Here is a 54711-nt window from a genome sequence, read left to right as displayed (position 1 = left end):
CTCCTTTTTCTCCACGACGTTCGGCTCGCTTCGGGTGCTACCCCTTCAACGCCGCGTGCTCCGCCTTGATGGCGCTCACCCGCTCGGGGTCGAGGATGAGGTCGATGGCGCTGGCGGCCATGATCTTGGCGGCCGTCACGAGGGCGTCCCAAGCCATGTCCGTGTTGCACGCCTCCGCGAACGCGACCGTGTGGGGCACGGAGCCCTTCGTGTCGAGCGGGAGGTTGAACGTGACGTGCGGGATGTACTGGCTCACGTTGCCGCTGTCGGCGGAGGCGAACGTCTGCGGGTCGCCGTCCGGCCGCTCGAGGCCGACCAGGCCGAGGTTGCCGATGACGACCTCGCGCAGGCCGGGGACGACGAGGCGCTCGGCATAGACCGGGTCCTCGGCGATCTCCAGCTTGGCGCCCGTCATGAGCGCCGCGCCGCGCGCGCAGTCGTGCACGCGTTCGCGCACGCGCTCGATGTTCTTGTACGACGCGGCGCGCGTCATCATCCTCACGACCGCCTTGTCCGGCACGCTGTTCGCCGCCACGCCGCCGTCCTCGATGATGCCGTGGATGCGCACGTCCGACGTGACGTGCTGCCTGAGCGCGTTCACGCCCGCGAACGTCAGCATGGCGGCGTCGGCGGCGTTGATGCCCTGGTGCGGGTTGGCGCCGGAGTGCGCGGACTTGCCGGTGAACGTGTAGGTCATGCCGCTCGCGGCGATGTTCGGGCTGCCCACCCTCACGTCGCTGCTGCCGTGCCACATGATCGAGACGTCGGCGACGTCGAACACGCCGGCGTCGATCATGTAGATCTTGCCGCCGCCGCCCTCCTCGAACGGGCAGCCCATCACGTAGACGTTGCCGGGGACGTCGCCGAGGGCGCGCCGGACGGCGATGCCCGCGGTAGCCGCGATGGTGCCGATGAGGTTGTGGCTGCAGCCGTGGCCCAGCCCCGGCAGGGCGTCGTACTCGGCGAGGAGCGCGACCCCGACCCCGCCGCCCATGTGGCCCGGGATGCTCGCCCTGAACGAGCAGTCGACGTCGGAGACCTCGCCCAGCTCGGCGACCGCCTTCTCGACGAACATGCCGTGCTTCTCCAGGTAGTCCGTGAGCAGGTCGGCGGAGCGCTGCGTGCGCCAACCCACCTCCGGGTGGGCGTGGAGGTCCTTCGCGATCGCGACGGCCTCACCTCTCAGGGCGTCGACCTCGGCGAATGCGCGGCTCTTGAGCTCGCTGGCGTTGGGCTTGGTCATCTAGGTCGCCTCCTTCGGTGCGATGTTGACGGCTTGGGTGGACGAACCGGCCTTGCGGTGGCGCTCGGCCCGCTGCAGGACGCTCCGTAGGCTGAACGTGCTGAGGAGGAGCAGGCCGCCGATGACGTAGAAGGCGCTCTTGGTGCCGGAGACGTCGGCGAGGCCGCCGGCGAGCAGGGGCGCGCCCGCGCTCGACACCTGGTTGACGGTGGCCCTCAGGCCTACGGCGTAACCCCGCTCGTCGTCGGAGGTCGCCTCCGCGAGCAGCACGAGGCCGAGCGACTGGTGGAGCCCGGCGCCGACGCCGTGGGCGAACGCGAGCGCCATCAGGAGCCAGACGAGCGACGTCAGCGGCATGACGGTGAGGCCGACGACGGCGATCAGCGCCGCGACGACCATGGTCACCACGAGCCCGGTGCGCCTGAGGAGGATGTTGGTGAACGGGCGGATGGCCGCCTGGCCGAGCGAGCCGGCGGCGAGGATCAGGCCGATGGCGCTCGCGCTCATCGCCCCCTCCTCGAGGAAGATCGGCAGGAAGTTGCCGCGCATGCTGATGGTGAAGAGGCAGATGAACGAGAAGAGGAAGGCGGCCTGGATGGCGGGGCGGCGGAGCAGGACGAGCGCCTGCCCGCGTGCGCGCGGGCGAGGCTTGGTCGGTGCTCCGGCCGGGTGGTTGCCCAGCTGCCAGGCGACCACGAGCATGAGCAGGGCGCCGGCCGCGTAGGCGCCGAAGGCCGCGGTGTAGCCGCTGACGTCCAGGAGGTAGCCGCCGACGAGCGGGCCGACCGTCATGCCGACGGCCGTGATCGTCGCGAACACGCCCACGACCCAGTCCCTGTCGGGCACGCGCGTCGCGTAGGTCTGGGCGCAGATCCACGTCGCCATGTAGAGGCTGCCGTTCACGACCTGCGCGAGGAACAGCAGCGGGACGTTGTCTGCGATGAGGTAGAGGGGCGTCGTGAGGATGGTGCCGACGCTCACCCAGATGAGGCTGCGCGTGAGGCCGAAGCGCGCGGTCCACTCCCCGAGCTGGGCCGCGAAGAGGGCCGGAACGATGAACCGGGCGGCGAGCAGGAGGCCGATGAGGCCGACGGAGATGCCCAGGTCGCCTGCGTAGCGCGGCAGCACGGGCAGCAGGACGCTCTGTTGGTAGAAGCTGCCGAAGGCGAGGAGGTAGATGAGGATCTGGACGCGCCACGGCGTCCGCAGCGTGGTCATGGGAGCGGGGTTCCTTGTGCGGGGGCGACGGCCTCGGGCAGTGGCGGGAGGTCGTGAGGGCGCGTGCGTAGCGGGTGGGGGACGGGCGAGCGCCGGTCGGCGAGGTAGGCAGTCGCCGCCGTCATCCGGGCGTCGCCGCCCCTTTGAGGCGGGGGTCCATGGCGTCGCGCAGGCCGTCGCCCAACAGGTTGAGCCCCAGGACGGTGACGCTGATGGCCAGGCCACCGAGCGTGGCGATCCACGGGGCGTTGGTCAGGTAAGGCCTGCCGGTGGCCACGATGTTGCCCCACGTGGCCGCGCTTGGATCGCCGAAGCCGAGGAAGCTCAGCGCCGCCTCGATGGTGATGGCCGCCGCCACCCTGACGGTGGCGAGGACGATGAGCGGGGCGAGGACGTTGCCGAGGATGTGCTTGAAGAGGATGCGGCCGTGCCCGGCGCCGAGGCCGCTGACGGCCTCCACGTACTCGAGCCGTTTCACCGAGAGCACGGAGGCCCTGACGACGCGCGCGTACTGCGGCACCGAGGCGACGGCGACGGCGAGCATGATGTTCCACAGGCTCTGCCCGAAGAGGCTGAGCACCACGAGCGCCAGCAGGAGGAGCGGGAACGAGAGGACGATGTCCATGACTCGCATGATCAGGGAGTCGACGGCCTCGCCCAGGTACCCGGACAGGAGCCCGAAGAGCGTGCCGACGACCGTGGCTATGGCCACGGAGACGAAGCCGACCATGAGCGAAGGGCGCGCGCCCCACACGACGCGGCTGACGATGTCGCGGCCGAGCTCGTCGGTGCCGAACCAGTGCTCGGCGCTCGGCGGCTTCATGCGCGCCCGCAGGTTGATGGCCTCGGGGTCGAACGGCGCGATGAAGGGCGCGAAGACCGCCACCAGGACGATGAGCGAGACCACGACGGCGCCGACGACCGCCGCGCGGTTGCCCTTGAACGCCTTGAGGAGGCTACGCTTGCGCGCCATTCAGGAGTACCTGATCCGCGGGTCGAGGAGGCCGTAACTGACGTCTACGAGCAGGTTGATCATGACCACCAGGAGCGCGAAGAACGCGACGGTGCCCTGGATCTGCGGGTAGTCGCGCGCCACCATGGCGTCGACCATCACCCGGCCGATGCCTGGGCGGACGAAGAGCGACTCGATGATCACCGTGCCGCCGATCAGGCGGCCGAGGTTGAGCCCGACGATCGTGACGACGGGGATGAGCGAGTTGCGCAGGGCGTGGCGCAGGACGACGACGATGGGCGTCAGGCCCTTCGCGCGCGCCGTGCGCACGTAGTCCTGGCTCAGGGTCTCGAGCATGGCGGAGCGCGTCATGCGCATGATCACGCCGCCCTCGGCCGCGCCCAGCGCTATGGCCGGCAGCGTGAGGTAGTAGAGCGTGCCCGCCAGGCCCTCCGTCACGCCGGCGCCGGTGATGGGGAACCAGCCGAGCTGGACGGAGAAGACGATGATGAGCAGCATGCCGAACCAGAAGTTCGGCATGCTGATACCCAGGAGGGCGGCGGTCGTCACGCCGTAGTCGAGCGCGCTGTTGCGCCGCGCCGACGCGATCACCCCGGCCGGGATCCCGACTATGAGCGCCACGAAGAGGGCGGCCAGGCCGAGCGAGACGGTGTACGGGAGCGCGTCCGAGATGCGCTGGGCAACGGACTGGCGCGTCTGGTAGGAGCGGCCGAAGTCGAGGCGCAGCGCCTTGCCCATGAACGTGAGGTACTGCTCGCCCAAGGGCTTGTCGAGCCCGAGCGATTGGCGCATGTTCGCGAGGTTCGCCGGCGTGGCGTACTCGCCGAGGATGGCCTGGGCGGGGTCGCCAGGGACCAGCCTGACGAACAGGAACACGACCGTCAGCACGCCCAGCAGCGTGGGCACCGCGGACACCAGACGCCTGGCGACGAAGCTCCACCACACCTTCCGCTTACCTCAGTGCTGCTCGACGGACACCGGGAAGAGCCAGGCGTCGTACTGCTGCCGACCGTCCCAGCCCTTCACGTAGTTCCAGTACGGGTGGGCGTGCTTCGGCCAGTAGAGCGGGAGGTACGGCAGGTCGCTCATGACCTGGCGCTGGATCTGCGCGTAGATCTCGGCGCGCTTGGCGGGGTCGCTCTCTACGCGGCCGGCGTCGATCAGGTCGTCGACCTGGTCGTAGAACGTGGCGTTGAGCCCCGGCGGGAAGGCGCTGCTGTGGAAGAAGCTGCTGTACCAGACGTCGGGGTCGGCCCGAGTGGCCAGGGAGACGATGAGGGGCGCCTCGCCGGAGCCGAGCGTCGCCACCCAGGTGCCGGAGTCGACGACCCGCGCCTCCGCGTCGACGCCGATGTCCTTCCACATGGCGCGGATGGCGCCGAGAAGCTCGTTGGACAGGGTGTTCAGCCAGTACAGGGTGGTCTTGAAGCCGTTGGGGTAGCCGGCCTCCGCGAGGAGCTCCTTGGCCTTCTCGGGGTCGTACGGATAGCGCGGCACATCGGTGGTGTGACCGAGGTACGCGGGCGCCAGGTCGGAGTAGGCGGGCGTGGCCAGGCCGCCCCAGATGACTTCCGCGATCAGGTCGCGGTCGAGGGCGTAGTAGAGCGCCTGCCGCACGCGCACGTCGTCGAAGGGCGTCATACGGGTGTTGATGTCGATGCCGTGCGACGAGGACGTCGTGACCTCGCCCGTCGAGATGTTGGCGTTCGCGGCGAGCGTCTTGTAGATCTCAGGGTTCGTGAGGTTCATGGCGATGTCGACCTCGCCGCGCTGCAGCGCCAGCATGCGGACGCTCTCGTCGGCGATCACCACGAAGGTGGCGGTGTCGATCGCCGGCTTGCCAAGGTAGAAGTCCGGGTTGGCCTTCAATACGATCTGGACGCCCGGGGTCCATTCGACGAACTCGTAGGCGCCGGTACCGACGGGGTTGCGGCCGTAGTCCTCTCCCCCGTCCGCGACGGCCTTGGCGTTGGTGATCAGGCCTTGGCGGAACGCCGACACGGAGTGGAGGAACGCAGCGTTCGGGGCCTTGAGGGTGAACACGACCGTGACGTCGTCGGGGGCAACGATGCTGTCGATGTTCTTGAGCTCGCCCTGCCACCTGGAGCCCGTGGCCGGGTCCATGACCCGCTCGAACGACGTGACGACGTCCTGGGCAACGAACTTGCCGTAGCCCTTCTGCCATACGACGTCGTCGCGGAGGTGGAACGTGTAGGTGAGGCCATCCTCGGAGATGTCCCAGCTCGTGGCGAGGTCGGGCACGAGGTCGATGGTGCCCGGCTGGTAGCGCACGAGGCCGCTGTAGATGTTGCTCGCTACCGAGAAGCTGTTGACGTACGACATGTACGCCGGGTCGAGCGTGTCGCCTTCGCCCGGCAGGGCGATGCGGATGGAGTCCTGCGCCTGCGCCAGGCTCCCCGCCGCGAGCAGCGAGACGAGGACGGCGAGGGCGAAGCGGCGGAATGCGCCGAGCGAGCGGTTGTTCACGACCCACCTCCATGGGTAGAGCGACGAGTAGCGACCAGGAGTTACGGCTGAAGCGTCCCGCGTCGATCGCCGACGCGGCTCTTACGGACTCCCTCCATCCACGACCACGTGTGCCGGTCAGTGTGAATGGTGGAGATGCTAGCAGCGGCCAACCGTCATTGTCAATTAGTGAAGTGATAGTTTCACATTCCGCAATCCTTACGATTCCGCTTCGACGCCGGGGCCCGAGCGGTCGTCCGCACGCGGCTCGTGACCGACGCAACGAGCCCCGCGTCGCGCACGTACGGTTGACCTTGCGGCGCCCACGCGGGAGCACCTATATTGGCAGGACCTACGAACCCGATGCCTCCACGCGCGCCGCGTCAGCGCGCCTGGAGCGGCGAGAGGGCGGCCTTGCCTTGACGGAAACTACGCAGAGCGAAAACGGCAGCCAGTACCAACTACAGACGTTGATGCGCGGCGCCGCGGTCCTCGACCTACTGGCCGACAACGACCACCTGACCCTCAAGCAGGTGGCCACGAGCCTGGAGCTAGACACTACGACCGCCTACCGCCTCCTGAAGACGTGGGCGAGCGCGGGCTACCTGGACTACGACTCGACCACGAAGCGCTACCACGCCGGCGTCGGCCTCCTGCGCCTCGCGAGCAAGTCCCACACGAGCTCCGGCCTCCCCGACGTCGAGGCACGGCTCAGGACCATCAACCGCAAGGTCGAACAGACGACGAGCTTCAGCGTGCTGGCCGGGCGCTTCGTCCTCTACGTGGCGCGCGTGGTCGCCAACCGCGCGCTCATGTACCAGGTCGAGATCGGCAAGACCCTGCCGGCGTACGCCACGTCCTCCGGCCACGTCCTCCTGGCGCACGTGCCCCACGACAAGCTCCTCGAGCTCTTCCCCGACGAGGAGCTCATGGGCTTCACGGACCAGACCGTCCGCAGCCGCACCGAGCTGCTGGCCTCGCTCGCCGCCGTCCGCGAGCAGGGCTACGCGGTCAACCGCGGCCAACTGGGCGCCAGCGTGGCCGCCGTGGCAGTGCCGGCCAGGGACGCCGCCGGCGAGGTCGTCGGGGCGTTCTCCATCGCCGGGCCCGGGCAGCATTTCACCAGCGACGACATCTACCGGCGGTACCTGCCGGCGTTGCTGGAGGCGGCTCGGGAGGCGGTGAAGGTGGTGAGGTAGGGGCTACCCGCCGTCCAGCCGCTACCCCACCGTCAGCCCCTATGCACCAACATACGCAACGCAGCGCAGCCCCGGCTGGCCAGACCGCGATCGAGCGCACCCCGAACGGGTCTTAACGATCATAGGGCACGGTTGATCATTACCGTAAGCCTCTGATTTCAACTCTCAAACCCCTGCAGAAGAAGGACTCGTCATGTTCTCCCGGGTCTGGCAAGGCGCGGCTACGGCGTTTCTATTCTCGGCCCCTTCGAAAAGGGGGGCTGGAACAACCGGTCGCCCATCTCCTGGTCGCCGATCTCCCTGTTTCAATCCTCAGCCTCTCCGAAGGGGGGGCTACAACGCCCGACATCAAGTACCCGGAAGCCGCCACCGGGCTTGTTTCAATCCTCAAACCTTCCGAATAGGGGCTGCAACACCATCGATATCGTGGAGGTCCTGGCCGGGGAGACGTTTCAATCCTCAGCCCCTCCGAAGGGGGGCTGCAACACGACATGAGAGGCTAGTATCACGGCAACCAAAGGTTTCAATCCTCAGCCCCTCCGAAGAGGGGCTGCAACAACGAGCGCATCTTCATGCGCGAGGCGCGCCTCGTGTTTCAATCCTCAGCCCCTCCGAAGAGGGGCTGCAACGCTGAGGAGGGGCAGGAGGCGGCTGCCCTCCTTGCCGTTTCAATCCTCAGCCCCTCCGAAGAGGGGCTGCAACGGCCGAGGCCGATCACGCCGGCCCCGAGGATCCCCAGGTTTCAATCCTCAGCCCCTCCGAAGAGGGGCTGCAACTCGCTGACGCCATCACGCTCGCGCCGAGCCACGGGTTTCAATCCTCAGCCCCTCCGAAGAGGGGCTGCAACACGTACGCCATCGGTCGCGCCCCAGACAGGGTGTTCGAGTTTCAATCCTCAGCCCCTCCGAAGAGGGGCTGCAACCCTCAAGGCCGCGCACGAGCAACTGACGCGCAGCGCGTTTCAATCCTCAGCCCCTCCGAAGAGGGGCTGCAACGCGTTAGGACGCTCTCGGCGGCGGCGAGCCACGCGAGGTTTCAATCCTCAGCCCCTCCGAAGAGGGGCTGCAACGCGCTCTCCCATCCACGTGCCGAGGAGCATGCCGACGTTTCAATCCTCAGCCCCTCCGAAGAGGGGCTGCAACTCGATGATGTCGTCGTGCGCGTCACCAAGGCCCGTGTTTCAATCCTCAGCCCCTCCGAAGAGGGGCTGCAACTCGGGATTCCGTCAGCGGCTTCAAGCGAGCAGGTGGTTTCAATCCTCAGCCCCTCCGAAGAGGGGCTGCAACGTCTTGCCGAATCGTCGGCCGCACACGACCGTGTTGTTTCAATCCTCAGCCCCTCCGAAGAGGGGCTGCAACGCTCCTTACCGCTGCCGCCCTGCGCGGCGTCGATGTTTCAATCCTCAGCCCCTCCGAAGAGGGGCTGCAACCCGCCAGCACCCAGCAGTCGCTCTTGATTGACCAGTTTCAATCCTCAGCCCCTCCGAAGAGGGGCTGCAACCGGGCGCCTCGAAGTTGCTGTCCTTGGCCGTCTCGTTTCAATCCTCAGCCCCTCCGAAGAGGGGCTGCAACACCTTGGTTCTTGAGGAGCTTCGTGAACTGGTCGATGTTTCAATCCTCAGCCCCTCCGAAGAGGGGCTGCAACGGTGCCGCCGGCCATGGAACGCCGCCGCGTACTCCACGTTTCAATCCTCAGCCCCTCCGAAGAGGGGCTGCAACCCTCGGCAGCCCGCAGAACCCCTGAGAGAGGAGGTGTTTCAATCCTCAGCCCCTCCGAAGAGGGGCTGCAACCAGCGGTGCGCGCCTCGTCGGTGGCGGCCTGCTCGTTTCAATCCTCAGCCCCTCCGAAGAGGGGCTGCAACAGACGCGCGCCGAACTCGACATCGCACTCCGTGCCGTTTCAATCCTCAGCCCCTCCGAAGAGGGGCTGCAACGTGGATGAGAGGCTACTATCGGCCTGACTTATAGGTTTCAATCCTCAGCCCCTCCGAAGAGGGGCTGCAACCCTCAGCACCTCACGCGCACGTCCAGGCCAGTCGTTTCAATCCTCAGCCCCTCCGAAGAGGGGCTGCAACTCACTGCGCAGGAATCGCCTGACGCGTGAGTTCGAGTTTCAATCCTCAGCCCCTCCGAAGAGGGGCTGCAACTGTACGCCGTTGGCCGGCGGGTAGCTGAGGCGTTGTGTTTCAATCCTCAGCCCCTCCGAAGAGGGGCTGCAACTACTCCGCGGCGTGCCCCTATCCTGACCTGGCCGTGTTTCAATCCTCAGCCCCTCCGAAGAGGGGCTGCAACGGTGCGGTCACCCAGGATGTTCGCGCGGTAACCGTTGTTTCAATCCTCAGCCCCTCCGAAGAGGGGCTGCAACGCGCCGCACGCCGAGTTGTCGTGGGCGGGTGCCTGGTCGTTTCAATCCTCAGCCCCTCCGAAGAGGGGCTGCAACGTCCTCGTACGCGGTCACGGCCCTAGCCGCCTGGTCGTTTCAATCCTCAGCCCCTCCGAAGAGGGGCTGCAACAGTCGTCAGGCATCAGGTCGCCCTCCACTCCGCGATGTTTCAATCCTCAGCCCCTCCGAAGAGGGGCTGCAACGTGCCGACAGACCCAACCCAAGCACCACGCCGCCGACGTTTCAATCCTCAGCCCCTCCGAAGAGGGGCTGCAACTCCCCCTGTCGCCCTTGAGTGGCTGCAACAGTCGCGGTTTCAATCCTCAGCCCCTCCGAAGAGGGGCTGCAACGACCTGGCCGTGTAGGCAGAAGGCAGGTAAGTGGTGTTTCAATCCTCAGCCCCTCCGAAGAGGGGCTGCAACCAGGGTAGCCGGGAAAGGGTAGCCCGGCAAGTGATGTTTCAATCCTCAGCCCCTCCGAAGAGGGGCTGCAACAAGGACAAGCAGCTCCGCGTCGAGCTGCAGAGAGAGGTTTCAATCCTCAGCCCCTCCGAAGAGGGGCTGCAACGCCTGGTTGCCGGCTGCGCCGTCGATCGGGGCCGGCGTTTCAATCCTCAGCCCCTCCGAAGAGGGGCTGCAACGATCGAGGTCGAGGTCGTCAAGCTCGCTATGGACCATGTTTCAATCCTCAGCCCCTCCGAAGAGGGGCTGCAACGCTGCCGCGCTCCAGCTCGACGATGCGGCCGGTGTTTCAATCCTCAGCCCCTCCGAAGAGGGGCTGCAACAGGAAGATCACGCCCCACACGGGCAGCAACAGTAAGTTTCAATCCTCAGCCCCTCCGAAGAGGGGCTGCAACGCCCTTTCAGCCTCGGTGCCCTTTCAGCCTCGCTGGGTTTCAATCCTCAGCCCCTCCGAAGAGGGGCTGCAACGCGACCGCGCAGTATGCGCGCATCGAGGGCAAGATCGTTTCAATCCTCAGCCCCTCCGAAGAGGGGCTGCAACTCATCGGCCACCCGCGCTTCAGGCGCATGCCGCAGTTTCAATCCTCAGCCCCTCCGAAGAGGGGCTGCAACCTGTTCTGCCAACTCCGGGTGTCCCACACTCTCCAAGTTTCAATCCTCAGCCCCTCCGAAGAGGGGCTGCAACGAAGTCTAGGTGTCCCATCGACAGGTAGCGTAGGTGTTTCAATCCTCAGCCCCTCCGAAGAGGGGCTGCAACGCGCGTCGCGCGGGTCTAGGGCGGTGACCTCCAGGTTTCAATCCTCAGCCCCTCCGAAGAGGGGCTGCAACGCAAGCGCCACACTAGTGCACCAAGTCACAAACCCGTTTCAATCCTCAGCCCCTCCGAAGAGGGGCTGCAACCGGCGTGAACGTGCCGCGGGCCGTCGTCGGGAAGGTTTCAATCCTCAGCCCCTCCGAAGAGGGGCTGCAACCCGCCTGAACCTCGACAAGTTGGCCGCCGCGTGCCTGTTTCAATCCTCAGCCCCTCCGAAGAGGGGCTGCAACTGCCGTCGTCCTTGCGACGCACCTTGTTGTGCTCGTGTTTCAATCCTCAGCCCCTCCGAAGAGGGGCTGCAACTCAAGGTCCGTGAACGCCGACGGAGGACTGAGGGTGTTTCAATCCTCAGCCCCTCCGAAGAGGGGCTGCAACCAGTCGCCGCGGAAGATGGCCTTGATGAACTCGATGTTTCAATCCTCAGCCCCTCCGAAGAGGGGCTGCAACGACCGATGAGGGCCGCAGGTTCGCAAGTCTGCCGCCGTTTCAATCCTCAGCCCCTCCGAAGAGGGGCTGCAACTGCGATGAACCGGGGGCCCGCGCTGCTTGTATCTGTTTCAATCCTCAGCCCCTCCGAAGAGGGGCTGCAACACCTGGGGAACCCCGGCCACGGTCAGGCCTTCTTCTGTTTCAATCCTCAGCCCCTCCGAAGAGGGGCTGCAACAGCCCGCGTCCTCGCCCGGCACTAGCACCTCGCTGTTTCAATCCTCAGCCCCTCCGAAGAGGGGCTGCAACTGGAGGCACCTTTACGGCGGCCACTGGGCCCCTCAGTTTCAATCCTCAGCCCCTCCGAAGAGGGGCTGCAACCCCAGGCGGCCCTAGCAGCGGCCTCTGCGGCCCAGTTTCAATCCTCAGCCCCTCCGAAGAGGGGCTGCAACGTGGTTACGTGCCGAAGGGGCTCGAGGAGCAGACCGTTTCAATCCTCAGCCCCTCCGAAGAGGGGCTGCAACGCCTTGGCGAGCGTGTAGGACCGCACGTCGTTGCCGTTTCAATCCTCAGCCGCTCGAGAAATAATGCGGTTTTGGGCTTTGCAGCCGATAAGTCCTTGATGTTTTTCAATCCTCAGCCCCTCCGAAGAGGGGCTGCAACGCCCGTGCTGGTCGGTGCCGCGCATTGCGAGCGTGTTTCAATCCTCAGCCCCTCCGAAGAGGGGCTGCAACGTGCAAGCACCCGACGTGCCCGGGCTCGTTACGGTGTTTCAATCCTCAGCCCCTCCGAAGAGGGGCTGCAACAGCCCCATTAGAACACGCCGTTCAGAACGCTACATCCCAGACCCTTTTCGCGAAGCCCTATCATGGAGCCCCAAAAACCCGACCAAGAGTAATCTAGATTTTCAAGGTTCCCGCCACACTGGCCACATATGGCAAGCGCGAACCCACCGCCGTTTGACTAGCACTATGGGTTCGCGCAGGACACCGATACCGTCCCCTAAACTACCAACGGGTCGTCGAAGTCGACGTAACGATCCAACCCGAAATGCTCGAGGTAGTCTTCGCGATCGCCTCGAAGCTTGTAAACACGCAGGCTATCGCTGGCTGGATTGATGATCTTCGACAACTTCGCTATGAGGTCCTCGTAGAGCGATTCGTCGACTCGACACTCAAACACTGAGAACTGAACCCGCTGACCGAAGGCTTTGCAAGTCTGAGCCACCTTAGCGAGCCGTCGCCGTCCCGCCTTCGATTCAGTATTGACGTCGTAAGCAACAAGAACGTTCATTGGGAACACTACCTGAATAGGTAGGGAGGATACTCCGGGATGTCACCACGCAAATGCCGTGCCAGCAGACGTGCCTGAATATGCGGAACTAGTCCCATTGGAATCGCCTTCTTCAGGACTGGATGACTCACTTCCACCCGTTTGCGCTCCTGGTAGGCAACGATCACCTTCTTTCGCGTGGCCTCGTCAAGCTCCACTGCACCACCTGGACGTTGTTTGAAGCCTCCTGGGCCGACCTGTCTCAGGTTTATAAGCGTGAGGACCAGCCGGTCTACGAGTGGTGCTCGTAGCTCCTCCATCAGGTCCAGCGCGAGCGCCGGCCGCCCGGGCCGCAAAGCGTGTAGGAAGCCGATCTGCGGGTCTAACCCCACGCTTTCAAGCGCGGAGACGCAGTCGTTACGGAGCACGCCGTACAGGAACGAGAGAAGAGCATTGGTCGCATCGAGAGGCGGGCGCCGGCTCCTTCCCCGGAACTCGAAAGTCTCATCTGAATTCCTGATCATCGAGTGGAACACCGCGAAGTATGCTCGAGCAGCGTCGCCCTCGAGCCCAAGAAGTTCATCGGTGTATCTAGCGCCCGACAAGCGTCGAATTGCGTCCGCATGGACCTCAGCGGCACCACGCAAGCCCCCCTCCTCTGCAGTACCCTTCAGGTCCCTCGCGCTTCGAAGTAGCGTCGTGCGCGCGTTCTGGATCTTGCCTGCCACGGTGTTCCTGGCGATCGAAAGTGATGTCTGCACGTCGTCAAGGGCAGCATGCTGGGCCCTACGGAGCAGGACATTACCCGTGGTCGGTGGCGTGAGGCGCCCCTTGAACCGACCACTCTCCGTGAGCCAAACGATCGATCGACCGTCTGCAGCGAACCTATGAATCAAGAACGGGCTCAGTAACACGTTGCCAAACACAACTAACCCGCTCAAATGATGCAATGGCACCTGAAGCCGATGCTCACCACCCACCTCGATCTTGACCGTGTCGTGATCGAGTCGAAGGTAGCTGCCCTGGGTCTGCACGAACATGGTGTTCAGCAATTGCGTCATGACGGATCGACTACCTTGAAGGGATCCGTGAACCGATTCCTCCAATCGACGATCTCGGTTGGCATGCAGGTCTCGGAGAGCGAGCACGACTCACACCGCTCGTCGGCCAGAGGTGGCGGCACCGCGTCTGAGTCGAGTAGCTTCCTGACTTCCTGGCTCGTGGAAACGACTCTAGTGCGGAGTTCATCGGTGAACGCGACGATGCGCCGCCGGCGCGAGCGATCGTAGTAGATGCTGCCTTCAGGCACAGGGATCCTTAGCATCTCTTCAAGACACATGGCCTGAGCACAGAGCTGAACCTCGTCAGCGACCCGTGCCTTGCGCGCCCCGGCCTTGTACTCAACTGGATACGGCGTGCCATCCTCTAGGAACTCGACAACGTCTGCTACCCCAGTCAAACCGAGCGCGTCAGAGTAGAGCGGCAAAGCGCGCTCTACTCTGACGCCAGCAAGGGCTTCGGAACCCGACTCGTGAACCTTCTCGTGCACCCGGTTGCCACGCAGCGTGTAGATGTTCTCCGAGTACGACTGCTCGAGGTGAATGAGAGCGCACTGACGAGGACAGTAAAGGAAGTGCTGCAGTGCAGAGATCGGGATCGGGTCATCCATCGATTACCCCTCCGTTATCACATGGAGTTCCACACCAGTTGGGAGTCCGTCCCTCTCGACCGAGACCTCATAATCAGCAAAGCTCCTCGCCACTTGAACGTCGGGTCGCCTGCTAGGCTTGATGCGCTCCAAGAGCTTGTGGGCAGGCGCCTCGCCGAGTTTCGACGAATGTGTGAACACGTAGAGCCCCCTGCAGGACGTAAGGCCTCTTGAAGCCGAGCGATCCAGGTCCCACATGCTCACGAGAGCCTGCCAGAGGAGTGCCAGGTCCTCATCGCTGAAACCCGTATCCTCTGCGAACGCAGGGATTATGAAGCCGTTGGCAACATATAGGCCGTACGGGATGAAGGCCTTGCGACCCATCGTTCCGTGAGTCGCTTGATCCTCACCAGTATCGCTTTTCGTCGACTTATCGCTAGCCTTGGTCAAGGCAACCCGCGTTATGGAGATGTCCAGGCCCAAGATGCTGTCGACAGATCGTCCCATGGTGAGCTGGACGGGGCCACGGACCTGACCCGCATTGACATCCGTGCTCATGACGGCACCGAAGGTCCGAACGTCGAAGAAGTTTTCGCACATCCACTTACGAACGCCGGGCGACTCGATCTTGGATTGAGGCTTGATGTTCAGATCGGTATAAGCACGCTTGTTCTGATCGTTGAGGATTGCTCCTTGCTGAACGTAGATTTTGTAGCGTCCTTCGTTGCCGCGCAAAGCGTCAACGTAGTTCCGCACTTTCCGCTTGAGCGCCACGTCCGTCACGAGGCCTCGACCCGTCTCGGGATCTATGCGCGGTAAGTTGCCGGCGTCCGGATCCCCGTTCGGGTTACCGTTCTCAACATCGAACAACAGGACAAAATCGTGCCGCACCGAAACGTCATCGACTCTAGCCATCATCTTCCTCCTCAAGTGCGTTCTCGGTTCCCTCGCCGAGCTTCGCGAGCTTGTGCGCCGCAATGTTGCGTCCGACCTCTGCCCTCTGGTGGTAATAGCCGAGCGCGAAAAGCGCTTGCTGTTCTAGCGTCAGCACTCGCGGCACGGAGCCTGCGTCGATACGACCCATAACTTCCTCGAGGGTAGCGGTCACTCGATTGTAGGCCCCCGGACGCTCCTTCCTTAGCCGAGCAAGATGCGGCTGAGCGCCCTGCATGATTCGTCCAAAGACGCTTAATGGCGCCGTACTCATGGAGCCATAGAAACGATCTGACAGAGTAGCGTTGACGCCTTTGCCCAAGGCAGACCGCTGAATCCCATCCAGCACGGCAAGAAGCCGACCGAGTTGGTAACCTACGTCCGGGTTCGATGCGTCAACCTGTTCTAGTTCTCCCATGGGAATCACTCCAAGACTTGTGAGCGTCATCTTCGTAAGGACGGCACGCGGGTACGTCACACGCCGCTCTGCACGGTTACGGCCCGCCAAACGTGCTAGGAAGTCATAGGGTAGCCTTGCTCCCGATAGGGCGAAAGCGACCAGGCTCTCGATCCCTTGGGGGGAGGCCTCCTTCTTGAAGTTCCGCACTAGGCTCGCGGCCAGCGAGTAGATGCCTTGCGGCTTGGGCGCCGAACCGTCCCACTGCACCAGCATCTGAGCAGCGAAGAAGTATGCCAGCCGGCCCATCAGTTCTTGAACCGTCGACTGCACGAAGCTTCGGATGACGACTCGTGAGCCGCTAGCCGAGAGGGCGACGGCGAAGAACTCTGAGTCCAGGACCAGCGAGTGGCCTTCCCCAGTCCAGATGCTCTTCAGCCTTGTGCGAATCTGTTCCGGTCGGCCGGAACGTGGAGAGGTGTCGTCGTCCAGCCCGAAGAGATCGACCGCAGGACCGCCGGCAAGGGCATCTGCCACGGGCGGCACATCCCCATGCCCCGTCCAGAACACATATACGACTGGACCGATAGAGTAGCGCGTGGAGTCGTCGCTCAGAAGGCGGTTCAGGCCGTTGGCGTACGTCTCGGCCTCGACGGCCAAGATCGGTGCTTGCGCCGAAGAGCCTAGGCCGTATGACAAGAACGCCGGCGCGTTCGCCGACACGAGGTTCATACCCGACACTTGACCACCCGGGATACCCTTGATCTTGACCGGCTCCGCAGACATCAGCTGCCCGACGTCGCCGGAGATCATCGACTCGGCCATGTCACCGTCGTCGGTGACCTCCCCTGAGCCGATGGTCTTGGACGCCCAGTAAGCCTGGACGTCTTCGTCCTCGAACGGCCTTCGCTCGCCGACCATGAAGCTGTAGTTCAAGGTCGGATCGAACGAATCCCCGAACGCCGGCGCGGATCGTGCATCCTTGAGGTACCGCAACACCGCGCCCACACTCGCGTTGCCTGTGGCCTCGAAACACTCTTGCACTGCTTCGATGAAAGCAGCATGGCGCTGCGCCACTTTCGGATCGTGCTCGTCAGTCTTCCTTCCGATGCCGAACACGTACTCCGCGTTGTCGGCAAGGAGCTTAGGCCTTATCGCCGACGACCGCATGATGTGAGGAACTATGTAGACACGCCCTCGGTCCTTCTTCGGGTCGCTGCCCGCAGTGGGCCGAAAACGGACGAACTCACCCTGCGCATCCAGCTCGACGAACCCTTTAACAGGTTGGCGCTGGTACCCTGAGGGAACAACGCCCAGTTGCACCTCAAAACTCTCGTCCTCGCGAACCTTTCTCTGCTCATACGCGATCAAGGCGGGCAGTAGCATCAGCTGCTCCCTGCGTAAAGTTCAGGTGGAACCGTCAGCACGCCGCCCCGAAGCGCTCCGTGAAAGTACCGAGGTACGGCGGTGCCGCTCACAACCCGACCAACCCCGTTCTCGTCGTGTGAAACGTACTTGAGGCGACCCTTCTTCGCAGGCCGAATCTCCAGATCGAACAGCATCCGGCCCAAGTCGAGGTTAAGTTCGATCGGCGCCTCCGTCCCGTGAGGGGGCTCGAAGAAAGCACTGCATTCTCGGGTGCCCAGGTACGGCTGGTTATGGCACTGCCCCTTCCGGACACGCCTATTGAACATCTCGACGTACTTGGCTACGGGGTCGGCGGCATGAGGCTTGAGGACGACATCCGCTTTGATGATGTAGGAGACATCCTTCAGGAACAGGGAGTGCCGCTGGGCCCGGTCCCCCTCGGCGTAAAACCCGCCGCCCGCAGCCTGCCACGCTCGCGCGCTTCTCACAGATGCCACCGAATTGACCTCGTTACGGAGCATGGAGAGCCGCTTGATGGGCCGGAGGACGGCTATCTCTCTAACCTGCCAAGAGAAGGCCGGCCGCCACAAGATGCCTTCCAACACGCCGCGAGCCGCACTAGGCGTCATGACGTCGTATGTCACACGCTCCACTTTGGATTCTGGCCGCGTGAACAGTGCGTAGGGACCCCAGACCTTGACCTCGACCAACTCTTTCTCCTTCATATCCCAGGCTCCTCTAACCGGAACTGAATTGAGGGCCAGCCAGATCAAGCCCGGCCCTCTTCTGCGCTCCCTTTCCGCGCGGTTCTTCGAACCTCCCTTCTGAGCCGGAGCTGGGCGCTCGACTCAAAGCGTGCCCGGCTTCACCGTAGCACAAATGAGTCGTTCGGTTGCTCTGTAGGACGCGACTTCGCGCCTCGATAGTGCTACGATTCACGTCCGGTGCCCTGGCGCCGTGGATTGAAACGGTTGACATGTCGGACATGCGCATCGGGCCACCCGGGGAAGCCTGGGTGGCCCAACATTCCCTACGCCACATACCTAGCGGCATCCTCCTCCTCTATTAGGCCTACACGGTCATCGTAAACGCCGGTCCATTCATAGAGTTCCAGCTCTACGTTGCCGGCTACAACGACTTGGCGCATCAGGCCGGCCAGCCTTGGCAAGCTACTTCTGTAGACACCCACCGAGTAGGCCTGCAACCGGCGCCAGACTTCGAGTTCCGGTTTGGTGTCGGCGGACGTGAGGATCTCCAGCAAGCGCTGAGGTTCACTCAGAGCCACGCGCTCGCCATTCACGAAGCGACAGGTGATCACGACCGGCACCGTGTCGGCATCGATGAACTTGAAGTCCCGAGCCACCGAAGCGAACTGTTGCTCCTCTCTAGCTCTTTGAAGGTCGAGGTTCGGCGTGTCTATGTCGTTGAAGACGCGCCTGAAGTACTGTTCGAACACGCTCGGATCGCTGAGATCGCAATCGACATCGAGCAACTCCTCTGCAGCAGCGACCTTCACCATGTAGTCGCCCTCTGGGGCGTACCGACCCTCTGGTTTGAACACCCAGACTCGGCCACGTACCGGACTACCATCGGCGTCCTTAAGGTTGCCCTCCCGGTTGCATCTCCCGGCCGCCTGCACCATCGAATCGAGCGGGCCTACCGCCCGGAAGACCGCAGGGAAGTCCACGTCGACGCCACATTCGATCAACTGAGTGGAAACGACACGGCACGGCCGGCGCCCCTGCAGCCGGTCCGCGATGAGGTCCAGCACTTCCTTCCTGTGTTCCGGGTACATGTAGGTCGAGAGGTGCAAGGCCTCGCTGTCGTCGGTCCGAAGCGACTCGTAGAGCTCGCGCGCATGCCGACGCAGGTTCACGATCGTGAGAACGCTGGACGTAGCTAGCATCTTCCGAGCTACTACCGACCATGGCGTGGGCTCGGCGACGGCGATCTCGTAATCGACTCGCTGTAGCGCCTCGAAGTAGCCCTTGACGTCAGGGATGAGGTCGCGCGCTTGAGCGATGCCTGAAGCGGAGAAGCCGTCGATGGCCTGGAACGTCGGTTGCGTAGCGGTGCAAAACACTACTGACACCCGGTATCTCGCCACCAACTCACTGAGCATGTCTAGGATCGGTCCCAAGAGCGTCGCCGGCAGCGTCTGGACCTCGTCCAAGACAATGACGGAGCCCGTGATGTTGTGGAGCTTGCGAAGCCGACCGGTCTTGTTGGCGAACAGACTCTCGAAGAGCTGGACCGTGGTGGTGACAACCAGCGGCGCATCCCAGGTCTCGGACAGCAGAGAAGTCCACGCCTGGGGTTCGGCGGTGTCGTCGGTCTTCGATTCGAGCGCCGAGTGATGTTCGAGGACGTTCTCCTCACCAGGCGCGTTCAAGCTGCCTCGAAAGACCTTCGCCGTCTGGTCGATGATGCTCGTGTACGGGATACCGTAGATGATTCGACGAAGCCCATGCTGCATAGCGTGTTTGAGCGCGAAGCTCAGCGACGCGAATGTCTTTCCACCCCCAGTCGGCATCGTCAGCCGGAAGAACCCTGGCTCCAAAGGAGCGGCAGCGACGACCCGTTCATACATCTCCCGCCTCAGACGCTTCACCAGGGTCTCATCGCTCATAAGCGACGCGATCTTGGCATCTAGGCGCTCGTCGAGGACGGCCAACGACTGGACCTGACGAGTCCGAACGGAGCGCGTCGCTGGATCAGCATGAGCCTCGGTATCGGTGCGGTCAGCGTCGACCAGACAGCTGAGCAGCATGCGTGTGAGTACGTCGAAGCTCTTTCCGGACAGATCGATGGCGACCTCGTCTAGCGGTTGAACAAGCTGCTGCAAGTCTGGGAAGTCCTCACGAGCGTGCTTCAGAGCCGCCTGTCGACTCTTCGCCGCACTGGCGATCTCCATGCGACCATGGAAGTCGGCCACATCCACCAGACCAGCATGGTGGCCCGCGATGACCCTAGCCAACGCGTACCTCAAACTTCCTTCGCGAGCAGGCGGGATCTTCGGATACACTGCCACGGCCCCCAAGCTCGAGTGATCCACACCCGACCGGCGTGGAAGGCCTTCCTCCCCCGTATGTGGATCGCGCCCAAGACGATCCCGCTGGAACTCGTCCTGGTACTTGCCTAGGTCGTGGAGGATCCCTTCCACGAAGAGCACGATGGCTATGCCTTGGACTTGAATGTACCTCCCGAAGTGCTTCGCCAGCTTTGCCACGGCCAGGAGGTGGTCCCTGAGAAGATGCGGGGGGATGCCCTTATCAGGATCCGGCGAATGGGCCCAGAACTGCGGCTTGCCTTCCCTCATCGGATTACTCCTCTCTTGCTGTTAGCGTCCTACGGATTCCCGCCTGCGGCGCAGACCCAACAGAACGATTCAAGCTACCTGCCAGCCGCGACAGGTAATGACGCGGAGTCGGCGAACAAACCCCACGCCGGCTCGCTTCATCGTGACGAAACTAGAAACGATTCTATGCGCAACCTCAGGAGATGGAAGAACCTAGCTCGGCACGCGAGCGAGGAAACACTTCATACCCTTACCAACGCCCCTCGGCACTCACATCATGCGCCCCGCCCCACAAAACGACACGGAAACGTTCATCCGCTACCCCACCGTTAGACCTGTATGCGCGAACGTAGGCAACGCGGCGTAGTACGTGGTAGCGATGCCGTAATACCCGCTCACCCTCCGGGACGGGTTGATCCTCCTCGCCTTCCTGAGCGTCTCCGTCCTACCACAACGCGGCTCTTGACCCACAAGTCAAGCAGCGCCGCGATCCACCCTCCCCCGCACCCCAACCAACCGCGGATACATATCCACGAGCCGCTGATATGTCTCCCGATAAAGCGCGTAATACTCGTCATAAGCAGCCCGCGCCGCACGCCGAGGCTCGAACGGTTCGGACAGACTGACGAACCTCCCGACCTCGGACCAGTCGTCGAAGAGGCCGACGGCCTTGCCGGCCACGAAGGCAGCTCCCAGGCTGGATCCTGGGTGGCCTATCACCCGCTGAACGGGCCTGCCGATGACATCGGCCGTGATCTGCAACCAGAGGTCGCTCGCGGCACCGCCATCGGACGCGAGGATCCTCGCCGGCGTCAGGGAGAGCTCCTGCAGCACGTCGACATGGTGCCGGAAGCCGTAAGCCACGCCTTCGAGCACGGCCCGGAACAGATGGTGCCGGCCGTGATTGAGCCCCAGTCCGACTATGGTGCCCCGCGCGAACGTGTCGTGCAGCGGCGTCTTCTCTCCCAGGAAGTACGGCAGCAGTACGAGCCCATCGCTACCAGGCGGGAGCGCGGCGGCCTGCTCGTCCAGGTACGCGTACAGCGAGAGTTCGGCTTGCCGGGCAGCCGCCTCGTCGGCGGAGCAGAAGTTGGCGGCGAACCATTTCACGAGGCTGCCGCTCGTCGCCATGCAGCCGTTCAGGTAGTAGAGACCTGGGACCACGTGGTGGTCGATGAAGAGCCGCGGATCGGTCTTGAGGCTCGCCAGGCTGTAGAGAACGTCGCCGGCGCCACCGTACTTCAGGAGGAGGTCCCCGGCGCCGGATGCGCCCGCCGCGAACGCCGAGGCGACGTGATCGGCTACGCCGGCTATCACGGGCGTGCCGACCGGCAGCCCCGTCTCGGCCGCCGCCGCTAGGCTGACCTCTCCGACGATCTCGTGTGAGGCCCGCACTCCTGGCAGGCGGGCCGCGTCGATGCCCCCGAGGGCAAGGAGTTCATCCGACCACGCGCCCGTCGTGATGTCGAGCAGCCCGGATTCCAGCGCCCAGTTGTGTTCCGCGAAGAGCTCGCCCGTGAGGCGGTAGGCGATGTAGTCGTACGAGCCGCAGAAGACCTCGGCGCGCTCGAAGACGTCGGGTTCGCGCTCGGCGAGCCACATGAGCTTCGGCGCCAAGACCTGTTGGTTGATGGATCCGCCCGTGCGCTCGAAGAACCGGTCCTGCCCGTACCGGCGTTCCAGTTCGGCGATCTGCACGGACGCACGCGCGTCGTTCTGCTGGATGCTCCTCCTAAGGGGCGTTCCGGACGCGCTCAATGGGATGAGCGTCGGAACCATGCCGCTGACGCCCAGGGCTCTCACGCGGTGATCGGCGCCCGCGCCGGCCATCAGCTCGGCGAGGATGGACTTCGTGTTAGCCCACCACTGCAGCGCGTCGCCTTCCGCCCACGTCGGCTCCGGAGAATAGAGCGTAGCCTCCCGGCTGGCTACCGCTATGAGCTCGCCGGTCGTAGAAGCCAGCACGCCCTTCGTGTTGGTGGTTCCGATGTCGATGCCGATGATCGCGTCTTTCATCGAGCTCCGTTCTTGAAAGACCTTGCGCCGCTCAGCGCCTGCTGAGGTAGGCAGCCACGACCACCAGTAGGATCGCCACCACGCGCAGGGGGGTCACGGGGACGGCCGCGTCGCGGAGTATGCCGAAGTGATCCAGGACGAGCCCCATGGTCAGCTGACCAAGGATGGTCAGTACCAGAGTAGCCGTCACTCCCAGCAGGGGCGTTATCCACGTGATGGTGAACACGAACGCGAGGCCGGCGAGGCCCCCGGTGAAGAGCACGGCCGGGATGGTGGCGAGGCGCGGCAACGCGCCCCAGGTGCGCGTCAATGTGGTGATGAGCAGGATGGCCCCGAAGCTCGTGACTATGGATATGAGTACAGCCTGCACAGTGCCCGTGAGGTGGCCGAGTCGCCCGTTGAGAGCAGCCTGAAGCCCGGAGAACGATCCACCGATGACGGCAAGGATGGCTACTAGCATGAGAGCTCCGTTCGCTTGGCGGTCATTCCCGCACCGCCCCCATCGTGAGACCGCTCACGTAGTAACGCTGGAGGGCGAAGCCCAACAGGATGACCGGCACGACGGCGAAGAGGCTCACGGCTGCCATCAGGTTCCAGCTCACCTCGTAAGCCCGGTACGACTCCAAGATGCCGAGCGGCAAGGTGCGGGTGTTGCGTCCGGTCAGGAGCATGGCGAAAAGGAAGTCGTTCCAGGAAGCGATGAAAGAGAAGAGGGCGATCGTGACGACCCCGGGTAGGGCCAGCGGCAGCGAGACCCTGGCGAAGGCGCCGAAGCGCGTGCAACCGTCGCAGCAGGCCGCCTCCTCCATGTCCCGAGGGACACCCGCGTAGTAGCCGCGCATGAACCAGGCGACGAAGCTCACGTTCAGCACCGCGTCGAGCAAGATCAAGCTCCAATAGGTACCTAGCAGGTGGAAGTCACGCATGAGTAGATAGAAGGGGATGAGCATGGCAACCGGCGGAACCATGCGGATCACGAGCAGCGCGAACGCGAGCGCGTTGGACGTCCGCCCGGAGTGGCGGGCAAGTCCGTAACCGGCCGGAACGCCGAGCACGACAGCCAGGATCGTGGAGCCTACCGCTACGACGACGCTATTGCGCAAGTACTGCAGCACGGGCATCTGGCGGAAGATCGTGAGGAAGTTGTCGAGCACCGGTTGAAAGAACCAGGTAGGCGGCACGGAGAACGACAGCAGGCGCGGCTTGAACGCCGTCCCGATGAGCCAGATGAGCGGTAGGAGGAAGAAGGCGACCGTCAGGAACAGCAGCAAGTACGACACGGTGTTGCCGAACCAGCGCCTTTTCGCCGTAGTCGTCACGATGCGCTCCCCGGAGTGCGCAGGACGCGCAGGTATAGGGCGCTGAGGACCACGATGATTATCAGGAGCAGGTTGGACATCGCGGCGGCGTAGCCGATGTCGAAGTACGTCAACCCCACCTTGAAGATGTAGTAGTTGACGACCTCGGTCGCCCGGCCCGGACCGCCCCCGGTTATGGCGAAGACCGAGTCGAAGAGCTTGAGGGCGTCCATCGTCCTGATGACGAGCGCCACGAGGATGGTCGGCCTCAGGAGAGGGAGGGAGACGTGAAGGAAACGTTGCCAGTTCGAAGCGCCATCGATCTGCGCGGCATCGTGAAGCTCGAGAGGCTGACTTCGCAGGCCCGTGAACAGGAGCAGCGCCATCAGCGGCGTCCATTGCCAGACATCGATGACGACCAGCGAGGCGAGAGCGAGTGACGGCTCGCCGACCGGCCCGCGGCCAAGCTGGAAGCCGAGTTGCTTCAGGTAATAAGAGACCGGCCCGAAGTCGGCGTTATATAGGGCGCCCCATACGAGCGCGACCACAAGGGGCGTTAGGGTAAGCGGCGCTATCAGGATGGACCTGACGAGCGCCATGCCGGGGAGTTCCCGGTTCAACAGCACGGCGAGTGCCAACCCGAAGAGGAGTTCGACACCGACGGCGCCAACCACGAAGGCAAGCGAGTTGCGTACCGCAACGACGAAGGACGGGTCGGCCAGGGCAGAGAGGTAGTTGCCGAAGCCGACGAAGGTTTGCGACTTCGTCGGGTCCGTCAGCTTGTACTTGAAGAACGAGATATAAACCGAATAAGCGACCGGGTAGATGGCGAAGACGCCGACGAGTAGCAGGGCGGGTGCGACCCAGAAAGCGAGGCCCGCGCGGCGGCCGAGCCGGAAGCGCCGCCTGCGCTCCGGTGCGCCGCCCCTAGGGGAAACCAGGTCTGTGGTGCTTCTCGAGATCACGCTTTGATCGCCTCGTTCCCTCTAGTGCGCTTTGCGACCGGCCAGCGCCGGCCGCAAAGCGCTATGAACTGCGTCTACGAGGGGGTTGTCGTCACTGGAACAGGGGGGCTACGGTCGCTTGGGCCGCGTCGAGCGCAGCTTGCGCGCTCTCCTGACCCGTGACCACGAGGTTGACGGCGAGGCCGACGGCGTCCTCGATCTGGCTGTATTGCGTGATGCGCGGCCGGAAGTCACCGTCACCGTGCTCGACGACCTCGAGGATCGTGCTCAGGAACGGGTACTTGGCAACCAGGTCGGGGTCCGTGAGCGTGCTGTGCCGGATGGGCTTACCACCGAGTTCCACGTACTGCTTCTGGACCTCTGGGCTGGAGAGCCACTTGATGAACTCCCAGGCAGCGCCCTGGCTCGGCGAATCCGCGTTTATGCCGACGCCCCAGCCACCGAACGGGTAGACAGGGTCCAGGCCTTCTCTGACAGGGGTGGTCGTGATGGCGGCGCTACCGGAGACGGGCACGGCGCCTTCCCTGAGGTAGTCGAGCCCGGCGGACCAGTCGACCATCATCATCGAGCTGCCCTCACTGAACGAGGTGACGCGTTCGCCCCAGGCGTACGAGACGGCGCCGTCGGGCGCGTACTTGAAGAGGTCGGCGTAGAGCTCGAGCGTCTCGACGTTGATGGGGCTGTTGAGGGCGGGCTTGCCATCCGGGCCGAGGATGCTCCCACCGTTCATCAGCATGTAGAACATCCAGTCCTGCGCAGCGGGCGTGCCGCGCTGACCGTTCATGACGATGCCGGCCTTGCCGTCCTTGGTGAGGGCTTGCGCCGCCGCGGCGAGTTCGGCCACCGTCTTGGGAACCGCGATGCCGGCGGCGTCGAAGGCGGCCTTGTTGTAAGCGAGCACTCCGGCGTAGCCGACGAGCGGGAAGGCGATCTGCTGCTCGCCGCAGCTGCCGGTCGTCCACATGACGGTCGGGATGTCATCGAGGTCGAGCTCGGCCGCGTCTTGCTTGATGAGCGACGCCAGGTCGGTCAGGTAGCCGTTCTCCGCGAACTGGCAGCTCCACACGATGTCCGTCGAGTAGAGGTCCGCTTGGGCCGTATGACCGATGAAGTCCGCGATGGCGCGCTGGTAGAGCTCACCGTACCCGAGGACGGTGACGCGAAGGTTGATGCCCGTCTCCTCTTGGAAGACCGGCGCCAGCGCCTCGAGCGCCGCCGAGAACTGATCGGAGACGACGATGAAGTTGAGGTTCGTGCCTGCGTACTGGCTCTTCTGCGCGGGGGCTACGCTCAGGACCATGGCGCATAGCGCCAAGACCATGTAGGTTGCGGCTCGCCTGATTCCATTCATGCTGTGATCCTCCTAAGGTCTAGCTTGAATGCGGCTCGGTTAAGCGTGGACGACAGAATAGGCTGACTCACCTCCGCTCTTAAGGTGCGCCGGTTCGACGCTTGAAGGCTGCGGTTCACGAGATCCAGGCACCCCCGTTGACTTCGACGACCTCACCTGTCATGAAGTCGGAATCCGGCCCGGCTAGGAACGCCACGATCTTGGCCACGTCCTCGGGGGTCTGGATGCGCCCCAGGGGCGTCAGGCGCAGGTAATCAGCCACGACCTCGTCGGCGCTGATGCCCCTGAGCTTCGCTTCCCAGACGATCTCCCTCTCCTGCATGGAGGTCTTCACGAACCCTGGGTTGACGGCGTTGACGGTCACCTTGTGCTCAGCCAGTTCCTTCGCGGCGGCCTGTGCCAAGCCGACTACGGCGAACTTCGATGCCGAATAGGGAACGAGCAAGGGAGCGGCCTGGCGAGAGGCCATGGAAGCGGTGGTCACGATCTTTCCGCGCACCTCGCTGCCGGCTATCGGGCCCTGCGCGATCATGCGTTTGGCGAAGGTCTGTACGGTAAGGAAGGTGCCGCGGGCGTTGACTGAGAAGTTGAAGTCCCACTCCTCCTCCGTGACGTCCAGGAAGTGGTTCATGGTGGACACGCCCGCGTTCGCGACGAGCACGTCGAGCCTGCCCGCGGCCGCGAAGACCTCGTCGGCGGCCGCAGCCAGGCTGGCGGCCCGGGTGACATCGACCTCGAGGCCGTGAGCCTTGCCGCCCGCGGCCGCTGCCTCCGCCGCGGCAGTGCGCGCGGCATCGGCGTTGAGGTCGGCAAGCCAAACCTCGGCGCCGCGTGCCGCGAGCATGAGCGAGATGGCCTTGCCTATGCCGGAGCCCGCTCCGGTGACGAGGATCCTCCTGCCTTCTAGCTGGTTCACATCTACCTTCCTAAGCGAAGAGCTGAATGCGGTGCCGCAGATGCTGGAACACTCCGAAGCCGCCCGGGTTCCATACGAAATGGCTGCAGGTCCATCGCCCCCATGCCATCGGCCCTAGGACCTGATGAACGAATAAGAGCATTCACGAGCGTTTGTGCAAGGTTACTCAGGCCCGCACCAGGCGTCAAGGCTCCGCTCGGCGGCTCCGCATGCAGCCGCCGGCGTCTTGGAGACGAGCGATCATGAAGGTTTACCCCCGCTCGTCGTCCGGCGCGCCCAGGCGCGGCTGCCGTCATCTCGTCTCGCCTCCCGGCGGCGGTGCCTCTTCCGTCATTGCGGCCAGGACCGCCGCAACGGCGCCGGCGATCTCGTCGAGCATCCGCCCGCCTTGCGCCGCGTCCGCAACCGTTGCGTCGCCGAGAACGCCGCTCCTGCTGACGTCCGAGGTCAACCACGCCTTGCGCGCCGGTCCCGCGAGACCGACGCTGCCGGGCCTCGGCGGAGGGAACTCGGCCACGGCCCGCTCCATGTGGACGAGCCCGGGCTCCAAAGCGAGCATGAGCGACGTCTCCACCTGACCGGCGTGGTAGCCGAGGTCGCGCTCGCGTTCCGAGAGCCCGGTGACGGCGCTGAACTGGATGCCGGGGTCGACTACGAAGCAGTGAAGGCCCGTACCGGCGCGTACGTCGCGCGCCACGACGTCGAGCGTCGGAGTGTTGCCGCCGTGGCCGCTGAAGAACGCAAGGCGGGTGAAGCCCGCTTCCGCCACCCCGCGTGCCACGTCGTGCAGAACGCCTGCGAGCGTCTCGTGCGACAACGTCAACGTTCCGGCGAAGCCGGCATGCTCGTTGCTCTTGCCGTAAGGGAGCACCGGGAGACGCCAGACGCGGGCCTCCCGGGGCAGGAGCGCCAAAGCCGCGTCCAGGAGCCGATCGGCCAGGATGGTGTCCGTCGCGAGCGGGAGGTGCGGCCCGTGCTGCTCCGTGGAGCCTAGGGGCAGGACGACCAGGCCACCCGCCTTCTCCAGGGCCGCGACCTCGGTGTAAGTGAGTTCGGCCAGGTTCCGCCTAGGCGGCATACGCGCCGGCGACCAGCACCGGGTCGGGCCTGGTGTGGCCAATGACCGCCCGCATCACCGCGCCCCGATGAGCTGCAGCGCGCTGGTGCGGTTCGTCTCGCACACGACATGACCTTTGGAGATCACGTAGTTCCTGTCCGACTGCATCTGCAGGACCTGGTGGGCGTTGTGGCCTGCGAAGACGAGCATGTTCGCCGGGTTGCCTACCGCGATGCCGTAGCGGTCGAGTCTCAGGGTGCGTGCGCCGTTGAACGTGCCGATGTCGAAGGCGGTCTCGAAGCCGCGCGGCGTCGCCAGATGCGCCATGTGGACGGTGAAGTTCATGACGTCGAGCATGTCGGCGCGGCCCAGGGGGTAGTAGAAGTTGTCCAGATCGTCCTGGCCGAAGCTAACGTTCACACCCGCCGCCAGTAGCTCCGGGACGCGCGTGTAGGTGCCGAGCGAGTTGACGTTCGCGTTGGCGACCATGTTGACCCCGGCCTGCTTGAGCATGTTGATGACCCGCACGGCATGTGCGTCCGGATAGTGCCGGAGCGCGCCGTTGTGGCTCGAGGACACGCGGCCGTTGAAGCCGGTGGCGATCGTCTTGGCCGCCACCATCTCCAGCGTGCGCGACATGGGGTCTGGGGCATCGTCGCAGAGGAAGTGGACGTCCTTGTCGAAGCGCTTGGCGAGTTCGAAGCAGAAGTCGATGTGCGCGCTCGCCGCGGCGTCCGTCCACTCGACCCATGGGAGCCCGCCCACCACGTCGGCGCCGGAAACCAGGGCGCGCTCCATGAGTTCGAAGCTCTCCTCGTTCGTCCTTAGGCCCTCCTGCGGGAACGCGCAGATCTGGAGGTCCATGGTGGCGCCGTAGCGTTCGCGGGCCTTCACGGCCCCTTCCAGTGCCGTGAGGCCGGCGAAGGAGTCGACGTCGACGAACATGCGCATGGCCAGGGTGCCGTAACTTATGGCCAGGTCGAGGGCGCGCCCTATACGCTGAGCCACGTCATCCACCGTGTACGTGCGCTTGAACGCCCACGTCTCCTCGATAGGCACGACGTTCTCGTGGCTCATCTCGTAGTCGAGCATGCCGGAGCGCGGTTCGCCCTCGAAGCTCGCGGCGGCCTTGGCTTCGCGCTCCTTCAGGGGGTAGTCGTAGCGCCCCGTGACCTCACCGAAGAACGACTTGTCGATGTGGAAGTGGCAGTCCACCAGCGGCTCCGTGACGAGGCGGCCGGCTGCGTCGATCTCGCGCCTCCCGGCGCCGGTTATCCGCGGCTCGATGGCCGTGATGACACCGTCCGCGACGCCGATGTCCACGAGGCCGGCACGCTGCCTAAGTTGAGCGTTGCGAACAATCAGGTCGTCAGGCACGCTGGGCTCCCTTGCTGGTGACCGGGCCGCGGACCTCGTTCACTCGGTCCATGAACGCGCGTACCCTGGAGACATCGACTGGGTTCTCGAACACTCCGCCGGACTTGAAGGCGGTGCCGACCACTGCTCCGTCCGCAACCGACAGCTGCTCGGCGACGGTCTCCAGTCGCACGCCCGTGTTCGCGAACACGGGCGTGGCGGGCGCCACTTCCTTCACGACCCGTAGAGCGGCCGTCGAAGTGGCGGAGCCGGCGGTCAGCCCGGAGACGCAGAGCGCGTCCGGATGGCAGTTGAAGACGGTCGTGCGGACGATCTGCGCGAAGTCGCGCTCGGCCAGGTACTGGGCCGCCTCGGGGACGATGTTGAAGAGCAAGCGCACGTGGGCGCCGCCGATAGCGTGCTGGTGCCTGACGAACTCCCCGACGTTCGTGTTCCAGAGCCCGAAGTCGCTGGCGTAGACGCCCGAGAAGATCTCCCTCACGAACGAGGCCCCCGTGGCGACCGCCAAATCGAGCGAGGCTCTCGCGTCCCACAGTACGTTGACGCCGAATGGCACGCGCACTCCGTGCAGGAGCTCGCCCACCACGCGCGCCATGGACGCGGTGGTGACGGGGTGAACCTTGGTGAGGTAAGGGAGGCTGAACTCGTTGGAGAACAGGACGGCGTCCACGCCCCCCTCCTGCAAGGCGGCAAGATCCCTCTCGGCCCTCGCCATGACGCCTCGCATGCCCTTCTCGGCATCGAAGCCGGGGTCGCCTGGCAAGGCCGGCAAGTGACACATGCCGATAATCGGTCTTCCGACCCCGAACAAGGGCTCGAGCCAACTCATCCGACTCCTCCTTCGCGCGCCGCTGGGCTCGCTGGTCTTACGTGCCTCATGTCAGGACCAGCTTGGTCGCTGCCTGCAGAAGCGCCTTCTGGTTCGCGTCGCTAAGCGTGTCGTCCGAGACCACCACGTCCACCTCGTCCAGGGCGCAGACTCTCGCTAGCGCCCGTTTGCCGAACTTCGAGGCGTCCGCCACGAGGGTCACGTGGCCGGCCGCCTCGACCATCAGCTGTTTGATGGATGACTCCGCGAACGTGGCGTTCGAGATACCGAAGACGGGATCGACCGCGTCGGCCGACAGGATCGTGTGATCCACGCGGACGTTACGCAGGAACGTCTCCGTGAGGGGGCCGACCAAGGTATTGAAGCCTTCCCGGAGCGTGCCTCCCGTCACGATGACCGTGATGCTCGGATCGAAAGCTATCTGGACGGCGATGAACAGGTCGTTCGTTATCAAGGTCAGGTTCTTGCGTTCGGCGAGGAGCCGAGCGACCTCGAAAGTCGTGGAGCCGGAGTCGAGTATCACCGTCTCGCCGTCGAGCACGAACTTCTCAGCGGCACCGGCGATGCGACGCTTCTCGGCCGTGAACGCTTTCCGCTTCTCCTCGTAGTTCGTCTCGAACGACGTGCTGGTCCTACGGGCCATGGCCCCGCCGTGAGTCCTGAGGACGAGATCGCGCTCCGCCAAACAGTCGAGGTCGCGCCGGATAGTGGCACCGGAGACGGCGAAATGGTCCATCAGCTCTCGCACCTGGACGCTGCCGCGCTCCTCGACCTCGCGCAGGACGCGCAACTGGCGTACCGCGGGCAGGAGCCCCTCAATGCTCTTGAGCGTTCTGGCCAACCTGCTCAGCCTCCCGCATGCATCTGGCCCGGGGTCCGATGACCCGACTGGCCGATGAATGTTGTTCTTATTTGATTATAACTGGCGTTTTGTCTCGTGTAAACTGCGCGCAGGCTCATGGCCGAGAGTAGCTCGGCTGGCACAGGGATCTCGCAGGTCGGCCCATGAGCCGCAGCCCCGGGGAGGAGGTGAGGCAGCGCCGTTTCCAGGACACCGGGAAGCTATCTGTAGAGCTTCGAGAACATAACTGGCCGTCTACCGCTCACCGCTTCGAGCGAGAGGGTCGCGAGCCAACCTCGTGACACCCAGACCTAGATGGGGCACCTGCTATGGCATCGGGCAATCGGTTCAATGACCGTCCAACTTTGATGATCGTCATCGCGAGCATCCGCGAGGGAAGGGTCGGACTACCAGTCGGCCGCTGGTTCGAGGGGGTAGCGAAGGATCACGGCACCTTCGCCGTCGACCTCGTAGACCTTGCAGAACTCGGCCTCCCCCTCATGACGGAGCCGTTCCATCCGAGCCTGCAACGCTACACGCAAGAACCCACGAAGGCTTGGAGCCGACGCGTAGCCGCTGCGGACGCCTTCGCCTTCGTGATGCCCGAATACAACCACTCCTTCAGCGCGCCCCTGAAGAACGCGCTCGACTACCTGTTCAAGGAGTGGGCCGGCAAGCCCGTCGGTTTCGTCTCCTACGGAGGGGTGTCCGCCGGGAGCCGAGCCGTCGCAGCCCTGCAACCGGTCCTCTACTCACTGCAGATGCGAGCGCTACAGCCCGCCCTCCATATACCCTTCGTGAGCGAGTTCGTGGACACGGAGAGGGCCTTCGTGCCTAACGACATCCTTTCGGAGGCGGCGGTCGGACTACTGCAAGCGCTTGCGGATGCATGCCTCGACGAGGAGCGTTCGCGTCGATAGGGATGGCCATCGCCCCACCGATGCCTGGCTAGGCTAGATCGCGCGATCGTCGACGAACCGCTCGATCTCCCCCCTCAACCCCACCAACGCCTCCCTCTGCACATACATCATGTGCCCCGCCTCATAGAACGACATAGACACGTTCGCCCGCTGCTCCGCCGTGAGCCCCATGTGCGCGAAAGTATGCAGCGTGGCGTAGTAGGGCGTGGCGAGGTCGTAGTAGCCGTTGGCCACGTGCACGCGCAAGTACGGGTTGATGCTCATCGCCTTCCTGAGCGTCTCGGCCACGTTGAGGTAGCGGTTCTCGACGTCCTTGTAGCTCCAGCTCTTGTAGAGGTTGGCGAGGATCTCGTAGGGCAGGTCCGTCTGGAAGCCGAGCTCGCCGCGCACGTAGTCGTTGAGGGTAGCGGTGTACGGGCCTTGCGTGGCGGACATGCTGGGGTCGAACTCGAAGTGCTCGCCGGCCGAGTCGCGGTCGACGCCCGTGTAGCGGCTGTCGATGCGGCCGACCGTGCGGCCCTCGGAGCGGAGCAGCTCCTTGGTGAAGCGGAAGATGTCGATGCGCAGGTCCGAGGACTCGACGTACTCCCGGCTCAGGCCCGTGTAACGCGCGAGCGACCCGGCGACCTCCAGGCGCTCCTCCGCGGGCAACCGGTCGCCGAGGAAGAGGGCGGGCGCGTAGCGCTCGTGGACGAACTCCTCGACGCGCCCTAGCAGCACGGACAGCGGGAGCGCCTGCAGCTCCGCGTCGAGCTTGCCGTGGTAGTGGGCGGTCGCGGTGTACGTCGGCAGGAAGAGGAGCGGCGGCAGGTCGTTGCCCGGGCCGAAGCGGGCCGTGCCGAAGTCGAGGATGGCCGACACGAGGATGAGGCCGTTCAGGTAGAGGCCGTGCCGCTCCTGGAGGTGCCCGGCCAGGCCGGCGGCGCGCGTCGTGCCGTAGCTCTCGCCCGCCAGGTACTTGGGGCTCCCCCACCGCCCGTAGCGGCCCGTGTACAGGCGGATGAACGCGCCGACGCTCTCCACGTCGGCGTCGACGCTATGGAAGTCCTTCGCCTTCACGCCCTCGACGGGCCGGCTGTAGCCGGTGCTCACGGGGTCGATGAACACGAGGTCCGTGACATCCAGGAGCGAGACGTCGTTCGGCACGAGACGGTAGGGCGGCGCGGACGGGTAGCCGTCGTCGTCGAGCTCGACGCGCTTGGGGCCGAAGAGGCCGAGGTGCATCCACACGGAGGAGGAGCCGGGGCCGCCGTTGAAGCTGAACGTCACGGGCCGCTTGCTCTTGTCGCTCACGCCGTCGAGCTCGTACGCCACGAAGAAGACCTCGGCGCGCGGCTTCACGCCCTCGAACTTGCCCGCCTTCTCGCCCTCCCCCACCGCCTCCTCGCTCATCACGATCGTGCCGGCGGTGGCGGTGTAGGCGATCTTCTTGCCGAGGATCGTCGTCTCGTGGCGCGTGACGACCAGGTTGTCCTTCGGAGTGCGCTGGGCGCCGACCTCCGCGGGCGCGCCGGTGGTGGGAGCGGTGTCTGACCCGTTGGTCACGGTCTCTCCTTGCGCGCGCCTCCTGGACGGGCCGCCTCGGACGGAGACGCCTTGCGGCAGGCTCGCCAGCGGCGCGCAATTCGACTTTGGCCGAACGATACCGCGACGGCCGGGGGTGTAGCGGGCGAGGTCCGCGCCACACTGGTACTTCATCCAACTCAGCTATATTGCGGCCTGCCATCTTGGCAGCACTCGCGCAACTGCGAGTAGGAAGGTGGATCCCATGTCACGTATGCCTCGCATAGCAGCCGCCATAGTGCTAGCGCTGGTGGTCGCGCTGCCAACGCTGGCGCTGGCGCAAGAAGCCCCCCAAGAAGACCCCGCCGAGGAGGCCCTCGCCCAAGCGGTGAGCGCCCTGAACGGCGCGAGCTTCCACTTCGAGTACAGCATCTGGCCCGTGCAAGACGCGAGCTCGCCCGTGACCGGCGATGGCGACTTCGACCGCGGCTCCCAGAGCTTCCGTTACACGGTGGTGACGGACCCTAAGGACGAGTCGATCGACCACGCCAACGACGGCGAGTGGATCCTGGTCGAAGGCGTCATGTACCACGACGCGGGCGCCGGTTGGCAGCCGGGCGGCATGGACCTCACGTACATGAGCGTCACGACGCTGATCGCCCCGTTCGAGAGCTACCCGTTCGCCAAGATGCTCGGCTCGCCGGAGGACGGCAACCTCGACCTGCTCGAGCTGGTGGGCACCGACGAGGTGGACGGCGCGCAAGCCGCCCACTACCGCTTCGCGACCAGGGAGATCGAGATGCTCGGCACTGCCGTGTACGAGGCCTGGGTGGCGGGCGACCCGGCAGCCCCGGCGTTCGTCGTCTTCCAGAGCACGGACCCCGACGGCAAGGTGAGCCGCGTGACCTACAGCGCGATCGGGGAGGACGTAACGATCACGGCGCCTTGAGCGCGCCGCGCGGCAGGCGCTTGCCGGGCGCGGCATGGCGTGACGAGCGGGGCCACGTCACGTCGCGGGGCTTGTCACCCCAACCGCGCCACCACCGCCATGGCGTGCGACCACAGGAGCGGCCCGGCCGACTCGCCCCAGTTCCTCGTCCAGTACTCGAAGAAGTACGGGTGACAGTCCGCGCCCGGCACCTGCTCGGGGAGCGCGCCGTCCGCCCCTCGGTGCGCCTCCACCCAGGCGAGGAGGCGGGCGGCGCCGGCCTCGTCGCCGAGCCGACGCCTGTGCCAGGCGAGCCAGGCCGTGAGGAGCACCCACTCGCCGCCGCCGTAGTAGGTGTCGGCGGCGTAACGCCGCAGCCCGCCGCCCAGCAGCTCGCGCTCGATCCTCGCGACGGTGCGCGCCATGCGCGCGTCGGAGGGGCTCACGAGGTCGAACGGCGTGGCCAACCACAACAAGGACGCATCCACGGCCGGGTTCCTGACGTACTTGACGAAGGCGCCGTCCTGAACGCACTCGGCCTCGATGAACGCGAGGACGGCGGCGTGGACGCGCAGAGCCCGCGTCGCCAGTCCGGACGCCGGCACAAACACCGCTATGTCGCGCAGCCCCGCGGCGATCGACGCCAGGGTGGCGGTATGCAGCTGGCTCCTGTGCTCCTCCCACGAGTCGTAGCACGGCTCGTTCCAGAACGCCTCCAGGTAGTCGACCGCCACCGCCACGGCCGGAACCAGAGCGGCGGGCATCCGCGAGGAGCCGGTGGCGCGCAGGTGACCGGCGAGGCTCCAGAGCCACTGCCCGTAACCGTCGAGCTGGAAGTTAGGCCAGCCGTCCTTGAGCCAAGCGCCCGCTAGCGTGAAGCGCGCGGGCAGGAACTCGAACTCGGTGATGGGGTCGCCCGCCTCGCGCCGGGCCCGCAGCTCCCGCACGTACGGCGCCAACGGCTCCAGGCAGCGCGCCACCCAGGCGTGGAAGCGGGCGACGCTGCCGTGCTCGCCGACGCGGTCGAGGGCGTGGGCGATGAAGGCGCCGTCGCGCAACCAGCACTGCTGGTACTGCGAGAAGGACGGGCCGGCCGGGTACGCGCCACCGGGGTCCTGCGCCCCGAGGATGAGCGCCACGTCGACGCCGACGCCGCTACCCCCATCCGGAGCGCCGGCGCGGCCGTCGTTCGCCGCGCCCGCGGGACCGCCAACTGCCTCGCCGCCGCCGCCGCTCACCCCTTCACCCCGGACCCCGCCACGCCCTCGATGACCCACCGTTGGGCGAAGAGGAAGACCGCGATCGTCGGGATGGTCGCCAGCACCGTGCCGGCCATGACGACGTTCCACTGCGTCTGCCCCGGGTAGAGGCCCTGCAGCGTGGAGAGCGCGATGGGCAGGGTCATGAGCGTGCGGTCGTTGATGATGAGCAGCGGCCACAGGAAGCTGTTCCACGAGCCCATGAACGAGAGCACCGTGAGGGTCGCGAGCGCCGGGCCCGTCATGGGCAGCACGACCCGGAAGAAGGTGGCGAGGGTCGAGGCGCCGTCGATGGTGGCGGCCTCCTCGAGCTCGCGCGGGATCGAGAGGAAGAACTGGCGCATGAAGAACGTGCCGAACGCGCTGAACATGCCGGGGATGATGAGCCCGGCGTAGCTGTTCGCCCAGCCGAGGCGCGTGACGAAGATGAAGAGCGGCGTGATGACCACGGCGAACGGCACCATCAGGGTGGCGAGGTAGACGGTGAAGAGCGCGTCGCGGCCGGGGAACCGGAAGCGTGCGAACGCGTAGCCCGACATCGAGCACACGACCAGCTGCCCCAGCGTCGTCGCCGCGGCCACCAGGAGCGAGTTGCCGAACACTCGCAGGAACGGGAAGCGCGTGAGCACGGCCGTGTAGGCGGAGGTGGTCGGTTCGGCGGGTAGCAACTGCGGCGGAAGGCTCAGGAGCGCGCCGCTTGGCTTCAGCGAGGTGCCTATCGCCCACAGGAACGGCGTGATCATGAGGAGGCCGCCGGCCAGGGCGAGGAGCGTCAGGACGACGGTGCGCGCCCGGACGCGGCGGCGACCTGACCGCGCCCCGGCACGGCCGGACGCGGGCCCGCCGGCGGTGGCGAACCCGGCGCGCGGGCCCTGCGGAACGACGGCGCCTGTCAGCCTGGCCACGGACGGACCCCGCCTCACGAGCGCCACCGCCGCAGTTGGTAGAAGAACACGGTCACGACGAAGATGATCAGGAACAGCACCCACGAGAGCGCGGACGCGTAGCCCATCCGGCTGTAGGAGAACGCGTGCGAGACGATCCTCTCGACGAGGACCATGGTGGCGCCGGCCGGTCCGCCGTCCGTCATCACGTACACCTGGTCGAACACCTGGAACGAGCCGATCAGGCTGATGCTGAGGCAGAACACGAGGGTCGGCGCGAGGAGCGGGATGGTGATCGCCCAGAGCGACTGGGCGCGCGTGGCGCCGTCGATGCTCGCGGCCTCGTAGTACTCGCGCGGTATGCCTTGCAGGCCGGCGAGAATGATGATCATCACGAAGCCCGTGTCCTTCCATACGCTCGTCAGGATCACGGCGGGCATCGCCCAGTTAGGGTCGAACAGCCACGCCGGGCCGGCGATGCCGATGGCCGAGAGCGCGTTGTTGATCAGGCCGTACACGGGGTTGTAGAGCCACTTCCACACGAGGGCGACGGCCACCCACGAGGTGACGACGGGCACGAAGTACATGACGCGGAACGCCTGGCTGAACGGGATGGCGCTGTTGAGGAGCACGGCGATGAGCAGCCCGGCGCAGAGCACGAGGGGCACGTAACCGAGGAGGAACGTGAGGGTGTTCTTGAGCGTGTGCCAGAACTCGGCGTCGGTGACGAGGCGCTGGTAGTTCGCGCCGCCGACGAACTTGGCCGGCGTGAGCAGGTCCCAGTTCGTGAACGAGAGCCCGAGCGAGGTCAGCATGGGCCCGACCGTGAACGCGAGCAGGCCGATGAGGCTCGGCCCCAGGAAGAGCGCCAGGACCCCGAAGCGTCGCCAACCGCGCTCGTACATGCGCGCTACGCTTCGCTTCCCTGTTGCGGCGCGCCGGCGCTCGCGGACGGCGCCGCGCCCGCGCCTTCCGCAACCGCCGCGCGCGCGCCTCCTGGCAGCCCGGCCGCGGCGCTCAGCAGGAACGCCAACCGTTCGCTGTCCGCGCGCACGAAGACGGGGATGGTGTCCAGCGTGGCGGGGGCGTGGAACACGCGGTCGCCCGCCAGTTCGCCGCCCGACCAGAGGTCGACCCAGGCGCCGGGCGGGAGCCGCACCTCGCGCGTCTCCACGCCGCGCTCAACGACGGGCGCCACGAGCAGGTCCCTGCCCAGGAGGTAGGCGTACTCGTCGGCGGCCAGGAAGTCGTGCCTGCCCGGGTAGGCGAGCGCCGGGTAGCGCATGAGCGGGAGACCGGCCGCGGCGGCCGCCTCCGCCTCGCCGTGTAGGTAGTCGCGCAGGCGCATACGCAGGTGCGCGTAGCGCCGGTAGACCCTCAGCGCGTTCGGGTCGCCGTGGCGCTCGGCGATGTTCCACGGCGTCCGGTCGCGGCGCTCGCTCGCCCCGTGGGGCTCCGAGTGGTACTGCATGACCGGGCAGAACGCGGCCATGGCGGCGGAGCGCATGTACAGGTCCGCGGGCGGGATCTCCCCGCTGAACCCACCGAGGTCCCACGCCCACATGCCGATCCCGCTCACGCCGGCCGAGAGGCCGGCTTTCACCGACGCCCGGTAGGCGTTCCACGTGCTGTCCTCGTCCCCGGCCCAGTGGATGGGGAAGCACTGCGCGCCCGTGTAGCCGGAGCGCGAGAACGTTACCCCGTCGCCGTCCGTCGCGTCCTGGATGAACGTGTGATAGGCGCCGACGTAGTCGTTCGCGTACGTGTTGAAGAGCTCGAGGCCGCGCCGTCCGTCGTGCGCCCTGAGCCCGCGGCCCCACAGGTGCTCGCCCCCGTCGGTCTTCATGCCGTCTATGCCCAGCTCATCGAACAGGTAGCGGCGCTTGCCGAACCAGAACTCGCTCGTGGCCGGGTTCGAGAAGTCGGCCACGAGCGCGTCCGTGAACCACCAGCCCTTATTCCGGTAAGCGCTGCCGTCGGGGTTCAGGACGGCGAGGCCGTGCTCGAGCATGTACTCGCCGTCGAGGTCGTGCTGGGCGTGGGGCTCGCCGAGCCGCTTGTGCACGGGGATCTGCCAGAGCACGACGCGCACGCCGTTCGCGTGGCACCAGTCCACCATGGCCTTCGGGTCGGGCCACCTGCCCTTGAACCGGAAGTCTCCGAGCCTATGCGCGGCCCCTTCCGCCTTCGGCTCGTACTCGGCGTCGTTGAAGATATAGAAGGTCGACTCGTCGCTCCACGCCTCGATGACGATCACGGAGGCGGGCACGTCCTCGGCGAGCGTGCGCCCCACGACCTCCTCGACCAACGCCTGCGAGTTCCAGGTGTTGGCGGACATCCACGGCCCGAACGCCCAGGCGGGCGGCACGGCCGGGCGGCCGGTCAGGCGCGTGAAGGCGGCGGTGACCGCGTATGGCTCGTCGGCCACGAACACCACGAGGTCGAGCAGGCTGCGCTCCGAGCCGTCGGGCTCGCCATGGAGCCGCTCGACGGTCCAGGCCGCCTCGCGTTCGGTCAGGTCTAGATAGCTCGGTTCCGGAACGTCGAGCCACACGCCGTAGCTCCGCTCCGATACGAGTAGCGGGACAGGGATATAGGTTCGTTTGCGTTGCTCCTTGTACTCCTCGTAGACGCGCAGGTCCCAGCGCTGACCGTTGCGGTCGGCGTCGACGAAGCGCTCGCCGAGGCCGTAAATGGCCTCGCCCTCGCCCGTGAGGAAGTTGGCGACGACGGTCGTGCTCATCACGCCCGCCCGCTCGAGCCACGCGAAGCGCAGGCTGCCGGAGAAGAGCGGCGTGTGGGGCGCCCCAGGCGTGGCGGCGCTCACCGTGAGGTCGGCGCGCTCGACGCGCACGACGATGCCCGGCGCCTCGATCGTGAAGCCCCAGAGGGTCTCGCGCAGCTCGGCGGGGGAGCCGGGCCGGGCGCCTCGGAGGGCGGCCGCACCCTTCGCGGCGGCGCTCTCGCCGGCAGCGTTGCCTGCGGCGAGGTTCTCTTCGACCGCGTTCCCTCGGGCCACGTTCGCTCCGGCGACGTTCTCCCCTGCCGTACCTCGCGGCGCCGCTCCCGCCCCCGTCGGCTCCGCTCGCCTCAGAACCAACCGGCACGCCCCAGCCGTCGGGAACGCGAACGCAAGCCACGCCGTCCCGCGATCGGCGGTGAGCTCGACCCGCACCTCGTCGCCGGATGCGTCGCCCACGAGGAAGGCTTCACCCACGCCGGTCACGGTCGTCCAGGCGCCGACGTCGAACCGGTACGGCCCAGCGCTGAGAGGTCGCCCGCCCGTGGCTACGCCAGACGCGGCGTCAGACACGGCGTCAGACACGGCGTCAGAGGTGCCGTCCGACACGCCATCCGACGCGGCGCCCGGCAACCCGTCCGGCAGCGCGCGCAGCACGTACTCCACGCCGCCGTCGGGGAAAGAGCCGAGGTCGACGGCCCACGCGTCGCCCGCAAGCTTCATGGCGGCGACGCGCCGCGATTCCGGCGCGCCGCCGTGCCTGGTATGCGTCACCTCCGCCCAGGCCTCCCGCGCGCCCGCCGGCACGCGGAAGCCGACCTGCACGGCGTCGCCGGGCGCCGGGTCGCGCGGGAAGCGCTCGGTGGGGCTGCTCTTGTAGGGGTCGTCGATACCGAACGGGTCGTGCACGATCATCGGGCGTTCAGCCTCCTGGAGCGCGGTCGTGGCAGCGGTGGCGCGATCGGCCCGCGCGCCGGGGACGGGGAGTGGTAGGCGCGGGGTCGTGCCGAACATCGCCGGGTCGACATCGACGGGCGACGCGTACGCGTGGCGGCGTGCATGCGCTGGTCGCGCGTGGTGGCGCCGCGCGACTCGGCGGCGCGAATGCGCTGGTCGTGTGTGGGACGCCGCGAAGTCGCGCGGCGCCCCACAACGCTGCGGCGCGCCTACCGCCCTACGAGCGCCTCGACGCGCTTCTGCGCGTCCTGCAGCGCCTGCTCGACCGTCTTGGTGCCGAGGCGCGCGGCCTCGAGCTCCTGGTTGACGATGTCCTGGAGCTCGGGCTGGTTCTCGACGACGGGCGGGTTGACGGCGTACGCGAGCGACTCGAACACGGCCTCGCGGTTCGCGGGCACGGGCTTGGCGAGGTACGGCTCGAGCGCGTCGGCCTGGTCGAGCGAGAGCGCCGAGAGCTCCCAGTTCGACTCGATGCGCGCCTCGACGACGGCCGGGTGGGCGGCGAGGAACTCCACCCACTTGTAGGCGGCGCCTTGCACCTTGCTCTGGCTCGACACGACGGCGGCGTTGGAGAAGAAGTGCGTGGCCTTGCGCGCGCCGCCCGGCTCGACCGCGACGTCCCAGTCGAAGGTGGCGTTCGTGACGAAGTTGTCGAACATCCAGATGCCCGTGACGATCATGCCGAGCTGCTGGTTGAGGAAGAGGTCGATGTCGCCGACGCCGCTCATCTCCGCGTCGGTCGGCATGATGTGGTGGAGCTGCACCTTGTCGACGAGGTAGTGCGCGGCGGCGCGGTTCTCGTGCGTGTCGATCTGGACGGTCGGCGTGACGGTCAGGCCGCCGCCGGCCTGCTCGGCCACCTTGTAGAACTCCCAGAACTGCACGGGCTGGGAGATGCCCCAGACGCGCTTCGCCGGATCGCTGATGGCCTTGCCGGCCGCGATGACGTCGTCCCACGTCCAGTCGTCCGTCGGGTAGGCCACGCCGGCGGCGTCGAACAGGTCCTTGTTGTAGATGAGGAGCACGGTCGAGAACGTGATCGGCAGGCCGAGCTGGGCGCCGTCGTAACTGAAGGCGTCGAGGGCCGCCGGGTAGAACGTGTCGTCCTTCACCAGGCTGCTACCGGCCATCTCGTCGCGCAGGTCGCGCAACGTCCCGCGCGAGGCGAAGGTCACGAAGTTCTCGTAGTTGAGCTCGAAGACGTCGGGTGACGTCCCGGCCGCGAAGTCGGTCTGGAGCTTCGTGAAGTACGAGCCGAAGTCGGCGGTCGTGTAGTTGATCTTGATGCCGGGGTTCTCCGCCTCGAACACGTCGATGAGGTGCTCGAGCACGTCCAGCTTGTCCGAGCCCGTCGTGAACGAGAAGTAGTTGACCGTCTGCGCCGTACCGAACGCGGCCAGGCCGAGCGCCAGCGCGAACGCCAACCTCGTCAGCCAACCGCTTGCCTTGTGCCTCTTCATGACTTCCTCCTTCGCCTCGCTGGGCTTCTTGCTGCAAAGTCGTCGCCGACGAGCCGTCATCGCGTCAGACCGGGCCCGGTCTGCAGCGCCGACAACGGCTCGGTCGCGGCCTCGAGGAAGCGTGCGGCGGCGAGGCCGGCGGCCCCGCGCGCCCACGCGTCGTCGCCCCACGAGTCGACGATCAGCTCGAGGCCGTCGGCCAGGCCGCCGAAGGCGTGCCTCTCGAGCGCCGGTCGAACGTGGGGCAGGAAGTACTTGGAGTTCCGCAGCCCTTCCCCGCCGAGGATGACGAGGGTGGGCGCGAAAAGGTTCACGAGGTCGCTCAGGGCGACGCCCAGGCACTCGCCAGCGTCGGCGAGCAGGCCGAGGGCCGTCTCGTCGCCCCGCGCCGCCAGAGCGGTGAGCGCCTCCGGACGCGCGTCTCGTGGGAAGCCGGCGACGGCGCGGTGCGCCTCGGCCAACAGGGCGGCGTCGCCCAGCCGCTCCTCGAGGGTCGTGGTGCCGGGCCGCATGACGCGCGGTCCGATCGGCGTGCAGCGGGTATGCCCGACCTCGCCGGCGCCGCCGCGGGGACCGCGGTAGATGGCGCCGCCTATCACGATGCCAAGGCCGACACCGCGCCCCATGGTCACGGTCAGGAAGGAGTCGTGCGCGCGCCCGAGGCCGAACCAGCTCTGGGCGGCGGCGAGGGCGTTCACGTCGTTCTCGACGACGGCGGAGAGCCCGGCCACGTCGCGCAGCTCCTCGGCGAGGCGAACGTCGTGCCAGCCGAGCAGGTCGGAGTGCTTGACGATGCCCGTGAGGTAGTCGACGACGCCGGGCAGGCTCACGCCCAGCCCGGCCACGCGGTGACCGGGGACGCCGAGCTTGTCGCAGAGCTCGGCCTTGGACGCCACCACCGCGGCGGCGACCGTGCCGACGGCGGAGTCGGCGAGCGGGACGCGCACCGTGCCGAGCACGTCGGCGTTGAGGTTGGTGAGCGACGCCACGATGGCGTCGGGCATGACCTTGGCCCCCACGACGTAGGAGTGGTCGTAGTTGATGCCGAGCAGGATGGGCTTGCGCCCGACCGACTGCGACTCGCCCACCTCGACCTCGACGACGAGCCCCGTGTCTATCAGGGAGGCGGTGAGGTTCGTGACGGCGGCGGGGCTCAAGCGGAGTTGGACGGCCAGGTCCGTCCGCGAGATCTTCCTCGACCGGTGGATCGCGTTGATGATCGCGCTCTGGTTGAGTAACCGGATCTTCTCGCGACCGAGTGCGCTGGTTGAGCCGTTCCGCATGGACACGCCCTTTAGTTCATTTGGTGTAGCAAGTATTGAACCGGGCGTCGCGAGTTGTCAAGGCCACTGGGTGACCAGCGGTCGGCGCGATCGGCGAACAGCAAGAGCGGCGCGCCCGAGCAAGACGAAGGTGGCGTCCAGCGAGCGGCTCTACGGGCTCAGTAGCCCGCCTTGAGGAAGCGCGCGACGGTCATCACCCTGAGCGGTAGGTCGGTCCGCTCCATGAGGGGAGAGAAGTGCTTCGTATCTCCCGTGAGGAGCACGTCGGCCAGCACGGCCACCGCTACCGAGTAGACGGGCAAGTCCTTCTGCGCGAGCGGAACCGGGGGAACGACTCGATCGCGAACGCCCGGAACGACCAGGACGTGTTCCATCCGGGCCGCGAGGGCGCTCGAGCGCCCGGGATACTTGCGCGCGAGGTTGCGCTCGGCTTCGAGGTGGCAGTAGACGCTCGTGACGAGGCGAACCTTGCCGACACCAGCCAGCTCCCACAGCAGAGCGAACGTCGGGCCGCCGAGCGCCGCGCTGAACAAGACGTTGGCGTCGAGGAAGGCCCTTACAGGCCCCATCGGCCGCGGGCCTCGGCGAGTTCTTCTTCGGTGAGCTCGCTGGCAGCCAGGAACTCCGCGATCCGCTCATCCGAGTACAGCTCGACCGGCATGACCTCGACGGGTTGAAGGACGATCCGCCCTTCCTCGATGCCGACCCGGAAAGCGTCGCCCGCATGCAGACCGAGCACCCGACGCACGTCCGCGGGAAGGGTGACTTGGCCTCGCCCCGAGAGCTGAACCAGCGGCGCCTCGTTACTCATTCTCACAGCATATCCGCAATTCGGATATTCGTCCACGGAGCTGACGCTCGCAGTGGGCGGCAGGTGAACCCGTGAAGCAGCAGGCTGAGGGCCCGGCGCCCCCCGAGGCCACCGAGCCCTCCTTGCACTCACGTCCCGAACCGCGCCTTGTGAGCGCGCGGGTGAACCGTGACCGCCCCCCTACGCCCCGACCAACTCCTTACCGGTACCCCGCGCGGGTTCGCTCATCGGCCCACCCGTCTCGACGACCTTCGGGAACTTCAACGCCGCATGCGCCGCCGCGAGCCGCGCGATGGGCACGCGGAACGGCGAGCAGCTCACGTAGTCGAGGCCGTAGCGGTGGCAGAGGTGGATGGACGCGGGGTCGCCACCGTGCTCGCCGCAGATGCCGACCTCGAGGTCGGGTCGCGCGGCGCGGCCTAGGCGCGTGCCCGTCTCGATGAGCTTGCCGACGCCGGCCTCGTCGATGGTCGCGAAGGGGTTCTCCTCGAGGATGCCCTTCTCGAGGTAGTGCATGAGGAAGCCCTTCTCGGCGTCGTCGCGCGAGATGCCGAAGGCGGTCTGCGTCAGGTCGTTCGTGCCGAAGCTGAAGAACTCGGCGTCCTCGGCGAGGTCGCCGGCCGTGAGGACGGCCCGGGGAACCTCGATCATCGTCCCGAAGCGGTAGTCGACGCTCACGCCCTGCTCGGCCATGACGAGCTTGGCCTCCTCCTCGAGGGCGCGCTTCTGGCTGCGCAGCTCGTTCACGTGGCTGACGAGCGGGATCATGACCTCCGGGTGCACGTCGAGCCCCTCGCGCTTGACCGTGCAGGCGGCCTCGAAGACGGCCCTGACCTGCATGCGGGTCAGCTCGGGGATGAGGATGCCGAGGCGCACGCCGCGCGTGCCGAGCATGGGGTTGGCCTCGCGCAGCTCGGTGACGCGCGCGAGGTGGTCCTGCTTGTGCCGGATGACGGCGAGTGCCCGGTCCATCTCCTCGAAGGTGCGGAAGTGCTGGAGCTGCATCTTGAGGTCGGCCAGCGCGCTGGTGAGCTCGTCGTGGGACGGGAGGAACTCGTGCAGCGGCGGGTCGAGGAGGCGGATGATGACGGGCAGGCCGTCCATCGCGCGGAAGAGCCCCTCGAAGTCGCCGCGCTGCAGGGGCAGCAGGGCGGCGAGGGCCTCGGCACGCTCCGTGGTGGTGCGCGCCATGATCATCTTCTGCACGATGGGGATCCGCTCGGTCTCGAAGAACATGTGCTCGGTGCGCACGAGGCCGAGGCCCTCGGCGCCGTAGGCCCGCGCCCGCCGCGCGTCGGCCGGGTAGTCGGCGTTGGCGCGCACGCCGAGCGTGCGGATGTCGTCGGCCCACGCGAGGAGCTTCGTGAGGTACGGGTTGTCGATGTCGGGGATGACGGTGGGCAGCGCGCCAAGGTAGACGTCCCCGACGGTGCCGTCGATGGAGACGACGTCACCTTCCTTGATGACGATATCGCCGACGGTCATGTCGCGCTTGTCGAGGTCGATGTGCAGCGCGGCCACGCCGACGACGGCGGGTTTGCCGAACTGCCTCGCGACGAGGGCGGCGTGGCTCGTGCGCCCGCCGGAGCTCGTCAGGATGCCCTTGGCGGCGAGCATGCCGTGGACGTCGTCCGGCTTCGTCTCCGGCCTGACCATGACGACCGCGCGGCCGTCCTTGGCCCACCGCTCGGCCGTGTCGGCGTCGAACGCGACCGCGCCGACGGCGGCGCCGGGCGAGACGTTGAGGCCCGCGGCGAGCTTGTTGGCGGCCTTGCGCGCCTTGGCCTCGAACTGCGGGTGCAGGAAGTAGTCGATCTGCTCGGGCTTGACGCGCTTGACGGCCTCGCGCCGCTCGATGAGGCCCTCGTCGACCATCTCGACCGCGATGCGGACCTCCGCCTGGGCCGTGCGCTTGCCGTCGCGGGTCTGGAGGACCCAGAGCTTGCCGTGCTCGACGGTGAACTCCATGTCCTGCATGTTGCGGTAGTGGCGCTCGAGCCGCTTGGCGATGGCGGCGAACTCGGCGAACGCCTTCGGCATGACGTCCGCCAGCTCCTCGAGGGGCTGCGTGGTGCGGATGCCGGCCACCACGTCCTCGCCCTGGGCGTTGACGAGGAAGTCGCCTTCCAGGTGGTTCTCGCCCGTCGTGGCGTTGCGGCTCATGGCCACGCCCGTCGCGCAGTCCTCGCCCATGTTGCCGAACACCATGGCCTGGATGTTCACGGCCGTGCCGAGGTCGTGGCGGATGCCGGCGGCGTTGCGGTAGTCGACGGCCCGCTTGCCGTTCCACGAGCGGAACACGGCCTCCGTGGCCAGGCGGAGCTGCTCGAGCGGCTCCTCCGGGAACGGAGCGCCCGTGTACGTGCGGACGATCTCCTTGAACTTGCGGGTGATCTCCTGCCAGTCGACCGCCCCAAGCTCGGCGTCGACCTTGACGCCGGCCGCGTTCCGCCGCGCCGTTATGACGGCCTCGAAGACCTCGTCCGGCACGCCGAGCACGACGCTGCCGAACATCTGCACGAGGCGCCGGTAGGAGTCGTAGACGAAGCGCGGGTCGGCCGTCAGGGCGATGAGCCCCCGGGCGACGTCGTCGTTCAGACCGAGGTTGAGGATGGTGTCCATCATCCCCGGCATGGAGAACTTGGCGCCGGAGCGGCACGACACGAGTAGCGGCTTGGCGGGGTCGCCGAACGTCTTCTCCGTCTCCTCCTCGACGCGCCGCAGCGCCGCGAGCTCCTGCTCCCACATGCCGTCCGGGAACCGGCCGCCCGCGGCGAGGTAGGCGTTGCACGCCTCCGTCGAGACGGTGAAGCCCGGCGGCACGGGCACGCCGAGCCGCGTCATGTCGCCCAGGTTGGCGCCCTTGCCGCCGAGGAGCGCGCGAGCGCCGTCCCAGCTACCCGTCAGGTCCTCGGCGATCCCGACCTCCGAGAACTGGTAGACCCACTTCTTGCTCATCGCGACTCCTTCCCGGACGTGCCGCCCTTCGCTGCGTTCTCGCGGTCGCCCGTATCCAAGACGAGCCTAAGGTCGGCGGCCGGGCCGCCGTCAGAGGCGGACGTCCTCTCCCGGCGCGGCAGGCCTCACCCGCCCACCCGGTACCCGAACGCGAAGCCGGAGAGCGCCTTCAGGTAGTTCGCCCGCTCGAACGCCTCCGGGTCGGGCGCAGAGCGTTGCGAGAGCGCGCCGCGCAGCTCGGAGACGTTGTCGTAGCCCCGCTCGCGCATCCACGCCTGCAGCCCGCGCAGGACGGTCGTCACGTGCTCCGGTCCGTGCAGGAGCAGCGCCGAGGTCATGGTCACGACGTCGGCGCCGACCAGCAGCAGCTTCGCCACGTCGGCGGCGTCGTGGACGCCACCCGCGCCCGCGAGGTCGAGGTGCGCGCGCCCTTGCAGGATGGCGATCCAGCGCAGGGCGAGGCGCGCCTCAGCGCTCGTCGAGAGCGCCAGGCTCGGCACGACGTCGAGCTCCTCCAGGTCGATGTCGGGCTGGTAGAAGCGGTTGAAGAGGACCACGCCGCTGGCGCCGGCCCCGGCGAGGCGGCCGACGAAGTGCGGGAGCGACGAGAACCAGGGGCCGAGCTTGACGGACACGGGCACGCCGACCCGGCTCGTGACCTCGTGCACGATCTCGCACGTGCGCCGCTCGATCTCCTCGGCGCTCACGCCCGGGTCGGTGGGAAGGAAGTAGACGTTCAACTCGATGGCGTCGGCGCCCGCGTCCTGCAGCTCCCGCGCGTAGCGCGTCCAGCCGCCCGGGCGGTGGCCGTTGAGGCTGGCGATGATGGGCACCGAGACGGCCATCTTGGCTTCGGCGAGGTGGCGGAGGTAGTCGTCGACCGTCAGCGGCTCGCCCGTGAACTGGTCGAGATAGCCGGTCGCCTCGGGCGAGATCTCGCGTCCGATGGCGTGCAACCCCGCGAGGAGCAGCTCCTCGCGCTCGATCTGCTCCTCGAACAGGGACGGGAGCACCACGGCGCCGACGCCGGCGTCGTCGAGGCGCCGCAGCGTCTCCAGGCGACCCGTGAGCGGGGACGAGGACGCGACGACGGGGCTACGCAACCGCATGCCTAGGTAGACGGTCTCCAAGCCGGGGTTCATGCTTCACACCTCCGCTTCCGTGTCGTTCGTCGCCACTGCCTTGCCGGCGCCGGCCGGAGCCGACGCGGTCGGGCCGCCGGCCGACGACCCGCCGGCCCCGCCCCGCACCACGTGGTGCACGGCCGCGAGCTGCTCGTACAGCGCCCGCCGCGCCTTGGCGTCGGCCTCCGCGAGCTCCATGAGGGCGGCCGCCCGCTCCGGCTGCGTGCGCGCCAGGACGGAGAACCGCCCTTCCGTCGCCGCCCACTCGGCGAGCGAGCCCTTGGGCGGGCGCGAATCGAGCACGAGCGGCTGGCCGCCGCCCTCCTTGAGCGCCTCGCGGGGGTCGTAGTGGTAGAGGGTGAGGTAGCCGGCGCGCACGGCGTCGCGCTGGTGGGTCATCATCGTGCTCATCTCGATGCCGTGGGCGATGCAGGGGCTGTACGCGACGACCAGGCTCGGACCCGGCCACTCGGCGGCGGCGCGCAAGACCTCGATCGCCTGTCGCGGGCTCGCGCCAAGGGCGATCTGGGCGACGTAGACGTCGCCGTAAGCCATCGCGATCTGCCCGAGGTCCTTCTTCCCGACGGCCTTGCCGCTCGCCGCGAACTTGGCGACGGCGGCGCGCGGCGTCGCCTTCGAGGCCTGCCCGCCCGTGTTGCTGTACACCTCCGTGTCGAGGACGAGCACGTTGACGTCGCGCCCGCTCGCGAGCACGTGGTCGAGGCCGCCGAAGCCGATGTCGTACGCCCAACCGTCACCACCCACGATCCAGAGCTGGCGGTAGACGAGCGTCTCCGCCACCGTGCGCAGGCGCGCGGCGTCGCGGAGCTCGGACTCCGTCAGGGAGCCGTGGCGCTCGAGCTCGGCGAGCCGCGCCAGCAGCTCCGCCACGCGCTCGCGCTGCGCCTCGATCCCCGCGTCGTCCCGGGCACCGACCCCCCGGGCGAGGGCGTCGGCGAGCCCGTCGCCGAGCCTGCCCCTGAGCCGCGCCACCAGGTCGAGCGCCTGCTCCGCCTTCGCGTCGACGGCGAGGCGCATGCCGAGACCGAACTCGGCGGCATCCTCGAAGAGGGAGTTGTTCCAGGCCGGGCCGCGCCCGTCGGCCCCCTTGGCCCACGGCGTGGTGGGGAGGTTCGCGCCGTAGATCGAGGAGCAGCCGGTGGCGTTGGCGACGATGAGGTGGTCGCCGAAGAGCTGGCTGAGGAGCTTGAGGTAGGGCGTCTCCCCGCAGCCGGCGCAGGCGCCGGAGAACTCGAAGAGGGGCTCGCGGAGCTGCGAGGCCTTGATCGGGTCGAGCGCGTCGAAGCCCGGGCGCGGGTACGGCAGCCGCTCGAAGAACGCCCAGTTGGCGCGCTCGCGCTCCAGGTGGTCGCGCTTCGGCTCGAGGTTGATGGCCTTGCGCTTGAGGTCGGTCCTGTCGCGCGCCGGGCAGACGTCGACGCACACGCCGCAGCCCGTGCAGTCGTCGGGCGCGAGCTGCACGACGTAGGCGTAGCCGGCCAGGCTCTCGTCCTTGCCCGTCCACGGCGTCCACTCGAAGCCGTCGGGGGCCCCGTCGAGGAGCGCGCGCGGCACCGCGTTGACGCGGATGGCCGAGTGCGGGCAGGCGAGCGCGCACAGGTTGCACTGCGTGCAGATGTCCTTGCGCCAGATCGGCACCTCGGAGGCGATGGAGCGCTTCTCCCACCTGGCCGTGTCGGTCGGGTACGTGCCGTCCACGGGGAAGGCCGAGACGGGCAGGAGGTCGCCCTCGCCCGCCATGAGCCTGGCCGTCACGCGCTGCACGAAGTCCGGCGCGTGGTCTGGCACGAGCGCGAGGCGGCGGTAGCGGCTCTCGCCCTCGGCCGGGACCGCGACGGGGTGGAGGTTCGCGAGCGCCGCGTCGACGGCGGCGTGGTTGCGCGCGAGGACCGTGCCGCCGCGCTTGCCGTAGGTGCGGTCGATGGCCGCCTTGATGGCCGCGACCGCGTCCTCCCGCGGGAGCACGCCCGACAGGGCGAAGAAGCAGGTCTGCATGACGGTGTTGACGCGCGAGCCGAGGCCGGCGTCGAAGGCCACCTTGTCGCCGTCGACCATGTAGAGCTCGAGCCCGCGCTCGCGCACGAGGCGCTGGGCCTCCACGGGGAGGCGGTCCCAGAGCTCGTCCGGCCCGAAGGGCGCGTTGAAGAGGACGGTGGCGCCCGGCGCGGCCAGGCCGAGCACGTCGCGCGAGTACATGAGCTCGAACCAGTGGACGCCGATGAAGCCGGCAGCCTCGATGAGGTACGGGCTCGCCACGGGCTCGGGGCCGAAGCGCAGGTGCGAGACCGTGACGGCGCCCGACTTCTTCGAGTCGTACACGAAGTAACCCTGGGCGTCCAGGTCCGTATGCTCGCCGATGATCTTGACGCTGTTCTTGGTGGCGCCCACCGTGCCGTCGCTGCCGAGGCCGTAGAACACGGCGCGCGTGACCTCCGGCCGCTCCGTTGCGAACAGCGGGTCGACCGCCAACGAGAGGCGCGTGACGTCGTCGGCGATGCCGACGGTGAACGAGCGCGGCGCGTTCCCGTCCTCCAGGGCGTCGAGCGCCGCCTTCGCCATGCGCGGCGTGAACTCCTTGCTGCCGAGGCCGTAGCGGCCGTTCAGGACCCGCGGGCGCGCGAGCGCGTCGGGCCACCGCTCGGCGAGGGCCGTGACGACGTCCTGGTAGAGGGGCTCGCCGGCCGCGCCCGGCTCCTTCGTGCGGTCGAGGACCACGATGCCGCGCGTGCTCGGAGGGAGCGCGGCGGCGAAGGCCTCGGAGTCGAACGGACGGTAGAGGCGCACGGCGACGAGGCCGACCTTCTCCCCCGCCGCCACGAGCTTGGCGACGGTCTCGCGGGCGGTCACGACCCCCGAGCCCATGACCACGAGGACCCGCTCGGCGTCGGGAGCGCCCCAGTAGTCGAACGCGCGGTACGCGCGGCCAGTGCGCTCGGCGAACGCGGCGAAGAGCTCCGCCACGATGTCCGGCACGGCCGCGTAGTAGGAGTTGGCGGCTTCCCTTGACTGGAAGAAGACGTCGGGGTTCTGGGCCGTGCCGCGCAGGACGGGCCGGTCCGGGTCGAGGGAGCGCGCCCGGTGGGCGGCCACGAGCTCGTCGGGCAGGAACGCCCTGAGGTCCTCGTCCGTCAGCGTGAGGATCCGCGCCACCTCGTGGCTGGTGCGGAAGCCGTCCTGGACGTGCAGGAACGGCACGCGCGAGCGCAGGGTGGCGGCCTGGGCGATGAGCGCCAGGTCGTGCGCCTCCTGCACGGAGGTCGCGAAGAGCATGGCCCAGCCGGTGGGGCGGGCGGCCATGACGTCGGAGTGGTCGCCGAAGATCGAGAGCGCGTGCGCGGCGACGGAGCGCGCGGCCACGTGGATGACGGCCGGCGTCAGCTCGCCCGCGATCTTGAACATGTTCGGCAGCATGAGGAGCAGGCCTTGCGACGACGTGAAGGTCGTCGTGAGCGCGCCGGCCTGCAGCGCGCCGTGGACGGTGCCGGCCGCGCCGCCCTCGCTCTGGAGCTGCACGACCTGGGGCACCTGGCCCCACAGGTTGCGCCTGCCGGCCGCCGACCAGGCGTCTGCGAGCTCGCCCATGGGCGAGGCGGGGGTGATCGGGTAGATGGCGATGACCTCGTTGACCTTGTGCGCCACCAGGGCGGCGGCCTCGTTCCCGTCGACTACGCTGCGCGTCCCGGGCATGGCGGCTCCTTCCTCGTGAAGACCGTGCCCGGGTAAGGCAACGAGACCGCGCTACCGTCCGGGCCTCACCTCGAGGCTAGCGGCAAGCGGCAGGGGCATATGGCCCCGGAGGCCCGTGAGGGCTCCGCCAGCCGGCCTCGCCTTGTCTCGAGACGCTTCGAACCGCGCCGGGTTTCACGCCCACGCCTGCGGTTTGACGCGCGATTCCAGTGGCGAGGGGCGCGAGAGCCGTCGCTCCGCTGCAACCCCTTGACGAATACTGCATACGGGTGTATCTTGAAGATATCGAACGCGCGAGAGCGCGTTTTTTTGTTGCCCTGGAGGAACGACAGTGATCCCGTGGGAACTCCTCGGCGAGACCGTCCTCCCGACCGGCGAGCGCATGTCGCTCCACCGCCGCGGCGAGGAGTACGCGTTGCGCGTCGCCAACGTCGAGCTCATGAACAGCCGCCGGCACGGGTCGGAGGAGGCGCTCGCCACCCTCGCAGCACGCGCCCACGGGGCGCCGCGCTCGGTGCTCGTCGGCGGTCTCGGCATGGGCTTCACGCTCAGGGCCGTGCTCGGCGCGCTGGGGCCGGACGCGCGCGTGACGGTCGCGGAGCTCGTGCCCGCGGTCGTGGAGTGGAACCGCACGGTCCTCTCGCACCTGGCAGGCGCGCCCCTGGCGGACCCGCGCGTGCGGGTCGCGGTGACGGACGTGGCCGAACTGTTGCAAGGCGCGCCGGGCCGCCACGACCTGATCCTCCTCGACACGGACAACGGCCCGGAGGGCACGACCCAGGACGGCAACGAGTGGCTCTACTCGGCGGCCGGGCTGGCGGCCGCCCGGGCGGCCCTCGCGCCGCGGGGCGTCCTCGCAGTGTGGTCGTCCTTCCAGAGCCCCGCCTTCGCGAAACGCCTCGCGCGCGCCGGGTTCCAGGTGACGGAGAAGTCCGTGCGCTCACGCGGTAACAGGGGCGAACGGCACGTCGTGTGGTTGGCGGGCAGAGCCTGAGGAGCGGTACCGGCCTACCGGGACGGTCGGCGGCGCATACCCCGAGCCGAAGCCCGTGCCGGTCCGCGTCCTGGTCGCCCGGGTTCGGACACCGACCCGGCGCCTAACCGAGCGTTCGCCGCCAGCCCTCGGCCGCCGCGGACCAGGCGGCCTGCGCCTGCTCGAGCGGCACCTCGCCTTCCACCACGCGCCGCACGCTGTCGTCGCCCGTCAAGGCGTCGACCAGGTGGCCGGTGACGGGCTCGTGCCACGGCTCGCCGGCGCCCGGCAACTTGCTCCACGGCTTGTCGGCGGCCAGCACCCAGCTGAACTCCTCCGGGTGCGTCTCGCGCACGTGCCGCAGGATCCGCACGAGCGCCGGGAGCGGGCGCAGGGCCGCGCCGTCCTCGACGAGCAGGTGCACGCCGTGGCACGTCTCGCCGGCGTGCGTATCGGAGCGCGGCACGTAGCTAACGGGGCGGAAGCGCAGGCCGGGCACGCCCAGCTCGGTCAGGGCGCCGGCCAGCTCGTAGCCGTCGAGCCACGGCGCCCCGAGGAGCTGGAACGGAAGCGTGGTGCCGCGGCCCTCGTTCAGGTTCGTGCCCTCCAGGAGTACGAGGCCCGGGTAGAGCGCGACCGCTGCCGGCGTCGGGAGCCCGGGCGAGGGCGGCACGAACGGCAGCGGCACGGCGCCGGGCAGGACGGGGTCGGACGACCCTGGCTCCCAACCGGCGGCCGGGGCCACGACGAGACCGCCGCCGCCCAGCGTGCCCCGCGCCACGGCGGCCCCCATGCTCAGCCCGTGCTGGAACGGCACGTCGAGGTAGCCGATGAACGAACGCCTGGCGGGCTCCAACATAGGGCCGTCCACCCGCGGGCCGAGGGGGTTCGGGCGGTCGCACAGCACCACCCTCCTGCCGGCCTCGGCGGCGGCCTCGCACACGAGCGCGGCCGTGGTCGGGTAGGTGTAGCAGCGCACGCCGACGTCCTGTAGGTCGACGATCACCGCGTCCACGGCGGCGAGGGCCGCGGGCGTCGGTCGGCGGCGCGGCCCGTACAGGCTCTGCAACGCCAGTCCTGTTCGAGGGTCGCGCCGGTCGCCGATAGGGGTCGCGTCGTCCTCGTAGCCGCTGAAGCCGTGCTCCGGGGTGAGGAGCGAGACGAGTTCCACGCCGGGCGCGCGCCGCACGGCCTCGAGCGTCGGCACGCCGGCGCTCGTCAGCGCGGCCTGGTTCGTGAGGAGCGCTACCCGCCGACCCGCCGCCAAGTAGCGCTCCGGCGCGGCCAGGAACGCGTCGATACCGAGGCTCGCCCGCGCGCCACCCTCCTCGCGAGCGCTCCGGGCCAGGCCACGCGCCGTCGCGCCGCCGCTCACCCCTTCACGGCCCCCGCCGTGAGGCCGGCGATGAACTGCCTGGACATGATCAGGTAGACGACGAGGAGTGGGAGGCTCGCGAGCACCATGCCGCTGAAGACGAGGCTCCAGTCGATGAGGTGCTGGCCGAAGAAGACCTGCATGCCCAACGGGATGGTCTTCCACCTGTCCGTCGTGAGGAAGAGGAGCGGGAAGAAGAAGTCGTTCCACCACGGCACGACGTTGACGATGACGACGGTGGCGAGGCCCGGCCGCACGAGGGGGAGCATGATCCGGTAGAACGTCTGCCCCTCCGTGCAGCCGTCGATGCGGGCGGCGTCCTCCAGCTCGCGGGGCAGGTTGCGGAAGAACACGGACAGCAGGAACACGCTCATGGGCATGCCCGAGGCCGTGTACGTGAGGATCAGCGCGAAGGGCGAGTCGAGGAGGCCGAGGTCGCGCATGAGCAGGTAGAGGGGCAGGATGCCGAGGCGGATGGGGATCATGATGCCGGCCAGGAAGAACACGAACAGGACGGTCTTGAGCCTGAAGGTGTAACGCGCGAGCGCGTACGCGGCGGGCGCGGCCGTGGCGAGGAGCAGCAGGGCGGAGGCGCCGGTGATGATGACGCTGTTGCGCAAGTAAAGGCCGAAGCGCGCCCGCTCCCAGACGTTCTGGAAGCCCTTCCAGGAGAACGCCTCCGGTAGGCCGAACGGGTTGCGGAAGATCTCGGGCGTCGTCTTGAAGGCCGTGAGGACCATCAGGATCACCGGGTAGAGGAAGACGAGCGCGAGCAGAGCGAGGAACAGGTAGATGAACGTGGTGGGAACGGCGCGGCTCCGCATGTCAGAGCTCCGCCTGCCTGCGGCCCATGAAGCGCACGCCGAGCACCGAGACGGCACCGATGATCACGAGCATGAACACGCCGATGGCGGCCGCGAGCCCGATCTGCCCCGGCTCGCCGCCGGTGGTCGGGTCCCCGAAAGCCGTCCGGTAGAAGAACGTGGCGAGGAGGTCGGTCGCGTACGCCGGCGAGCCGGACGCGCCCTGCATGACGAACACGAGCTCGAAGGCGTTGAAGTCCCAGATGAACGTGAGGAT

The 54711-nt window shown here is 67.1% G+C and carries 41 protein-coding genes and 1 CRISPR repeat array; of the genes, 4 read left to right on the top strand and 37 right to left on the bottom strand.

What is annotated here, in order from left to right:
• Nucleotides 1-37: 37 nt before the first annotated feature.
• From M9914_13540 to M9914_13520, 5 genes are all read right to left on the bottom strand, one after another.
• Nucleotides 38-1243 carry a M20 family metallopeptidase gene (locus M9914_13540; protein MCO5175199.1) on the bottom strand — a complete coding sequence of 402 codons (1206 nt, stop codon included), beginning with the start codon at nucleotides 1241-1243 and terminating at the stop codon, nucleotides 38-40.
• Nucleotides 1244-2461: an MFS transporter gene (locus tag M9914_13535; GenBank protein MCO5175198.1), complete on the bottom strand. Its 1218-nt coding sequence runs from the start codon at nucleotides 2459-2461 to the stop codon at nucleotides 1244-1246. It lies immediately after the preceding gene.
• Nucleotides 2462-2582: 121 nt separating this feature from the next.
• The gene (locus tag M9914_13530) at nucleotides 2583-3434 is read right to left on the bottom strand and encodes an ABC transporter permease (protein ID MCO5175197.1); all 852 of its coding nucleotides are present in this window, start codon (nucleotides 3432-3434) and stop codon (nucleotides 2583-2585) included.
• Nucleotides 3435-4340, bottom strand: a complete 906-nt coding sequence (locus tag M9914_13525) for an ABC transporter permease (protein MCO5175196.1) — start codon at nucleotides 4338-4340, stop codon at nucleotides 3435-3437.
• Between the two features lie 51 nt (nucleotides 4341-4391).
• Nucleotides 4392-5921, bottom strand: a complete 1530-nt coding sequence (locus M9914_13520; protein ID MCO5175195.1) for an ABC transporter substrate-binding protein — start codon at nucleotides 5919-5921, stop codon at nucleotides 4392-4394.
• A gap of 398 nt (nucleotides 5922-6319) precedes the next feature.
• On the opposite strand from M9914_13520, the gene M9914_13515 reads away from it, so the two are divergent.
• Entirely contained in the window at nucleotides 6320-7099 is a 780-nt protein-coding gene (locus tag M9914_13515; protein MCO5175194.1) for an IclR family transcriptional regulator, read from the top strand.
• Between the two features lie 228 nt (nucleotides 7100-7327).
• Nucleotides 7328-11988: direct repeats of the CRISPR family, unit length 37 nt; unit sequence GTTTCAATCCTCAGCCCCTCCGAAGAGGGGCTGCAAC.
• A gap of 196 nt (nucleotides 11989-12184) precedes the next feature.
• On the opposite strand, the gene cas2 is transcribed toward M9914_13515, so the two are convergent.
• From cas2 to M9914_13430, 17 genes are all read right to left on the bottom strand, one after another.
• A complete protein-coding gene (gene cas2 / locus M9914_13510; protein ID MCO5175193.1) occupies nucleotides 12185-12475 on the bottom strand; it encodes a CRISPR-associated endonuclease Cas2 in 291 nt (96 codons plus the stop codon).
• Between the two features lie 8 nt (nucleotides 12476-12483).
• Nucleotides 12484-13515, bottom strand: coding sequence for a type I-C CRISPR-associated endonuclease Cas1c (gene cas1c / locus M9914_13505; protein MCO5175192.1), 1032 nt, complete (start codon nucleotides 13513-13515; stop codon nucleotides 12484-12486).
• Nucleotides 13512-14123 (bottom strand): CRISPR-associated protein Cas4, encoded by a 612-nt coding sequence (gene cas4, locus M9914_13500; GenBank protein ID MCO5175191.1) that lies wholly within the window; start codon nucleotides 14121-14123, stop codon nucleotides 13512-13514. The genes cas1c and cas4 overlap by 4 nt, the downstream gene beginning before the upstream one ends.
• A gap of 3 nt (nucleotides 14124-14126) precedes the next feature.
• Nucleotides 14127-15017, bottom strand: coding sequence for a type I-C CRISPR-associated protein Cas7/Csd2 (gene cas7c, locus M9914_13495; protein ID MCO5175190.1), 891 nt, complete (start codon nucleotides 15015-15017; stop codon nucleotides 14127-14129).
• A complete protein-coding gene (gene cas8c, locus M9914_13490) occupies nucleotides 15010-16818 on the bottom strand; it encodes a type I-C CRISPR-associated protein Cas8c/Csd1 (protein ID MCO5175189.1) in 1809 nt (602 codons plus the stop codon). The genes cas7c and cas8c overlap by 8 nt, the downstream gene beginning before the upstream one ends.
• Nucleotides 16818-17525 (bottom strand): type I-C CRISPR-associated protein Cas5c, encoded by a 708-nt coding sequence (cas5c, locus tag M9914_13485; protein MCO5175188.1) that lies wholly within the window; start codon nucleotides 17523-17525, stop codon nucleotides 16818-16820. The genes cas8c and cas5c overlap by 1 nt, the downstream gene beginning before the upstream one ends.
• 305 nt (nucleotides 17526-17830) lie before the next feature.
• Nucleotides 17831-20119, bottom strand: a complete 2289-nt coding sequence (gene cas3 / locus M9914_13480; GenBank protein MCO5175187.1) for a CRISPR-associated helicase Cas3' — start codon at nucleotides 20117-20119, stop codon at nucleotides 17831-17833.
• 453 nt (nucleotides 20120-20572) lie between these two features.
• A complete protein-coding gene (locus M9914_13475; protein ID MCO5175186.1) occupies nucleotides 20573-22114 on the bottom strand; it encodes an FGGY-family carbohydrate kinase in 1542 nt (513 codons plus the stop codon).
• 31 nt (nucleotides 22115-22145) lie between these two features.
• Entirely contained in the window at nucleotides 22146-22574 is a 429-nt protein-coding gene (locus tag M9914_13470; protein MCO5175185.1) for a DMT family transporter, read from the bottom strand.
• 22 nt (nucleotides 22575-22596) lie between these two features.
• Nucleotides 22597-23433 (bottom strand): carbohydrate ABC transporter permease, encoded by an 837-nt coding sequence (locus M9914_13465; GenBank protein ID MCO5175184.1) that lies wholly within the window; start codon nucleotides 23431-23433, stop codon nucleotides 22597-22599.
• Nucleotides 23430-24377 (bottom strand): sugar ABC transporter permease, encoded by a 948-nt coding sequence (locus M9914_13460; GenBank protein MCO5175183.1) that lies wholly within the window; start codon nucleotides 24375-24377, stop codon nucleotides 23430-23432. Before M9914_13460 ends, M9914_13465 begins: the two co-directional genes overlap by 4 nt.
• Nucleotides 24378-24468: 91 nt before the next feature.
• Nucleotides 24469-25728 carry an extracellular solute-binding protein gene (locus M9914_13455; GenBank protein MCO5175182.1) on the bottom strand — a complete coding sequence of 420 codons (1260 nt, stop codon included), beginning with the start codon at nucleotides 25726-25728 and terminating at the stop codon, nucleotides 24469-24471.
• Nucleotides 25729-25843: 115 nt separating this feature from the next.
• A complete protein-coding gene (locus M9914_13450; protein MCO5175181.1) occupies nucleotides 25844-26644 on the bottom strand; it encodes an SDR family oxidoreductase in 801 nt (266 codons plus the stop codon).
• 292 nt (nucleotides 26645-26936) lie between these two features.
• Nucleotides 26937-27722, bottom strand: a complete 786-nt coding sequence (locus M9914_13445; GenBank protein ID MCO5175180.1) for a creatininase family protein — start codon at nucleotides 27720-27722, stop codon at nucleotides 26937-26939.
• Between the two features lie 54 nt (nucleotides 27723-27776).
• Complete coding sequence (locus tag M9914_13440) at nucleotides 27777-29078, bottom strand: amidohydrolase family protein (GenBank protein ID MCO5175179.1); 1302 nt, start codon at nucleotides 29076-29078, stop codon at nucleotides 27777-27779.
• Entirely contained in the window at nucleotides 29071-29907 is an 837-nt protein-coding gene (locus tag M9914_13435) for a BtpA/SgcQ family protein (GenBank protein ID MCO5175178.1), read from the bottom strand. Before M9914_13435 ends, M9914_13440 begins: the two co-directional genes overlap by 8 nt.
• 46 nt (nucleotides 29908-29953) lie before the next feature.
• Nucleotides 29954-30748 (bottom strand): DeoR/GlpR family DNA-binding transcription regulator, encoded by a 795-nt coding sequence (locus M9914_13430; protein MCO5175177.1) that lies wholly within the window; start codon nucleotides 30746-30748, stop codon nucleotides 29954-29956.
• Nucleotides 30749-31116: 368 nt separating this feature from the next.
• Here M9914_13430 and M9914_13425 point away from each other — a divergent pair, with 368 nt between their 5' ends.
• Nucleotides 31117-31668 (top strand): NAD(P)H-dependent oxidoreductase, encoded by a 552-nt coding sequence (locus M9914_13425; protein MCO5175176.1) that lies wholly within the window; start codon nucleotides 31117-31119, stop codon nucleotides 31666-31668.
• A gap of 33 nt (nucleotides 31669-31701) precedes the next feature.
• Here the strand turns inward: M9914_13425 and M9914_13420 are convergent, their stop codons facing one another.
• Entirely contained in the window at nucleotides 31702-33213 is a 1512-nt protein-coding gene (locus M9914_13420; GenBank protein MCO5175175.1) for a peptidase S10, read from the bottom strand.
• 232 nt (nucleotides 33214-33445) lie between these two features.
• On the opposite strand from M9914_13420, the gene M9914_13415 reads away from it, so the two are divergent.
• Nucleotides 33446-34120, top strand: a complete 675-nt coding sequence (locus M9914_13415; protein ID MCO5175174.1) for a hypothetical protein — start codon at nucleotides 33446-33448, stop codon at nucleotides 34118-34120.
• A 74-nt stretch (nucleotides 34121-34194) separates the two neighbouring features.
• Here the strand turns inward: M9914_13415 and M9914_13410 are convergent, their stop codons facing one another.
• From M9914_13410 to nifJ, 11 genes are all read right to left on the bottom strand, one after another.
• Nucleotides 34195-35337, bottom strand: a complete 1143-nt coding sequence (locus tag M9914_13410; GenBank protein ID MCO5175173.1) for a glycoside hydrolase family 15 protein — start codon at nucleotides 35335-35337, stop codon at nucleotides 34195-34197.
• Nucleotides 35334-36263, bottom strand: coding sequence for a carbohydrate ABC transporter permease (locus M9914_13405; GenBank protein MCO5175172.1), 930 nt, complete (start codon nucleotides 36261-36263; stop codon nucleotides 35334-35336). The genes M9914_13410 and M9914_13405 overlap by 4 nt, the downstream gene beginning before the upstream one ends.
• A 14-nt stretch (nucleotides 36264-36277) precedes the next feature.
• Nucleotides 36278-37147, bottom strand: a complete 870-nt coding sequence (locus M9914_13400; protein MCO5175171.1) for a sugar ABC transporter permease — start codon at nucleotides 37145-37147, stop codon at nucleotides 36278-36280.
• 5 nt (nucleotides 37148-37152) lie between these two features.
• The gene (locus M9914_13395) at nucleotides 37153-39897 is read right to left on the bottom strand and encodes a hypothetical protein (protein MCO5175170.1); all 2745 of its coding nucleotides are present in this window, start codon (nucleotides 39895-39897) and stop codon (nucleotides 37153-37155) included.
• 251 nt (nucleotides 39898-40148) lie between these two features.
• Entirely contained in the window at nucleotides 40149-41399 is a 1251-nt protein-coding gene (locus M9914_13390; protein MCO5175169.1) for a sugar ABC transporter substrate-binding protein, read from the bottom strand.
• Nucleotides 41400-41455: 56 nt separating this feature from the next.
• Entirely contained in the window at nucleotides 41456-42682 is a 1227-nt protein-coding gene (locus M9914_13385; GenBank protein MCO5175168.1) for an ROK family transcriptional regulator, read from the bottom strand.
• 158 nt (nucleotides 42683-42840) lie between these two features.
• Nucleotides 42841-43251: a PIN domain-containing protein gene (locus tag M9914_13380; GenBank protein MCO5175167.1), complete on the bottom strand. Its 411-nt coding sequence runs from the start codon at nucleotides 43249-43251 to the stop codon at nucleotides 42841-42843.
• On the bottom strand, nucleotides 43239-43493 hold the full coding sequence (locus tag M9914_13375) for an AbrB/MazE/SpoVT family DNA-binding domain-containing protein (GenBank protein MCO5175166.1): 255 nt from the start codon (nucleotides 43491-43493) through the stop codon (nucleotides 43239-43241). The genes M9914_13380 and M9914_13375 overlap by 13 nt, the downstream gene beginning before the upstream one ends.
• 180 nt (nucleotides 43494-43673) lie before the next feature.
• Entirely contained in the window at nucleotides 43674-46451 is a 2778-nt protein-coding gene (ppdK, locus tag M9914_13370) for a pyruvate, phosphate dikinase (protein ID MCO5175165.1), read from the bottom strand.
• Nucleotides 46452-46576: 125 nt separating this feature from the next.
• Entirely contained in the window at nucleotides 46577-47593 is a 1017-nt protein-coding gene (locus M9914_13365) for a dihydroorotate dehydrogenase-like protein (protein MCO5175164.1), read from the bottom strand.
• Between the two features lie 3 nt (nucleotides 47594-47596).
• Entirely contained in the window at nucleotides 47597-51283 is a 3687-nt protein-coding gene (nifJ, locus tag M9914_13360; protein MCO5175163.1) for a pyruvate:ferredoxin (flavodoxin) oxidoreductase, read from the bottom strand.
• Nucleotides 51284-51614: 331 nt separating this feature from the next.
• Here nifJ and M9914_13355 point away from each other — a divergent pair, with 331 nt between their 5' ends.
• On the top strand, nucleotides 51615-52277 hold the full coding sequence (locus M9914_13355; protein ID MCO5175162.1) for a hypothetical protein: 663 nt from the start codon (nucleotides 51615-51617) through the stop codon (nucleotides 52275-52277).
• A 103-nt stretch (nucleotides 52278-52380) separates the two neighbouring features.
• Here M9914_13355 and M9914_13350 read toward each other — a convergent pair whose 3' ends face one another.
• The 3 genes from M9914_13350 to M9914_13340 all read right to left on the bottom strand — a co-directional run.
• Entirely contained in the window at nucleotides 52381-53631 is a 1251-nt protein-coding gene (locus M9914_13350; GenBank protein MCO5175161.1) for a DUF1343 domain-containing protein, read from the bottom strand.
• The gene (locus M9914_13345; protein MCO5175160.1) at nucleotides 53628-54455 is read right to left on the bottom strand and encodes a carbohydrate ABC transporter permease; all 828 of its coding nucleotides are present in this window, start codon (nucleotides 54453-54455) and stop codon (nucleotides 53628-53630) included. The genes M9914_13350 and M9914_13345 overlap by 4 nt, the downstream gene beginning before the upstream one ends.
• Nucleotide 54456: 1 nt before the next feature.
• Nucleotides 54457-54711: hypothetical protein (locus M9914_13340; GenBank protein ID MCO5175159.1), on the bottom strand; the 255-nt coding region annotated here is incomplete at its 5' end.

This window comes from Trueperaceae bacterium, from assembly GCA_023954415.1.
Classification (GTDB): domain Bacteria; phylum Deinococcota; class Deinococci; order Deinococcales; family Trueperaceae; genus JAAYYF01.
This window is presented reverse-complemented; position numbering and strand designations above follow the sequence as displayed.

What these genes read in the sequence shown, in the direction of transcription:
- M9914_13400 (MCO5175171.1), bottom strand. Translation starts at nt 37,147, where the DNA reads ATGTACGAGCGCGGTTGGCGACGCTTCGGGGTCCTGGCGCTCTTCCTG.
- M9914_13380 (MCO5175167.1), bottom strand. Translation starts at nt 43,251, where the DNA reads ATGGGGCCTGTAAGGGCCTTCCTCGACGCCAACGTCTTGTTCAGCGCG.
- ppdK (MCO5175165.1), bottom strand. Translation starts at nt 46,451, where the DNA reads ATGAGCAAGAAGTGGGTCTACCAGTTCTCGGAGGTCGGGATCGCCGAG.
- M9914_13385 (MCO5175168.1), bottom strand. Translation starts at nt 42,682, where the DNA reads ATGCGGAACGGCTCAACCAGCGCACTCGGTCGCGAGAAGATCCGGTTA.
- M9914_13395 (MCO5175170.1), bottom strand. Translation starts at nt 39,897, where the DNA reads ATGATCGTGCACGACCCGTTCGGTATCGACGACCCCTACAAGAGCAGC.
- cas1c (MCO5175192.1), bottom strand. Translation starts at nt 13,515, where the DNA reads ATGACGCAATTGCTGAACACCATGTTCGTGCAGACCCAGGGCAGCTAC.
- M9914_13455 (MCO5175182.1), bottom strand. Translation starts at nt 25,728, where the DNA reads ATGAATGGAATCAGGCGAGCCGCAACCTACATGGTCTTGGCGCTATGC.
- M9914_13415 (MCO5175174.1), top strand. Translation starts at nt 33,446, where the DNA reads ATGCCTCGCATAGCAGCCGCCATAGTGCTAGCGCTGGTGGTCGCGCTG.
- M9914_13345 (MCO5175160.1), bottom strand. Translation starts at nt 54,455, where the DNA reads ATGCGGAGCCGCGCCGTTCCCACCACGTTCATCTACCTGTTCCTCGCT.
- M9914_13540 (MCO5175199.1), bottom strand. Translation starts at nt 1,243, where the DNA reads ATGACCAAGCCCAACGCCAGCGAGCTCAAGAGCCGCGCATTCGCCGAG.
- M9914_13535 (MCO5175198.1), bottom strand. Translation starts at nt 2,461, where the DNA reads ATGACCACGCTGCGGACGCCGTGGCGCGTCCAGATCCTCATCTACCTC.
- cas2 (MCO5175193.1), bottom strand. Translation starts at nt 12,475, where the DNA reads ATGAACGTTCTTGTTGCTTACGACGTCAATACTGAATCGAAGGCGGGA.
- cas8c (MCO5175189.1), bottom strand. Translation starts at nt 16,818, where the DNA reads ATGCTACTGCCCGCCTTGATCGCGTATGAGCAGAGAAAGGTTCGCGAG.
- M9914_13435 (MCO5175178.1), bottom strand. Translation starts at nt 29,907, where the DNA reads ATGAGTTGGCTCGAGCCCTTGTTCGGGGTCGGAAGACCGATTATCGGC.
- M9914_13375 (MCO5175166.1), bottom strand. Translation starts at nt 43,493, where the DNA reads ATGAGTAACGAGGCGCCGCTGGTTCAGCTCTCGGGGCGAGGCCAAGTC.
- M9914_13530 (MCO5175197.1), bottom strand. Translation starts at nt 3,434, where the DNA reads ATGGCGCGCAAGCGTAGCCTCCTCAAGGCGTTCAAGGGCAACCGCGCG.
- cas3 (MCO5175187.1), bottom strand. Translation starts at nt 20,119, where the DNA reads ATGAGGGAAGGCAAGCCGCAGTTCTGGGCCCATTCGCCGGATCCTGAT.
- M9914_13365 (MCO5175164.1), bottom strand. Translation starts at nt 47,593, where the DNA reads ATGAACCCCGGCTTGGAGACCGTCTACCTAGGCATGCGGTTGCGTAGC.
- cas4 (MCO5175191.1), bottom strand. Translation starts at nt 14,123, where the DNA reads ATGGATGACCCGATCCCGATCTCTGCACTGCAGCACTTCCTTTACTGT.
- M9914_13445 (MCO5175180.1), bottom strand. Translation starts at nt 27,722, where the DNA reads ATGCCGCCTAGGCGGAACCTGGCCGAACTCACTTACACCGAGGTCGCG.
- M9914_13425 (MCO5175176.1), top strand. Translation starts at nt 31,117, where the DNA reads ATGATCGTCATCGCGAGCATCCGCGAGGGAAGGGTCGGACTACCAGTC.
- M9914_13475 (MCO5175186.1), bottom strand. Translation starts at nt 22,114, where the DNA reads ATGAAAGACGCGATCATCGGCATCGACATCGGAACCACCAACACGAAG.
- M9914_13390 (MCO5175169.1), bottom strand. Translation starts at nt 41,399, where the DNA reads ATGAAGAGGCACAAGGCAAGCGGTTGGCTGACGAGGTTGGCGTTCGCG.
- M9914_13470 (MCO5175185.1), bottom strand. Translation starts at nt 22,574, where the DNA reads ATGCTAGTAGCCATCCTTGCCGTCATCGGTGGATCGTTCTCCGGGCTT.
- nifJ (MCO5175163.1), bottom strand. Translation starts at nt 51,283, where the DNA reads ATGCCCGGGACGCGCAGCGTAGTCGACGGGAACGAGGCCGCCGCCCTG.
- cas5c (MCO5175188.1), bottom strand. Translation starts at nt 17,525, where the DNA reads ATGAAGGAGAAAGAGTTGGTCGAGGTCAAGGTCTGGGGTCCCTACGCA.
- cas7c (MCO5175190.1), bottom strand. Translation starts at nt 15,017, where the DNA reads ATGGCTAGAGTCGATGACGTTTCGGTGCGGCACGATTTTGTCCTGTTG.